48 protein-coding genes (2 of these 48 cut by a window edge) are annotated in these 57,671 nt (G+C 71.7%); 28 read left to right on the forward strand and 20 right to left on the reverse strand.

Going from position 1 to position 57,671, the window contains the following annotated elements; genetic code table 11:
* Positions 1–873, forward strand: the 3' portion of a protein-coding gene (locus tag ACWC1K_RS33490; protein WP_450836687.1) for a hemolysin family protein. 213 nt of this gene lie to the left of the window's left edge; 873 of the gene's 1,086 nt are visible here — the last part of the coding sequence; its start codon lies off the left edge, out of view; its stop codon occupies positions 871–873.
* Positions 874–977: 104 nt separating this feature from the next.
* On the opposite strand, the gene ACWC1K_RS33495 is transcribed toward ACWC1K_RS33490, so the two are convergent.
* Together ACWC1K_RS33495 and ACWC1K_RS33500 are read right to left on the reverse strand one after the other, a co-directional pair.
* Positions 978–2,843 (reverse strand): AAA family ATPase, encoded by a 1,866-nt coding sequence (locus ACWC1K_RS33495; RefSeq protein WP_450836688.1) that lies wholly within the window; start codon positions 2,841–2,843, stop codon positions 978–980.
* A gap of 427 nt (positions 2,844–3,270) precedes the next feature.
* Positions 3,271–3,924, reverse strand: a complete 654-nt coding sequence (locus ACWC1K_RS33500) for a uridine kinase family protein (protein WP_450836689.1) — start codon at positions 3,922–3,924, stop codon at positions 3,271–3,273.
* A 219-nt stretch (positions 3,925–4,143) separates the two neighbouring features.
* On the opposite strand from ACWC1K_RS33500, the gene ACWC1K_RS33505 reads away from it, so the two are divergent.
* The 6 genes from ACWC1K_RS33505 (at position 4,144) to ACWC1K_RS33530 (ending at position 10,735) form a co-directional block, all read left to right on the forward strand.
* On the forward strand, positions 4,144–5,094 hold the full coding sequence (locus tag ACWC1K_RS33505; protein ID WP_450836690.1) for a hypothetical protein: 951 nt from the start codon (positions 4,144–4,146) through the stop codon (positions 5,092–5,094).
* 68 nt (positions 5,095–5,162) lie between these two features.
* Positions 5,163–6,617, forward strand: a complete 1,455-nt coding sequence (locus tag ACWC1K_RS33510; protein ID WP_450836691.1) for an amino acid permease — start codon at positions 5,163–5,165, stop codon at positions 6,615–6,617.
* 192 nt (positions 6,618–6,809) lie between these two features.
* Positions 6,810–8,183: a peptidase C39 family protein gene (locus ACWC1K_RS33515; protein ID WP_450836692.1), complete on the forward strand. Its 1,374-nt coding sequence runs from the start codon at positions 6,810–6,812 to the stop codon at positions 8,181–8,183.
* A 135-nt stretch (positions 8,184–8,318) separates the two neighbouring features.
* A complete protein-coding gene (locus tag ACWC1K_RS33520; RefSeq protein WP_450836693.1) occupies positions 8,319–8,459 on the forward strand; it encodes an SCO1431 family membrane protein in 141 nt (46 codons plus the stop codon).
* Between the two features lie 122 nt (positions 8,460–8,581).
* A complete protein-coding gene (locus ACWC1K_RS33525) occupies positions 8,582–9,241 on the forward strand; it encodes a TetR/AcrR family transcriptional regulator (protein ID WP_450836694.1) in 660 nt (219 codons plus the stop codon).
* A gap of 321 nt (positions 9,242–9,562) precedes the next feature.
* Complete coding sequence (locus ACWC1K_RS33530) at positions 9,563–10,735, forward strand: acyl-CoA dehydrogenase family protein (protein WP_450836695.1); 1,173 nt, start codon at positions 9,563–9,565, stop codon at positions 10,733–10,735.
* Here the strand turns inward: ACWC1K_RS33530 and ACWC1K_RS33535 are convergent.
* Positions 10,698–10,946, reverse strand: a complete 249-nt coding sequence (locus ACWC1K_RS33535) for a hypothetical protein (RefSeq protein ID WP_450836696.1) — start codon at positions 10,944–10,946, stop codon at positions 10,698–10,700. The two genes, ACWC1K_RS33530 and ACWC1K_RS33535, sit on opposite strands and share 38 nt — an antisense overlap.
* A 139-nt stretch (positions 10,947–11,085) precedes the next feature.
* On the opposite strand from ACWC1K_RS33535, the gene ACWC1K_RS33540 reads away from it, so the two are divergent.
* A complete protein-coding gene (locus ACWC1K_RS33540; RefSeq protein WP_450836697.1) occupies positions 11,086–12,186 on the forward strand; it encodes a hypothetical protein in 1,101 nt (366 codons plus the stop codon).
* A 12-nt stretch (positions 12,187–12,198) separates the two neighbouring features.
* Complete coding sequence (locus ACWC1K_RS33545; RefSeq protein WP_450836698.1) at positions 12,199–13,296, forward strand: phosphotransferase family protein; 1,098 nt, start codon at positions 12,199–12,201, stop codon at positions 13,294–13,296.
* A 10-nt stretch (positions 13,297–13,306) separates the two neighbouring features.
* Here the strand turns inward: ACWC1K_RS33545 and ACWC1K_RS33550 are convergent, their stop codons facing one another.
* Positions 13,307–13,741, reverse strand: a complete 435-nt coding sequence (locus ACWC1K_RS33550) for a hypothetical protein (RefSeq protein WP_450836699.1) — start codon at positions 13,739–13,741, stop codon at positions 13,307–13,309.
* Positions 13,742–14,019: 278 nt separating this feature from the next.
* Here ACWC1K_RS33550 and ACWC1K_RS33555 point away from each other — a divergent pair, with 278 nt between their 5' ends.
* The 4 genes from ACWC1K_RS33555 (at position 14,020) to fxsA (ending at position 18,184) form a co-directional block, all read left to right on the forward strand.
* Positions 14,020–14,460 (forward strand): Lrp/AsnC family transcriptional regulator, encoded by a 441-nt coding sequence (locus ACWC1K_RS33555; RefSeq protein WP_030946711.1) that lies wholly within the window; start codon positions 14,020–14,022, stop codon positions 14,458–14,460.
* A 128-nt stretch (positions 14,461–14,588) separates the two neighbouring features.
* Positions 14,589–16,199 carry an amidohydrolase gene (locus ACWC1K_RS33560; protein ID WP_450836700.1) on the forward strand — a complete coding sequence of 537 codons (1,611 nt, stop codon included), beginning with the start codon at positions 14,589–14,591 and terminating at the stop codon, positions 16,197–16,199.
* A 537-nt stretch (positions 16,200–16,736) separates the two neighbouring features.
* Entirely contained in the window at positions 16,737–17,531 is a 795-nt protein-coding gene (locus tag ACWC1K_RS33565) for a polyprenol monophosphomannose synthase (protein WP_450836701.1), read from the forward strand.
* 95 nt (positions 17,532–17,626) lie between these two features.
* The gene (fxsA, locus tag ACWC1K_RS33570) at positions 17,627–18,184 is read left to right on the forward strand and encodes an FxsA family membrane protein (RefSeq protein ID WP_450836702.1); all 558 of its coding nucleotides are present in this window, start codon (positions 17,627–17,629) and stop codon (positions 18,182–18,184) included.
* 99 nt (positions 18,185–18,283) lie between these two features.
* On the opposite strand, the gene ACWC1K_RS33575 is transcribed toward fxsA, so the two are convergent.
* From ACWC1K_RS33575 to yczE, 4 genes are all read right to left on the reverse strand, one after another.
* Entirely contained in the window at positions 18,284–18,658 is a 375-nt protein-coding gene (locus ACWC1K_RS33575) for an RNA polymerase-binding protein RbpA (protein WP_003977404.1), read from the reverse strand.
* Positions 18,659–18,925: 267 nt separating this feature from the next.
* The gene (locus ACWC1K_RS33580; RefSeq protein WP_450836703.1) at positions 18,926–20,269 is read right to left on the reverse strand and encodes an MFS transporter; all 1,344 of its coding nucleotides are present in this window, start codon (positions 20,267–20,269) and stop codon (positions 18,926–18,928) included.
* 61 nt (positions 20,270–20,330) lie between these two features.
* The gene (locus ACWC1K_RS33585) at positions 20,331–21,098 is read right to left on the reverse strand and encodes a glycerophosphodiester phosphodiesterase (protein ID WP_450836704.1); all 768 of its coding nucleotides are present in this window, start codon (positions 21,096–21,098) and stop codon (positions 20,331–20,333) included.
* Positions 21,095–21,748, reverse strand: coding sequence for a membrane protein YczE (yczE, locus tag ACWC1K_RS33590; RefSeq protein ID WP_450836705.1), 654 nt, complete (start codon positions 21,746–21,748; stop codon positions 21,095–21,097). The genes ACWC1K_RS33585 and yczE overlap by 4 nt, the downstream gene beginning before the upstream one ends.
* A 100-nt stretch (positions 21,749–21,848) precedes the next feature.
* Here yczE and ACWC1K_RS33595 point away from each other — a divergent pair, with 100 nt between their 5' ends.
* Positions 21,849–23,348, forward strand: a complete 1,500-nt coding sequence (locus ACWC1K_RS33595; protein ID WP_450836706.1) for an SCO1417 family MocR-like transcription factor — start codon at positions 21,849–21,851, stop codon at positions 23,346–23,348.
* Between the two features lie 51 nt (positions 23,349–23,399).
* Here ACWC1K_RS33595 and ACWC1K_RS33600 read toward each other — a convergent pair whose 3' ends face one another.
* Positions 23,400–25,094, reverse strand: a complete 1,695-nt coding sequence (locus ACWC1K_RS33600) for a hypothetical protein (protein WP_450836707.1) — start codon at positions 25,092–25,094, stop codon at positions 23,400–23,402.
* 40 nt (positions 25,095–25,134) lie between these two features.
* Complete coding sequence (locus ACWC1K_RS33605) at positions 25,135–25,329, reverse strand: hypothetical protein (RefSeq protein ID WP_099934012.1); 195 nt, start codon at positions 25,327–25,329, stop codon at positions 25,135–25,137.
* Between the two features lie 260 nt (positions 25,330–25,589).
* Here ACWC1K_RS33605 and ACWC1K_RS33610 point away from each other — a divergent pair, with 260 nt between their 5' ends.
* The 5 genes from ACWC1K_RS33610 (at position 25,590) to ACWC1K_RS33630 (ending at position 31,029) form a co-directional block, all read left to right on the forward strand.
* Positions 25,590–25,982, forward strand: a complete 393-nt coding sequence (locus ACWC1K_RS33610) for an ankyrin repeat domain-containing protein (RefSeq protein ID WP_123963814.1) — start codon at positions 25,590–25,592, stop codon at positions 25,980–25,982.
* A gap of 302 nt (positions 25,983–26,284) precedes the next feature.
* Positions 26,285–27,703 (forward strand): HEAT repeat domain-containing protein, encoded by a 1,419-nt coding sequence (locus tag ACWC1K_RS33615; protein WP_450836708.1) that lies wholly within the window; start codon positions 26,285–26,287, stop codon positions 27,701–27,703.
* A gap of 181 nt (positions 27,704–27,884) precedes the next feature.
* A complete protein-coding gene (locus ACWC1K_RS33620; protein WP_450836709.1) occupies positions 27,885–29,030 on the forward strand; it encodes a glycosyltransferase family 4 protein in 1,146 nt (381 codons plus the stop codon).
* Positions 29,027–30,184 carry a glycosyltransferase gene (locus ACWC1K_RS33625; protein WP_450836710.1) on the forward strand — a complete coding sequence of 386 codons (1,158 nt, stop codon included), beginning with the start codon at positions 29,027–29,029 and terminating at the stop codon, positions 30,182–30,184. Before ACWC1K_RS33620 ends, ACWC1K_RS33625 begins: the two co-directional genes overlap by 4 nt.
* On the forward strand, positions 30,181–31,029 hold the full coding sequence (locus ACWC1K_RS33630; protein WP_450836711.1) for an SGNH/GDSL hydrolase family protein: 849 nt from the start codon (positions 30,181–30,183) through the stop codon (positions 31,027–31,029). Before ACWC1K_RS33625 ends, ACWC1K_RS33630 begins: the two co-directional genes overlap by 4 nt.
* Positions 31,030–31,120: 91 nt before the next feature.
* On the opposite strand, the gene ACWC1K_RS33635 is transcribed toward ACWC1K_RS33630, so the two are convergent.
* The 5 genes from ACWC1K_RS33635 to ACWC1K_RS33655 are packed head-to-tail and all read right to left on the reverse strand — an operon-like array spanning position 31,121 to position 35,500.
* Entirely contained in the window at positions 31,121–31,999 is an 879-nt protein-coding gene (locus ACWC1K_RS33635) for a 5-oxoprolinase subunit C family protein (RefSeq protein WP_450836712.1), read from the reverse strand.
* The gene (locus ACWC1K_RS33640; RefSeq protein WP_450836713.1) at positions 31,996–32,613 is read right to left on the reverse strand and encodes a 5-oxoprolinase subunit B family protein; all 618 of its coding nucleotides are present in this window, start codon (positions 32,611–32,613) and stop codon (positions 31,996–31,998) included. Before ACWC1K_RS33640 ends, ACWC1K_RS33635 begins: the two co-directional genes overlap by 4 nt.
* The gene (locus tag ACWC1K_RS33645) at positions 32,610–33,368 is read right to left on the reverse strand and encodes a LamB/YcsF family protein (protein WP_450836714.1); all 759 of its coding nucleotides are present in this window, start codon (positions 33,366–33,368) and stop codon (positions 32,610–32,612) included. The genes ACWC1K_RS33640 and ACWC1K_RS33645 overlap by 4 nt, the downstream gene beginning before the upstream one ends.
* Positions 33,369–33,386: 18 nt before the next feature.
* Entirely contained in the window at positions 33,387–34,208 is an 822-nt protein-coding gene (locus ACWC1K_RS33650; RefSeq protein WP_450836715.1) for a putative hydro-lyase, read from the reverse strand.
* Positions 34,205–35,500: an MFS transporter gene (locus tag ACWC1K_RS33655; RefSeq protein WP_450836716.1), complete on the reverse strand. Its 1,296-nt coding sequence runs from the start codon at positions 35,498–35,500 to the stop codon at positions 34,205–34,207. Before ACWC1K_RS33655 ends, ACWC1K_RS33650 begins: the two co-directional genes overlap by 4 nt.
* 175 nt (positions 35,501–35,675) lie before the next feature.
* Here ACWC1K_RS33655 and ACWC1K_RS33660 point away from each other — a divergent pair, with 175 nt between their 5' ends.
* From ACWC1K_RS33660 to ACWC1K_RS33675, 4 genes are all read left to right on the forward strand, one after another.
* The gene (locus ACWC1K_RS33660) at positions 35,676–36,371 is read left to right on the forward strand and encodes a GntR family transcriptional regulator (RefSeq protein ID WP_450836717.1); all 696 of its coding nucleotides are present in this window, start codon (positions 35,676–35,678) and stop codon (positions 36,369–36,371) included.
* Positions 36,372–36,472: 101 nt separating this feature from the next.
* Positions 36,473–37,999, forward strand: a complete 1,527-nt coding sequence (locus ACWC1K_RS33665) for a hypothetical protein (protein WP_390696843.1) — start codon at positions 36,473–36,475, stop codon at positions 37,997–37,999.
* 31 nt (positions 38,000–38,030) lie between these two features.
* Positions 38,031–38,921, forward strand: a complete 891-nt coding sequence (locus ACWC1K_RS33670; RefSeq protein ID WP_450836718.1) for a hypothetical protein — start codon at positions 38,031–38,033, stop codon at positions 38,919–38,921.
* Positions 38,922–38,958: 37 nt separating this feature from the next.
* Positions 38,959–43,596 carry a hypothetical protein gene (locus tag ACWC1K_RS33675; RefSeq protein WP_450836719.1) on the forward strand — a complete coding sequence of 1,546 codons (4,638 nt, stop codon included), beginning with the start codon at positions 38,959–38,961 and terminating at the stop codon, positions 43,594–43,596.
* A 31-nt stretch (positions 43,597–43,627) separates the two neighbouring features.
* Here ACWC1K_RS33675 and ACWC1K_RS33680 read toward each other — a convergent pair whose 3' ends face one another.
* Entirely contained in the window at positions 43,628–44,170 is a 543-nt protein-coding gene (locus ACWC1K_RS33680; RefSeq protein ID WP_450836737.1) for a hypothetical protein, read from the reverse strand.
* A 416-nt stretch (positions 44,171–44,586) separates the two neighbouring features.
* Between ACWC1K_RS33680 and ACWC1K_RS33685 the strand changes: the two genes are divergently transcribed.
* The 5 genes from ACWC1K_RS33685 to ACWC1K_RS33705 are packed head-to-tail and all read left to right on the forward strand — an operon-like array spanning position 44,587 to position 52,584.
* Positions 44,587–47,517: a nitrate- and nitrite sensing domain-containing protein gene (locus tag ACWC1K_RS33685; RefSeq protein WP_450836720.1), complete on the forward strand. Its 2,931-nt coding sequence runs from the start codon at positions 44,587–44,589 to the stop codon at positions 47,515–47,517.
* Positions 47,514–47,951 (forward strand): roadblock/LC7 domain-containing protein, encoded by a 438-nt coding sequence (locus ACWC1K_RS33690; RefSeq protein ID WP_450836721.1) that lies wholly within the window; start codon positions 47,514–47,516, stop codon positions 47,949–47,951. The genes ACWC1K_RS33685 and ACWC1K_RS33690 overlap by 4 nt, the downstream gene beginning before the upstream one ends.
* Before the next feature lie 9 nt (positions 47,952–47,960).
* Entirely contained in the window at positions 47,961–48,356 is a 396-nt protein-coding gene (locus tag ACWC1K_RS33695; protein WP_450836722.1) for a DUF742 domain-containing protein, read from the forward strand.
* Positions 48,357–48,380: 24 nt separating this feature from the next.
* Positions 48,381–51,998 (forward strand): hydantoinase B/oxoprolinase family protein, encoded by a 3,618-nt coding sequence (locus tag ACWC1K_RS33700; RefSeq protein ID WP_450836723.1) that lies wholly within the window; start codon positions 48,381–48,383, stop codon positions 51,996–51,998.
* On the forward strand, positions 51,979–52,584 hold the full coding sequence (locus tag ACWC1K_RS33705; RefSeq protein WP_450836724.1) for a GTP-binding protein: 606 nt from the start codon (positions 51,979–51,981) through the stop codon (positions 52,582–52,584). Before ACWC1K_RS33700 ends, ACWC1K_RS33705 begins: the two co-directional genes overlap by 20 nt.
* 76 nt (positions 52,585–52,660) lie before the next feature.
* On the opposite strand, the gene glpK is transcribed toward ACWC1K_RS33705, so the two are convergent.
* From glpK to ACWC1K_RS33725, 4 genes are all read right to left on the reverse strand, one after another.
* Positions 52,661–54,172 (reverse strand): glycerol kinase GlpK, encoded by a 1,512-nt coding sequence (gene glpK / locus ACWC1K_RS33710; RefSeq protein ID WP_450836725.1) that lies wholly within the window; start codon positions 54,170–54,172, stop codon positions 52,661–52,663.
* 484 nt (positions 54,173–54,656) lie between these two features.
* Complete coding sequence (locus tag ACWC1K_RS33715) at positions 54,657–56,309, reverse strand: EAL domain-containing protein (RefSeq protein ID WP_450836726.1); 1,653 nt, start codon at positions 56,307–56,309, stop codon at positions 54,657–54,659.
* A gap of 107 nt (positions 56,310–56,416) precedes the next feature.
* Positions 56,417–57,607: a lipid-transfer protein gene (locus ACWC1K_RS33720; protein ID WP_450836727.1), complete on the reverse strand. Its 1,191-nt coding sequence runs from the start codon at positions 57,605–57,607 to the stop codon at positions 56,417–56,419.
* A protein-coding gene (locus ACWC1K_RS33725; RefSeq protein WP_450836738.1) for a Zn-ribbon domain-containing OB-fold protein crosses the window boundary here: on the reverse strand, positions 57,604–57,671 show its final stretch. The gene runs 358 nt beyond the window's last position; the window shows 68 of its 426 coding nt (coding positions 359–426); the start codon falls outside the window, past its right edge; the stop codon is at positions 57,604–57,606. Before ACWC1K_RS33725 ends, ACWC1K_RS33720 begins: the two co-directional genes overlap by 4 nt.

Here is a 57,671-nt window from a genome sequence, read left to right on the forward strand (position 1 = left end):
GCGGTCGCCGAACCCACGGTCGCGCACCTGCTGGAGCCGGTGTTCGAGTGGATCCACCTCCCGGACGGGATGATCCACCCGCTGGGTTACGTCATCGCGCTCGCCGCCGTGGTCTTCTTCCACCTCGTCATCGGCGAGATGGTCCCGAAGAACCTCGCGATGGCGGCCCCGGAGAAGGCGGCCATGTGGCTGGCCCCGGGCCTGGTCGCCTTCGCCCGCGTCTGCAAGCCGATCACCGTAGCCCTCGGCGCCGTCGCCCAGGCGATCCTGCGGCTCTTCCGGGTCGAGCCGAAGGACGAGGTCGAGGCCGTCTTCACCAGCGAGCAGCTCAACCGCCTGGTGGAGGACTCCGGCCAGGCGGGCCTGCTCGACCCCGAGGAGCAGGAGCGCCTCGAGGACGCCCTGGAGCTGGGCTCCCGCCCGGTGACGGACGTGCTGCTGCGGCGTGAGTCCCTGGTGACGGTTCCTCCGTCGGTCACCCCGGGCCGCATCGTCGAACTCACCGCGCGCACCGGGTACTCCCGCTTTCCCATAGCCGCGGAGAACGGCGCCTTCATGGGCTATCTGCACGTGAAGGACGTACTGGACCTGGAGGACTCGGAGCGGGCGGTGCCGCAGCAGCTGTGGCGGCCGATGACGACACTGCGCTCCGAGCTCCCCCTGGACGACGCCCTGACGGTGATGCGCCGCGCCGCCACCCACCTGGCCCAGGTGGCCGACGCCTCCGGCAAGGTCCTTGGCCTGGTGGCCCTGGAGGACGTACTGGAACTCCTGGTCGGCGAGGTCACGGACCCGGCCCACCGGGACATCCCGGAGGTGAAGGTCACGGAGCCCAGGGGAAGCGGCGAGCCGGAACAGGCCTTGGCAGGCTGACGGCGGGTTCCCCGCACCCCCCTAGGGGCGCGGGGAACTGTGCGACAAGCCACAACGTATCCGCAGCCGCGAGAGACCGGGATCACCGAGCTCGTGGGCGCAGCTCACAACCCCGACGGATCCTGCGGCCCCCGCCCGGACAGCACTTCCCCATAGGCCTGCATCAGATCCGGCAGCCGCAGTGTCGACAAGTCGTCCCGCGACAACACCCCGGGATACGTCGACAACCGCAGATCCCGATAAGCACAGCTCTTCTCGTACAGCGTCCGCAGGAACCGCCCGTTCCCCAGCTCGTCGATCCACCCCTGATCCACCACATGCCCGGCGATCGACCGCAGCTCGTCCAACGCCTCCTCGTCCCACACGTCGCCGTTCTCGGCAGCCAGCACCTCACCGATCGAGGTGAGTTCGAGCGGCCGGTACGAGGGGAAGTCGACGCGGGTGGTGAAGCGGGACGACAGCCCGGGGTTGGCCGCCAGCAGGCGGTCCATGCCCTCCGGGTAGCCGGCCAGGATGACCACGAGGTGGTCGCGGTTGTCCTCGGCCCGCTTCAGCAGCACCTGCAGCGCCTCGTCGCCGTACGCGTCGCCCTTGCCGTACCCGGAGTTGGACAGCGAGTAGGCCTCGTCGACGAACAGCACACCGCCGATCGCGGAGTCGATCAGTTCGTTGGCCTTCACGGCCGTCTGTCCCAGGTACTCGCCCACCAGGTCGGCCCGCTGTGCCTCGACGAGGTGGTCGCCGCCGAGCAGTCCGAGGGCGTAGAAGACGCGGCCGAGGATGCGGGCGACCGTGGTCTTGCCGGTGCCGGAGGGGCCGGAGAAGACGAAGTGCCGTTTCGGCGGCTGGACCGGCAGGCCCTGACCGGCGCGCAGCCGCGCCATGTTCAACTGCGCCGACAGCGCCTTGACCTGTCGCTTCACCGGCTCCAGGCCGACCATGCGCTCCAGCTCCGCGAGCGCCTCCTCGAGCAGTGCGGGGTCGGTGGGCCCTGCCGGCAGCGGGGACCCCGGCGGGCCGACGCTCTTCTCGCGCACCGTCGGGTCGATCGACGACGGCAGCGGGGCCACCGGCGGGAGGTCGGACTCGGAGAGCCTCAGGTCCCGGCCCTCGGCGCCGAAGAGCGGGTCCAGGGTGTCGGGGCCCTCCAGGGCGTCCTGGCCGCCGGAGAGCGTGATCGCGGCGAGGTCGGTGGCCTCGTCGTAGCCGTCGCCCTCGGCGATCGCCGCGAGCCGGGCCGAGGTGTCCATGAAGGCGGGGTCGACGCGGTGCACGGCCCTGTAGAGGGGGAGGGCGGCGGCCGAGCGGCCCGTGCCCTCGTGGGCGCGCGCCAGCCAGTAGCGCAGCTCCTTGCGCTGCGGCTGCTCGCTGCGGCAGCGCATGAGAGCGGACGAGAGCAGCGGCTCGGCCTGTCCGTACATCTCCAGGCGGACCCGCGCCATGCCGCCGAACAGGCCCGCCTCGATACCGAGCAGGGCGTCGTCGATCAGCGGGTCGGTGTGGCGGACGAGCTGGTCCCAGTCCTTGACGAGATAGGCGCGGCAGGCGTGCAGAAAGCGGACCTGCGGGTCGGTGTCCACGGGCGGCAGACCGGCGAGCGCCCGGTCCAGCTCCGGAACATGGCGGCCGTCCAGCCAGTGCGAGGCATGCGCGAGCAGCAGGTCGCGCGGGCTCTCCAGCACGGGCTGCACCCACCAGCCGAGCCAGTACCAGGAGTTGAGGGAGCGGCGGTGCCGGGCGCGCTGTTCGCCGAAGCGGTCACGGTGCCGGAACATTCGTAACAGCGCGGTCGTCGTGTCGACGCGCAGCGCGTGCAGTCCGAGCCAGCCGTCGGCCATCCCGGGATCCATCCGCACCGCGGCCCGGAACTCCTCCTCCGCCTGTGGATAGGCGCCCATCGTGTAGGCGTCCACACCTCGCAGCCAGGCGAGGTCGGCCGGGGCCTCGGGGCCCTGCGTGCCGAAATCCATCACGTCCCCCACAAACCGTGCCCCCGTCGGTTGACCGCCGGACCGATGTCCGCCGGCCGCCTTGATCGAACCGCCGTACCGTGGACCGGAGTTGCGGTGCGCGCAGCCCTCTGTCAGGTCGCACCGAGGGCATCGTACCTGCGGGGGTGTCGCCCGCCGAAGGGTGCCGCACGGGCCGTTTGGCGAGGTGGGAGCAGACGGGGCGCACTCCGGACGGTAACGGTGTGTGAGCGAAATGTGTCGCGGAGCGTCCGGAAAACAGGGTGCGGGCAGAACGAAGCCCCCGATCACGGGGGAACAACCGGGGGCTTCGCGAAGGTGGGCGGCTTCGAATGGCCGCACATTGAGAACGTAAGTCCTGTACGGCCCCCCGGTCAAGCGGAGTTGAGGCACTCCGGGAAGTTCCCCGGCGGGCGTCTTCACAAGTTCAGCACACTGCCGATGGCCCGTCACCCTGCGTGAGTGTCTGGTCCGGTCCAATGGTCTTCACCGGTCCCGGCAGCATCTCGTATCCCTTCTCCAACTGCCGTATCAGAAGGTCGGCGAACGGCCGCGAGGGGTCCACGGCGAAGTGTTGTCGCTCCGCCCTGACCCACTCGGCCCAGAACTCCCGCTGCTCCTCCCCGTCCCGCTGCCGTCCACGCGTCCAGGACTCCTCGTGCGGCAACTCCATCCACAGCAGCGCCGCGAGGTGCGGGCGCAGTGCGCGGCGGCCGGCTCCGACGCCCTCGACGAGGACCACCGGGGCGGGCGGCAGTGTGCGGGGCGGTCCGAAGCGGTGGAGGTGCCAGTCGTAGGGGGCGTAGTGGGCGCTCTCGCCGCGGCTGAGTGGTTCGATCACCTGGGCCAGCAGCCGCCCGGTCCACTCGAACAGCTCGTCGTGGCTGGCGATGTCGTCGAGGTGCAGCACGGGCGCCCCGTCCAGGGTCCGGGCCAACCGCCCGGCGAACGTGGACTTTCCGGAGCCGGCATGTCCGTCGACGCCGATCAGGCGGACCGGGCCGCAGGACGGGGGCAGTCGGCGGAGCCGGGAGGCGAGGTCGTGAATGGTCGCTCCTTGGCCGGCTGGAGAGTTGGGCATATTCGACGGGAACATTCTAGTGGTGGGTGAAATCGGGGCGAATGGGTGGGCCGGAAAATAGTGCCGTATTGAACCAGTTGTTGGCTGGCTGTGAGCCAGTGTTAATCCGGGACCGAAACCCGGGGCCGCCATCTCGAAAACCGCGTTCCGGTTGCGCTCGTCGCTGAGTAAGGTGCTGAGTGCACAACTGCGAGGCGTCGTACGGGGAGACAGGAGCAGATGGCCGCTGGGTTATTCGAGGGGCAGTATGTGTGGCATCCGGCGGCCGACGACCGCTTGCTCGCGAGCGTATGCGTCGACGTACGCGCCGGCCGATACCGGAGCGCCCATGAAGCCCTCGCCGAAACACGCGGCGACTTCGGTCTGCGCGCTCACCGCTCCCTGGTCCTCGCCTCCGAGGCCGCCGACTCCGACCTCGCCGAGCGCTGGCTGGCCGAGGAGGCGAGCCCCGAGTCGGCGCTGCTGTGGGCGCGGGTGGCGGTGCTGCGGGCGGTGCGCGCCGCCGACGCGAGGGACGATCGGGCCGAGGCCCTGGAGCGGATCGCGCTGACCGCCTGCGACCGGGCGGCGGCGATGAACCCGGCCGATCCCACGCCCTGGGCGGCCCGGCTGGCCATGGCCCGGCTGCACCGGCTGACCGACCCCGCCCCACGCGGGCTGCTCACCGCGCCGCCCGGCCCCTGGCGGCTGTTCGCGCACGTCCTGTCCCTCGACCCATGGCACCGCGAGGCCCACCACCGCTTCCTGGCCTGCTTCTTCACCCGCCACGGCGGCTCCGTGAACGCGGCCTGGGACGTCGCCGCCTTCCTCGGCCAGCGCGCACCCGCCGAGTCCCCGCTGCGCCTGCTGCCCCTCGTCGCCCTCGTCGAGAGCTACAACCCGACCCAGCTGCTCGCCGACCGGGTCTGGGAGCAGCCGCAGTGGCGCTCCACCGCTCTGGCGATCTACCAGAACTGGCTGCCCACGATGCCGGGTTACCGCTTCACCCCGGTGCTCGACCTGGCCTACCTGGCGCATGCGCTGGTCATGGGCAAGCGCGAGTTCGAGGCCCGCGCGGTCTTCGCGGCGATGGGGCCGTACGCCTCCCGTATGCCCTGGTCCGCCTTCGGTGAGCCGGCCGACCAGCTGTCCCGCGCCCGCCGCGCCTGCGGCCTCCCGGTCCCCCCGTAGCCCCCCACAGAGAGAAAGGCCGAACTGTGCCGGAACAGATATCGGACGACGACGCCGTACTTCATGAGATGGGATACCCGAGAAAACTCACCCGTCGCTTTCAGGCGTTCGACAATTTCGCCATCTCATTCACCATCATCAACATCATTTCGGGAATCTTCTCCAGCTTCGGATTCGGACTGAATGCCGGAGGCCCCCGCATTCTCGTCTTCGGCTGGATCGGCGTCTCCGTCATGGTGCTCTTCGTCGGTCTGGCCATGGCGGAAGTCGCCTCCGCCTATCCGACGAGCGGCGCCCTGTATTTCTCCGCCGGGAAACTCGCGAGACGGCACAAGGGGGCCTGGTCCTGGTACACCGGCTGGCTGAACTTCGTGGGCCAGATCGGCGGCACCGCCGCCACCGGCTACGCCGCCGCCACCTTCATCCAGGCCTTCATCGCCCTGCAGTGGTCCTCGTATGTGCCGACCGCCCACCAGACGGTGCTGATCACGGCACTGCTCATCGTGCTGCAAGGGCTGGCCAACACCTACACCGTCCAGCTGGTCGCGCTCCTCAACCGGATCTCCGTGTGGTGGCTGCTGATCGGTCTCGTGGTGATCGTGGGCGCCCTGATCGTCGGACCCGACCAGCACCAGTCGGCCTCGTTCGTCACCCATTTCGCGAACAACACCGGTTTCACCAACGGGCTTTACGGCGGGATGCTCGGCCTGCTCGTGACCAGCTGGACCTTCACCGGCTTCGACGGCAGCTTCCACATGTCCGAGGAAACAGTGCGGGCCACGGTCAACGCGCCGAAGGGGATCACACGTGCGATCGGCTACTCCGCGATCACCGGTCTGATCCTGATGCTCGCACTGGTCTACAGCATTCACGACTACGACCATGTGGCGAGCGCATCCGCCCCGCCCGTCCAGATTCTCATCGACGGTCTCGGCCTGACCACCGCCAAGGTGCTTCTGCTGATCGTGATCGGCGCGATGCTCTTCTGCGGTCTCGCCAACCTCACCAGCAACACCCGCCAGATCTTCGCCTTCTCCCGCGACGGCGCCATGCCCGGCTCCCGGCTGTGGCACTCGGTCTCGCCGCGCACCCGTACCCCCGTCAAGGCCGTCTGGCTCGCGGTCGCCTGCTCGCTGGCGCTCGTCCTGCCCGGCTGGTGGTCGCACACGGCGTTCACCGCCATCGTCAGCGTCAACGTCGTCGGGCTCTTCCTCGCCTACGCCGTGCCGATCCTGCTCCGGCTGAGCCTCGGCGACGAGTTCCAGCGGGGGCCGTGGCACCTGGGCCGCTGGAGCATGCCCGTCGGGGTGATCGCGGTGGCCTGGATCCTGCTCAGCAGCGTGCTGTTCATGCTCCCGCAGGCCTCGCCGATCACCGTCGACTCCTTCAACTACGCGCCGATCGCCCTCGCCGTCGTTCTGGTCGTCGCCACCGTCTGGTGGTTCGCCACCGCCCGCAGCCGCTTCCAGGGGCCGGTCAGCTACGGCCGCCCCGACGAGGTCGCGGCGATGGACCTGATCTGAGCCCCGGGCCCGGCGCGCGCCCGCGTGCGCCGGGCCGGACGGACCGGCAGGTCATGCCAGTGGTCAGGACCAATATTGGTGGGCGTGGCATGGCCCGAAGTGCTGGCAGGAGGTGCCCCCTGCGGCCATAGTTGGCGCACGAACCGCGCATTTGGACCTGCCCGACTCGGACACCCGGGGGTCGTTCCACCCATGAGCAGAGCCGAACAGCCGTCCCGCAGAACCGTCCTCGCCGCCGCGGTGGCCGCCGCGGTGGTGGGCCCCGCCGTCACCACCGACGTGGCCGACGCCGAGGAGTCCGCCGTGATCCCGAACCGCCCCCACTCCGCGGGGCCTTCCACGGTCGACTACCGTTCGTGGACCTCCTACCAGGACTGGCGCGCCGGCGCCGCGCACGGCACGCGTGCCGTCGCGGGCGCCCGCCCCGGCGTGGTGATCGCCGCCCCCGTGGGCACCACCGACTACACCGACCCGCACACCGGCAAGACCGCCACCTGGGAGTACGCGAGCTGGACGTCCCCCGTCCACCGGCTCCGCGTCCCGGCCACCGAGGCGATCGCCTCCTGGAACGCGCACACCCCGGCCGGCACCTGGCTCCAGGTCGAACTGCACGGCACGTACTCCGACGGCACGCGGACCCCCTGGTACGTGATGGGCCGCTGGGCGGCCGGCGACCAGGACATCAAGCGGACCTCGGTGGACGACCAGAAGGACGGCAAGAGCGCTGTCTGGACGGACACCTTCGCCATCGACGACGCCTCGACCGGCCTGCGCCTGGTCTCGTACCGCCTCCGTCTCACCCTCTACCGCAAGCCCGGCACCAAGCTCACCCCCACCGTGTGGCGGCTCGGCGCGATGGGCTCGGACATCCCCGACCGCTTCACCGTCCCGGCCTCCACGCCCGGCCTCGCGAAGGAACTGATCGTCCCGCGCTACTCGCAGGAGATCCACAAGGGCCAGTATCCCGAGTACGACAACGGCGGCGAGGCCTGGTGCAGCCCCACCTCCTCGCAGATGATCATCGAGTACTGGGGAGGCAGGCTCACGCGCGAGCAACTGGCCTGGGTGGACCCGAGCTACGCCGACCCCCAGGTCGACCACGCGGCCCGCTTCACCTACGACTACCAGTACCAGGGCTGCGGCAACTGGCCCTTCAACGCCGCCTACGCGGCCACGTACAAGGATCTGCAGGGCGTGGTCACCCGGCTCGGCTCGCTCACCGACCTGGAGACACTGATCGCGGCCGGCATCCCGGCCATAACGTCCCAGTCGTTCCTCAAGGAGGAGCTGACGGGGGCGGGTTACGGCACCGCGGGGCATCTGATGACCGTCATCGGCTTCACCGCCGACGGCGATGTGATCGCCAACGATCCGTTCTCGCCGAGCGACGACGCGGTACGCCGTGTCTACAAGCGGCGCGAATGGGAGAACATCTGGCTCAGGACCAAGCGGTACAACGCCTCCGGCAAGGTCGTCTCCGGCACCGGCGGCGTCTGCTACCTGTACTTCCCGGCGCGGCCCACGCCCCGCCAGCGCAAGGCGCTCGCGACGGTCGGCGTGCGCTGAACGCCAGGCGGAAGGCCCGGCGTGCCGGGACCTTCCGCCTGTGACCGATGTCTCCGCCGCAAAAGCCGCCTGGGGTGGCAAGGTGGACGGAACCCCGCGGGGAGTCCACCGCACGCCCGACCTCAGCGAGACGCCATGACCGCACACTCGGCCACCGCCGCCCGCCCCCGCACCGGCGGCCCGGAGAACGACGGCCCGAAGATCCTCGAACACGTCATGGGCTGGACCCTCGTGATGGTCGTCGCGATGCTCGTCACCCAGCTCGGCCTGCTGTGATCTGACGCGGACAGAGCCCCGCTCTCCCCTGCGGCCACTCGTCGAGTGGACTCGAACGAGTGGACGTGGTCGTTCTGACATACTGCGGATGTCCCGCAGCCTGCCCGAGACCAGGGTCGAAATTGAAGATCAGCGAACAGAGCGACGCCACCCGGCCCCGGGCGCGCGGCACCGAGCGCTCGCTGGCGCGCCGAGCCGAACTCATCGCCATCGGGCGGAAGTTGTTCGCCGACACGTCGTACGACGCGCTCTCGATGGACGACATCGCACGGCAGGCGCATGTCGCCAAGGGGCTGATCTACTACTACTTCCAGTCCAAGCGCGGCTACTACCTGGCGATCATCAACGATTCGGTCGCCGACCTGGTCACCTTCGCGGCGAGCGAGATCGAGCTGGAGCAACTGGACCGCGTCCATCGCACGATGGAGGGCTATCTGCGCTATGCCGAGCACAACCAGGCCGCCTTCCGTGCGGTCGTCAGCGGCGGCGTCGGCTTCGACGCCGAGGTGCACGCCATCCGCGACGGTGTACGCGAGGCGATAGTCGCGACCGTCGCCGAAGGGGCGTACGGCCGCACGGACATCGCCCCGCTGGCCCGCATGGGCCTGTTCGCCTGGGTGTGCGGGGTGGAGGGTGCCACCCTCGACTGGATCGACCGGCCCCGGCTGTCCCGCGAACAGATGCGCGAACTCCTGGTCAAGCAGCTCGGCGGGGCCATGCGCGCCATCGAGGAACTGGACCCCGCCTACCCCACTCCGGCCCCGGCCCGCCGGGACACCTGAGCGAGCAGCGCAGGCTCGCGCCCGCCCGGACCCTGCTGGTTCTGCCACGCCGCCTTCGTCGCGCCGAGGCCCAGGCGCAACCCGTCACGTTCCGCTGCGCATCGCGTGCAGCGGGTGTCCGGGATATTCTTGAAGTGAGCGGTCGTTAACTGGTGACGGGATGCCTGCGATCGGGCATACTCACAGCGCACAGCCGCTGGTCAGCAGCTTCCGAGACCCGGGAGAGCAGAGCATCGGCCGGCCCCAGAGAGACCCGGCGGAGCCGCCCACACCCAAGGCGCACGTCGGCCGATGTGCCCGATCAGGGAGGAGAGCGTCGCCATGCCCGACCGCGCCCCGCAGCCGGTGGACCGGCAACTGCCCACGGACGAGGCCCGGGATCTGATCTCGCTCGTCCGCGACATCGCCCAGCGCGAGATCGCCCCGAAGGCGGCCGAGGAGGAGGACGCCGGACGCTTCCCGCGCGAGGTCTTCACCCTGCTGTCGGAGTCGGGACTGCTCGGCCTGCCGTACGACTCCGAGTACGGCGGCGGCGACCAGCCCTACGAGGTCTATCTCCAGGTCCTCGAAGAGCTCGCCGCGGCCCGCCTCACCGTCGGCCTCGGCGTCAGCGTGCACACGCTCGCCTGCTATGCGCTCGCCGCCTACGGCACCAAGGAGCAGCAGGTCGAGCACCTGCCCGCGATGCTGGGCGGCGGCCTGCTGGGCGCCTACTGCCTGTCCGAGCCGTCCTCCGGCTCCGATGCCGCCTCTCTTCGTACGAAGGCGGTGGGCGAAGGCGACCACTGGGTGATCAACGGCACGAAGGCCTGGATCACGCACGGCGGGATCGCCGACTTCTACACGGTCATGGCCCGCACGGGGGAGGAGGGGCCGCGCGGCATCACCGCCTTCCTGGTCCCGGGTGACGCCGAGGGGCTGAGCGGCGCGATGCCCGAGAAGAAGATGGGCATGAAGGGCTCACCCACCGCCCAGGTCCACCTCGACGGTGTGCGGGTGGCGGACGAGCGGCGCATCGGCGAGGAGGGGCAGGGCTTCGCGATCGCCCTGTCCGCGCTCGACTCCGGGCGGCTCGGCATCGCCGCCTGTGCGATCGGCCTCGCCCAGGCGGCGCTGGACGAGGCGGTCGCGTACGCCACCGGGCGGCAGCAGTTCGGGCGGCCCATCGCCGACTTCCAGGGGCTGCGCTTCATGCTCGCCGACATGGCCACCCAGATCGAGGCGGGCCGGGCCCTGTATCTGGCGGCGGCACGCCTGCGCGACGCGGGGCGGCCGTTCGCCAAGCAGGCGGCCATGGCCAAGCTGCTCTGCACGGACACCGCGATGAAGGTGACCACGGACGCCGTCCAGGTCCTCGGCGGTTACGGCTACACCGCGGACTTCCCGGTGGAGCGCTATATGCGCGAGGCCAAGGTGCTGCAGATCGTCGAGGGCACCAACCAGATCCAGCGCATGGTCATCGCCCGTCACCTGGCGGGTCCTGAAACGCGCTGAACTGGCCTCGGGTGACCTGCGGGGCCGCCAGCCTGATCCACTCCGGGTCGTGGCGGCCCGGCAGGGTGCGGCCCCGGTCGGCCCAGGCCCGCATCAGAGCGCGGTAGATCGGCGGGTCCTGCAGGTGCGGCGGCACCGGCGCGGCCGTTCCTGCGGGCGGCGGAACGAACATGCGGCGCTGACGCCCGATCACGGAATAGGTGGGGGTCATACCAGGGCAACGCGGAGGTAGGCGGACAGGTCACCCATCCGCGGAATCGAGCGTGAGTTCCCGGACGTCCGGCCCCCTCTCTGGCCTCCGTCAGCTGTCTGACGTACCGTCAGCCCAGCCGTCCCCAGGGAGGTTTGGCGTGGCCGACGACCGCCCCGTACCACTCGACGAGTACCCCGTGCACCAGGTCCCGCTGTCCATGAAGCACGTGGCCACCGGGGACCGGAACGCCTACGACCGCTGCATCTTCCACGTCCTCGACCACGAGGGGCGCGCCCTGCTCATCGTGGGCCTCGGCGTCTACCCCAACCTCGGCGTGATCGACGCGTACGCGACCCTGCGGACCGGGGACGCCCTGCACGCGGTGCGCGCCTGCGACGCCCTCGGCGAGGACCGCATGCGGCTTGCCGTCGGTCCGCTCAGGATCGAGGTCGAGGAGCCGCTGCGGCGGCTGCGGCTGACGGCCGACGACGACCTGTTGTCGTACGACCTCACCTGGACCGCCGGATTCCCCGCCCTGTGGGAACCCCACCACCTCCAGCGCCGCGGAGACCGGCTCACCCTCGAAGGGCGCCGCTTCGTCCAGGCGGGCGGCGTGGAGGGCGTGATCCGCGCCGCGGGTGAGGAGTTCCGGGTCACCGCCGGCGGATGGACCGGCACCCGCGACCGCAGCTGGGGCGTGCGGCCCATACCGGGGGAGGAGGGCGGCCGCCTGGCGGAGGAGAATCCGACCGAGGGCTTCCACTGGCTGTGGTGCCCGGTGCGCTTCGAGGACCGCTTCCTCATGGTCGTCGTCCAGGAGGACGCCGACGGCTACCGCTCCCTGAACGACGCCACCCTGGTCCGCCCCGGCCACCGCGACCGGCAACTCGGCTGGCCCCAGCCCGAGATCACCTACCGCTCCGGCACCCGCCACCCGGACCGCGCCCTCATCCACCTCGGCGACCTGCGCAAACCGCAGGAGCTGGAGGTCGAGATCCTCACCTCCTCGCCGCTCGCGATCGGCGCCGGCTACCCGCCCGCCGACGACTGGCAGCACGGCACCTGGCGTGGCCGCGGCTGGACGGACCGCCGTACCTACGACCTGACGCAGCCGCACGCCCTGGCCGCCTACGGGGTCACCGACCATGCCGCCCGCTTCCGGCTGGACGGCCGGACCGGTCACGGCATCTTCGAGCACGGCTCGTTCGGGCGGCACGATCCGAGCGGGTTCACGGACTTCACTTCGGTCGCACCGTAGGCGGTATCCGACATGGCACCCACTACGCCCCGCCCCCGCACCACCACCCGGGACCCGGAGGAGCTCGCCCGCCGCCTCACCGCCTGGCTCTCCACCCGCCTGCCCGGCGCCAAGGCGGCCGGCGTCGCCGTCCCCGAGTCCAACGGCATGTCCAGCGAGACCCTGCTCTTCGACATCGAGCACCCCGAACCGCCGGTGCGCCGCTGCGCGTTGAGACTCGCGGCGGACCCGGCGGCGTACACCGTCTTCCCGGTGTACGACATGCCGCGCCAGTACCGCACGATGCGCGTCGTGGCGGAGCACTCGGACCTGCCCGTGCCGAAGGTGCTGTGGCTGGAGGAGGATTCCGGGCCCCTCGGAGCGCCGTTCTTCGTGATGGAACGCGTCGAGGGACGTGTGCCGCCCGACGTCATGCCCTACACGTACGAGGGCAACTGGCTGCACGCGGCGAGCGACGCGGAGCGCGAGCACCTCGAAGCGGCCTCGATCGGCCTCCTGGCCCGACTGCACGACCAAGTGCCGCCGGAGGCCGCCGAGTTCCTCGCGCTCCCCGGCGAGGGCGACGCGCTGCGCCGCCATGTGACCGCCCAACGCGCCTACTACGACTGGGTCGTCGACGGTCGCCGCCGCTCACCGCTCATCGAGGCCGCGTTCGACCGGCTGGAGGAACTCTGGCCGAGCGATCCGGGCACACCGGTGCTCAACTGGGGCGACGCACGCATCGGGAACGTCGTCTACGACGGCTTCGAACCCGCCGCCGTCCTCGACTGGGAGATGGCGGCCCTGGCCCCGCGCGAGGTCGACCTCGGTTGGACCGTCTATCTGCACCGCTTCTTCCAGGACCTCACGGTCGCCTTCGGGCAGCGCGGTCTGCCGGACTTCCTGCGCCGCGACCGGATCGAGGCCCGCTACGCCGAACTCACCGGCCACACACCGCGCGACATGGACTTCCACACCCTGTACGCCGCGCTGCGGCACGCGATCGTCATGCTGCGGGTCGCCTACCGGCAGGTGCACTTCGGGGAGGCAGCCGTTCCGGCGGATCCGGACACACTGATCCTGCACCACGGCAGCCTGCGGGCCATGGTGCAGGGCAGCTACTGGAATTGAGCGAGGCGGTTCAGGCGGCCTGGCGGCGCATCGCCGGCACGCGCATCGGGCGCGAGCTCGGGCCGCCGACGTGCGAGAACGGCTGCGTCCGCCAGTCGAGGCCCTGAGGGAGCGTCAACAGGAGGGCGGTGTCCTGCTCCTGGGGCTGCGCCGACTCGTCCGCGGAGCGGGCCTCGGCCGCCCTGCGGCCGGTGCCGGCGCAGACCGTGAGGCCGAACGGGTTCCACGGCGAGGCGCACAGCGCGTGCTCCGGCAGGACCTGCTCGTCCGCCAGCAGGGCGATGGGCTGCGCGCAGTCCGGGCAGATCACCCGGTACATCTCGAAGGTGTCGTACGCGTCGAGTTCGTCCTCGAAGGCGTCGGGTTCGACGCCCTCCGGCTCGGGCTCGACGACGGCCTGGAGCCGCTTGGGTGCGGTACGACCAGGGCGCTTAAGACTCTGCATGGGTTCTCCCCCTCGGGCTGGGCCGTTCGGGCACTGCGGCCTCGACCACAGCAAGCACTTCCCGCCCCGTCTCGGCGGTAATCACGAGAGCATCACGGAGACGTCTCGACGGCTGTGTCCTTCGTCACATGCCGCCCGCAGGTGCCCGCGGCGGACGTTTTGTCCCCCGGGCGGCGCACGGACGGCTCACAGACAGCTCTCGGGCACATCACAAAGCGGGTATGACCTGGACTGCTCAGGTATCCGAGGAGATCAAGCGCACTGTAGGTTCTTGCGTCATGGAGGAGCTGGACCGTCAAATCGTGCAGCTGCTCGTCAAGGACGGGCGGATGAGCTACACAGACCTGGGCAAGGCCACGGGCCTGTCCACGTCGGCCGTGCACCAGCGGGTGCGCCGGCTGGAACAGCGTGGCGTCATCCGCGGCTACGCCGCGGTGGTCGACCCCGAGGCCGTCGGGCTGCCCATGACCGCGTTCATCTCGGTCAAACCCTTCGACCCCAGCGCCCCCGACGACATCTCGGACCGCCTGGCCGGGGTCCCGGAGATCGAGGCCTGCCACAGTGTCGCGGGCGACGAGAACTACATCCTCAAGGTGCGCGTGGCCACGCCGCACGAGCTGGAGGAGCTGCTGGCGCGGCTGCGGACGCTGGCGGGCGTCTCGACGCGTACGACGGTGGTCCTTTCCACGCCGTACGAGGCGCGGCCGCCGCGCATCTGAGGCCGGTACTGCGGCAGACCGCTGCTTCCGCTCGGGTGGAACGGGTGGGCACAGCCGGCAGCGCCGGGCGCCGTCTCGGCCCGGCCCCAGGTGCACCGCCGGTGGCTCGACACGAGAAACTGTCGGTCATGAGCGATCGCACCGACCAGCCGAACACCGTCCTGCTCCGCCGCGGAGAGGTCCACAGCCCCGCCGACCCCTTCGCGACCGCGATGGTCGTGGAGCGCGGCCAGGTCGCCTGGGTCGGTTCGGAGGGCGCCGCGGACGCCTTCGCGGACGGTGTCGACGAGGTGGTCGACCTGGACGGCGCCCTCGTCACCCCGGCCTTCACCGACGCCCATGTGCACACCACCTCCACCGGCCTCGCGCTCACCGGCCTCGACCTGTCCGACGCGCCCTCCCTGGAGGCCGCCCTCGCTCTGGTGCGGGACTTCGCGGCGGCCCGCCCGCAGGACAGGGTGCTGCTCGGGCACGGCTGGGATGCCGCCCGCTGGCCCGGTGGCCGGCCCCCGACGCGCGCGGAACTGGACGAGGCCGCCGGAGGCCGTCCCCTCTATCTCTCCCGCATCGACGTCCACTCGGCGGTCGTCTCCACGGCCCTGCTCGACCTGGCCCGCGGTGTCGGCGCGGCGGACGGCCCGCTGACCGCCGACGCCCACCACGCCGTACGCGCCGCCGCGTTCGCAGCCGTGACGCCGGCCCAGCGCGCCGACGCCCAGCGCACAGCGCTCGCGCACGCCGCCTCCCTGGGGATCGGCTCGGTCCACGAGTGCGCGGGACCGGAGATCTCCTCCGAGGACGACTTCACCGGACTGCTCCGGCTCGCGGCCGAGGAGATGGGACCGCGAGTGATCGGGTACTGGGCGGAACGGGCCGAAGAGGGGGTCGAGAAGGCGCGCGAACTGGGTGCCGCAGGCGCCGCCGGTGACCTCTTCGTCGACGGCGCCCTCGGCTCGCACACCGCTTGTCTGCACACGCCGTACTCCGACGCCGACCACACGGGCAGCGCCTATCTGGATGCCGCCGCGGTGGCCGCCCATGTCGTGGCCTGCACCGAGGCGGGCCTCCAGGCGGGCTTCCACGCGATCGGCGACGCGGCCGTGACCACGGTCGTGGACGGTGTGCGCGCCGCCGCCGAGAAGGTCGGCCTCTCCCGCGTCAGGGCCGCCCGCCACCGCGTCGAGCACGCCGAGATGCTCACCCCCGAAACGATCGCGGCCTTCGCCGAGCTCGGCCTGACCGCCTCCGTGCAGCCCGCCTTCGACGCGCTGTGGGGCGGCGAGGACGGCATGTACGCCCAGCGCCTGGGCGCCGACCGGGCGCGCACCCTGAACCCCTTCGCGGCCCTGCTCAGGGCGGGCGTCCCCCTCGCGTTCGGCTCCGACAGCCCCGTCACGCCGCTCGACCCGTGGGGCACGGTCCGCGCCGCCGCCTTCCACCGCACGCCCGAGCACCGCGTCTCCGTGCGGGCCGCGTTCACGGCCCACACCCGCGGTGGCTGGCGGGCGATCGGGCGGGACGACGCGGGCGTCCTGGTGCCCGGCGCACCCGCCGACTACGCCGTGTGGCGCACCGACGAACTGGTCGTCCAGGCCCCCGACGACCGGGTCGCCCGCTGGTCCACCGATCCCCGCTCCGGCACTCCCGGCCTGCCCGACCTCAGCCCCGGCCGCGACCTGCCGGTCTGTCTGCGCACCGTGGTCGGCGGGCGGACGGTGTTCGTACGGCCGGGCGAGTGATCTCCCGGGGTGGCGCGGCGCCGATCGGCGCCCCCAGCGGCGTCGCACGACCTGCGTATCCTCCGCCCTGACCAGGGCTTTGATGCAAAATGCGCAGGTCAAACGGCTGTTGACAGCCGATGGCAGGAGGCCGGTAGGTTCGGCCGGGTCCACCACCGGACGCCCGACCGGGGAACTTCCGCGCACTCGTCGCAGCGCCACTGGGTCAGGGACGGTGTGCCGCACCGGGGCACCGCCACTGGGAGCCAGGCTCAGCGCCCGCGCCGCGACGGGAGGACCGTTTAGGCCGGTCGGGGAGGTGTGACCCGGGTGGGGCCCGGGCTCAGTAGACAACGGCTTTCGGTCGACCCGCAGCCAGCGGGCCCCAGGTCGGCCCGAAGGGCGCCGGGCCCCCATCCGCAGAACCGCGGACGTGCCCGAAAACGCGCTCTTACCCCGCTCTTGTGGAATCGACACCACTATACGAACGTCCTGTCGCGTCATCGCAGGCCGTGGCCACTATGGTGGACGTCTGCGTACGGACACGAAGGGGCAGCAGTGAACGACGGCGACGGGACCCTCGCGGCAAAGGCCCAGGGGAGGCAGTTCGGCCCGCTCGGCACGGCCTTGGTGATCATTCCGACCTACAACGAGGCGGAGAACATCAAGTCCATCGTCGGCCGGGTGCGGAAGGCGGTCCCCGAGGCTCACGTCCTCGTGGCCGACGACAACAGCCCCGACGGCACCGGCAAGCTGGCCGACGAACTGGCCGCCGAGGACGACCACGTCCAGGTGATGCACCGCAAGGGCAAGGAGGGCCTCGGAGCCGCCTACCTCGCGGGCTTCCGCTGGGGCCTGGACAACGGCTACGGGGTCCTCGTCGAGATGGACGCCGACGGCTCCCACCAGCCCGAGGAACTGCCCCGGCTGCTCACCGCGCTCAAGAGCGCCGACCTGGTCCTCGGCTCCCGCTGGGTGCCCGGCGGCCGGGTGGTGAACTGGCCCAAGAGCCGCGAGTTCATCTCCCGCGGCGGCAGCCTCTACTCCCGCCTCGCCCTCGACCTGCCGCTGCGCGACATCACCGGCGGCTACCGCGCCTTCCGCCGCGAGACCCTCGAGGGCCTCGGCCTCGACGAGGTCGCCTCCCAGGGCTACTGCTTCCAGGTCGACCTGGCCCGCCGCGCGGTCAAGGCCGGCTACCACGTCGTCGAGGTGCCCATCACCTTCGTCGAGCGGGAACTGGGCGACTCCAAGATGAGCCGCGACATCCTCGTCGAGGCCCTGTGGCGGGTCACGGCATGGGGCGTGGGCGAGCGGGTCGCCAAGGTCACGGGCCGCGGCCAGAAGGCCTGACCGCCGTCCGTCCGCACCGGGCCGCGTACGGTCTCGCCGGCACGGTTGATCATTCGCTTACGCCGCACTGAGGCGGGCCCAGGCACACTGGACGCATGACGACAGGTGCTCCGACCCCCACGTACCCCGCCCGGCCCCGGCGCTCCAGGCTGCGGACCTTCCTGCCGCTCGGCGTCGCGGCCTGGCTGGTGCTGGAGATCTGGCTGCTGACCGTGGTCGCGGGCGCGTCGAGCGGCTTCACCGTGTTTCTGCTGCTGGTGGCGGGCTTCGTGCTCGGAGCTGCGGTGATCAAGAAGGCGGGCCGGCGCGCCTTCCAGAACCTCAACGAGGCGCTGCAGCGCGGCGGCACCCCCCAGAGCGGCGGCGGCAACGGCCTGCTGATGCTCGGCGGTCTGCTCCTGATGATCCCCGGCCTGATCTCGGACGCGGTGGGCCTGCTTCTGCTGATCCCCCCGGTCCAGAAGGCCCTGAGCCGCTTCACCGAGCGCACGCTCGACCGCAAGCTGCGCGAGGCCGGTCCCGGCAGCTTCGGTGACGCCTTCCAGCAGGCGCGCATCCACCGCCCCGACGGCAAGGTCGTCCAGGGCGAGGTCATCAGGGACGAGCCGGGCGGCGACACCCCGCAGGGTCCGCGCCCGCCGCTGACCCACTGAGAGCGCGGCAGGACATACGACTGCGGGCGTCCACGTGAATCCACGTGGACGCCCGCAGTCGCTTGCGTGCGTAGTTGGTCCGCCCGACCCCGGCAGGAACTAGGCCGACTTGCGGCTGTCCCGCGGGTGAACCGCGATGTTCATCGCGCCCGAACGGAGAACGGCCAGGCGCTCCTCGAGGACCTCTTCGAGTTCCTCGCGGGTGCGCCGCTCCATCAGCATGTCCCAATGCGTACGCGCGGGCTTGGCCTTCTTTTCCTCAGGGCCGTCGCCGTCAACGAGGAGTGCCTGGGCCCCGCAGACCTTGCACTCCCACTCCGGCGGGATCTCCGCCTCGACCGAGAAGGGCATCTCGAACCGGTGCCCCTTCTCACATGCGTACTCCACGGCCTGGCGCGGGGCCAGGTCGATGCCGCGGTCCGTCTCGTAGCTGGTCACCACGAGGCGCGTGCCGCGAAGAGCTCGCTCACTCATGAATCGTGCCTCCCGGGCTTGTCGCCCACAGGACAGGTGTCGCTGTCGTCGTCATCCGGTCAACGTCCGGTCGGCGGTAAAGATTCCCGTTCCGTGTCCCGTTCCGGGTCATGCGTCGCCGTCGTAGCCGCCCCTTGTTGTACCCACCGTCGCCCGGTTTGTCACATCTGCTAGCAGATGTCACCCAGCGTTTCGTCATCTTTGACGCGCAGTAACGGTACGCCTGGCAGGCCAAACGCGTACACTACAGCCCTTTCGTCGTGAGCGCTAAATCCTCTCGGGAACCGGATTGCCGGCATCCAGGATCGCCTGCCGCACCGGAACCCTTGCGAGCAGGGCGAATCCCATGACGAAGAAGGCCACGAGCGAGATGATCGCGTCGCGATAACTTCCGGTCAGCTGGTAGGTGATCCCGAACAGCAGCGGCCCCAGCCAGCTCATGCCCCGGTCGCTCATCTCGTACGCCGAGAAGTACTCGGCCTCCTTGCCGGGCGGGACCAGATGCGAGAACAAGGAGCGGGAGAGGGCCTGGCTGCCGCCCAGTACGAGGCCGATCCCGGACGCCAGCACGAAGAACCACACCGGCGCCCCGGCCGGCAGGAAGTATCCCGCAGCCAAGGTCACCGTCCACGCCACCAGTGAGCCGAGGATGGTGCGCTTGGCTCCGTACGTCCGGGCCAGCCTCCCCATCCCCAGCGCGCCCGCCACCGCCAGCACCTGGACCATCAGTACGGCCGTGATGAGCGTGGACTGGCTCAGGCCCAGCTCCTGGGAGCCGTACACCGACGCCTGCGAGATCACCGTCTGGATGCCGTCGTTGTAGATGAGGTAGGCGAGCAGGAAGGCCAGGGTGAGCGGTTTGCCGCGCATGTCCCGGACGGTGGACGCCAGCTGCCGCCAGCCGTGCACCGCGGGCGCCGAGGAAGCCGAGGACGCCGTACGGCGGTCACGCAGCCGCTTCAGCGGTACGAGGGTGAAGGCGCCCCACCACAGGCCCGCGGAGGCCAGGCAGATGCGGACGGCCGTCGCTTCGGAGACGCCGAAGGACTCGTGCCCGGTGAACAGGATCAGGTTCACGATCAGCATCGACGAGCCGGCCGCATAGCCAAAGGCCCAGCCGCGCGAGGAGACCCGGTCGCGCTCCTCGGGCGGTGCGATCTGCGGCAGGTAGGAGTTGTAGACGACCATCGAGACGGCCACGGACGAGTTGGCGACGATCAGCAGCAGGCCGCCCAGCAGATAGCGGTCCCCGGACAGGAAGAACAGGCCCGTGGTGGCCGTCGCCCCCACGTAGGCGCAGGCGGCCAGCAGTGGCTTTTTCCGCCCCGTGCGGTCGGCGGCCGCGCCCACCAGCGGCATCACGAGGATCGACACGATCACGGACGCGGAGACGCAGTACGCGAAGAACGAGCCGGCCCGCACGGGGATGCCCAGCGGATGCACGAAACCGTCCGCGTCCGCCGCGGACTTGGCGACGGCCGTCAGATAGGGGCCCAGGAACACGGTGAGCACGCTCGTCGAGTAGACGGAGCAGGCCCAGTCGTAGAAGTACCAGCCGCGCTGTTCGCGCCGCCGGTCGATGACGTCCGTCCGCACGGTGTCGGTGCTCACCTGTGCCCTCGCTTCCCCGCTGAAATGCCGTGCGAAGGCTCGGGGGAGGGCCGCCGGGCGCTCAGACCCAGACGCCGCGTTCTTCCATGACCTTGCGCAACGTGTCGATGTGATCGGTCATGATGCCATCGACGCCCAGGTCAAGCAGGCGGTGCATGCGGTCGGGCTCGTTGATGGTCCACACGTGCACCTGCAGCCCGCGCGCGTGGGCGGCGCGGACGAAGCGGTGGTCGACGACCTGGATGCCGGACTGCGACTCGGGCACCTGGGCGGCGACCGCGGAGGCCCGCAGTGCGGCCGGGACGCCCCAGGAGCGCAGCCGCAGGTTGAGCACGCCCCGGGTGCCGTACGAGGTCGCCAGCCGCGGCCCGGCCAGCCGCTGGGCGCGCACGACGCGCGCCTCGGAGAACGAGCCGACGCAGATCCGGTCCCACGCGCGCGTGCGCTCGATCAGGTCCAGGAAGGGGTGCAGCGAGGACTCCGCCTTCAGGTCGACGTTCCAGCGCACCTCGGGAAAGGTCTCAAGCAGTTCCTCGAAGAGCGGTACCGGCTCCTTGCCCGCCACGCGCGCGTGGCTCACGTCCTTCCACGGCAGGTCGGCTATGCGCCCGGTGCCGTCGGTCGTCCGGTCCAGAGTCGAGTCGTGGAAGGCGACCAGCTTGCCGTCCGCCGTGGTGTGGACGTCGGTCTCGATGTAGCGGTAGCCCGCCTCCACCGCCCGCCGGAACTGCAGCACGGTGTTCTCCAGGCCGTCCGCGGCCCCGCCCCGGTGGGCGAAGGCGATCGGGCCGGGATGGTCGAGATAGGGATGGCGTATCCGCGTGGTCACCGTCGAAGTATCGCCCTGCGGGGTTGCCCTTCGGCAACGACCGTGCTGCCGCCGGATGCCGGCGGGACGTCGAACACCCGCAGAAAGAGCTGGGCGAGCGGGCCGATCGACACCGCGTAGAGGACCGTGCCGATGCCGACGGTGCCGCCGAGGGCGAAACCCGTGGCGACGACCGCCACCTCGATCGCCGTCCGCATCAGACGGATCGAACGGCCGGTACGCCGGTGCAGGCCCGTCATCAGCCCGTCCCGCGGGCCCGGCCCGAAGCGGGCGGAGATGTAGAGACCGGTGGCCATGCCGTTGAGCAGGATGCCGGCCAACAGGAGAGGGATCCGTACGGCCAGGGAGTGCACGTCGGGAACGAGCGCGAGCGTGCCGTCCATGGCGATGCCGACCACGAAGACATTGGAGACCGTGCCCGGGCCCGGGCGCTGGCGCAGCGGGATCCACAGCAGCAGCACCGCCGCGCCCACGACGATCGACACGACACCGATGGTCAGTCCGGTGAGCTCGGCCAGGCCCTGATGCAGCACGTTCCAGGGCTCGAGGCCCAGGCCCGCCTCGACGAGGAGCGCGGAACTCGCGCCGTACAGCGCGAGACCGACGTAGAGCTGGATCAGCCGTCGCCCGAGACGGTTCCTCGTGGACAAGAGGTGCCCCCCTGTGGTCGTAGTGGCCTGGTTCGTGACACCCTGTGGCTTGGGTGGAAGCATCATCCATGGCCAATTCGGGGAAGGTGGACTGATTTCCATGGCAACGTGGACTTCGGCGATAGGAGCGGCGCAGCTCGCCCGGCTGCTCAACTCCCAGCAGGACCGCCCGGCCGGGCCCGGCACGCGCCGCCCGCCCGCCTACCGCGCGCTGGCCGACGGCATCCGGCTGCTGGTGCTGGAGGGCCGTGTTCCGGTGGCCGCCCGGCTGCCCGCCGAGCGCGAGCTGGCCCTGGCCCTGTCCGTCAGCCGTACGACGGTCGCGGCGGCCTACGAGGCGCTGCGCGCCGAGGGATTCCTGGAGTCCCGGCGCGGCGCCGGCAGCTGGACCGCCGTTCCGGCCGGCAACCCGCTCCCCGCGCGCGGCCTGGAGCCCCTGCCGCCCGAGGCCCTGGGCTCGATGATCGACCTGGGCACCGCGGCGCTCCCCGCGCCCGAGCCCTGGCTGACCCGCGCCGTCCAGGGCGCCCTGGAGGAGCTGCCGCCGTACGCGCACACGCACGGCGACTACCCGGCCGGTCTGCCCGCGCTGCGTTCGATGATCGCCGACCGGTACACCGCGCGCGGGATCCCGACGATGCCCGAGCAGATCATGGTGACGACGGGGGCCATGGGGGCGATCGACGCGATCTGTCACCTCTTCGCCGGCCGGGGCGAGCGCGTCGCCGTCGAGTCGCCGTCGTACGCCAACATCCTCCAGCTGATGCGGGAGGCGGGGGCGCGGCTGGTGCCCGTGGCGATGGCCGAGGGCCTGGCCGGCTGGGACCTGGACCGCTGGCGGCAGGTGCTGCGCGACGCGGCACCCCGGATCGCGTACATCGTCGCCGACTTCCACAATCCGACGGGCGCACTCGCCGGCGACGACCAGCGACGACAGCTCGTGGAGGCGGCCAGGTCGGCGGGGACGGTGCTGATCGCGGACGAGACGATGAGCGAGCTGTGGCTGGACGAAGGTGTCGAGATGCCGCGGCCCGTGTGCGGCTTCGACCCCGCCGGGTCCACGGTGATCACCGTCGGATCGGCCAGCAAGGCCTTCTGGGCGGGGATGCGCATCGGCTGGGTGCGGGCGGCACCGGATGTGATCCGCAGCCTGGTCGCCGCGCGCGCGTACGCCGATCTGGGCACCCCCGTGCTGGAGCAGCTCGCCGTGAACTGGCTGTTCAGCACGGGGGGCTGGGAAGAGGCCGTGGAATTGCGGCGCGGGCAGGCCAGGGAGAACAGGGACGCGCTGGTCACGGCGGTGCGGAGGGAGCTGCCCGACTGGGAGTTCGAAGTCCCGCAGGGCGGACTGACGCTGTGGGTGCGGACCGGGGGGCTGTCGGGCTCCCGGCTCGCCGAGGTGGGGGAGCGGGTCGGGGTGCGGGTGCCGTCCGGTCCGCGCTTCGGGGTCGACGGCGCCTTCGAGGGGTATGTGCGGCTGCCGTTCACCGTGGGCGGCGCGGTCGCCGACGAGGCGGCGATGCGGCTGGCCGCGGCGGCTCGGTTGGTGGCGGGCGGGGCGTCGGGGGGCGGGGAGTCGCCGCGGACGTTCGTGGCGTAGCCGCGGGCCGAGGCGCCGTTCTCCAGGACTCCGGCATCCGGCGGTGGGGTCTCAGGGCGCCTCCGCCGCCATGGCCTCCGCAGGCACCGGTTCCGCCCCGACCGGCTCGTCGTCGATGGGAACCGCCTCGACCGGCACGGCCTCGACGGGCACGGCCTCGACGGGCACGGCCTCGACGGGCACGGCCGCGAGGGGCTTGGCGTCGGCGGACTCCTGGTCGGCCGGCGTGGTCCGCGGCGGCAGCAGCGCCAGCACCGCTCTGCGGTGCCCGTCGCTCGCCGTGTCGTCGTACGGGTCCGGAGTCGACGGCACCTGAAGCCGGTGCACCGGGCCCGTGCCGAGACGGGCGTAGCCGCGGCCGGGCGGGACCTCGGCGGCCGGAGTCGTGGACGGAAGGGCACCCAGGACCCCTGACAGCTGCTCGGCCGTCGCAGGGCCGAGAACGACACGCGCGCGCGTGTGCTGCCGTACGTCGTCGCTGAGCGCTTCGGCGTGGTCGAACTGCTCGCCCACCACGACCGTCACATTCACCGCGCGGCCGTGCCGGAGCGGGACCTGGAGCAGCGACTGCGGGTCCTCGCGGCCGTCCGCGGCGGCGAGATGCGCGAAGGCGCTCGGGCGATCCAGGAGGAGCCACAGGGGACGCCTGGTGTCCTCCGGTGGCGGCTGCCCGGCCTGACGGGCGCGGTTCGCCGCGATCAGCCGGCGCTCCGTCTCGAGGGCGGCCCACTCGAGGCTCGTCAGCGCGCCGGTCAGCCCGCACTCGACGGCCAGAACACCCTCCCGGCCGGTCAGGCAGGCGTACTCGCCGGTGCCGCCCTCGACGATCACGACATCGCCGTGCTGGAGCGCCTGCACGGCGATGGAGCGCAGCAGGGTCGAGGTGCCGCTGCCTGGCTGGCCCATGATCAGCAGGTGCGGTGCGGTGGAGCGGATGCCGGTGCGCCAGACGACCGGCGGAACGTCACGTGTGTCCGCTCCGTAGGTGAGGGGCAGCGTGCGCTGGACCTGGGTGGGGTCCGTGAAGCCGAGGACCGTCTCGCCGGGCGCCGTGACGTATCGCTGGGCGGTGATGTCGGTGGGCAGCGGGGGCAGCACGGTGACCGTCAGCTCGTTGCCCTCTTCCTCCCATGCGAAGTGGTATTCGCGGCCGCGTCCCGACTTGGCGTGCAGCAGCTGTTCGATCCGGGCGCGGGAGTCGGCCTCGCCGTCGGTGAAGTACGCCGGGTAGCGGATCACGAGACGGGTGACCCGGCCCGACTCGTCGAACTCGTAGGCGGGGAAGGCCTTCTCCCACTCGCCGCCGTGGGCGTACAGGGGGGAGGGGTCCTCGGCGATCGAGAAGTACGGGATCAGGGCCTCGTACAGCGACTTGAGGCGCTGCACCTGGGACTCGTCCGGCCCTTCGGGCGCCGCCGGTGCGCGGTCCCGGCCGTGCAGTGCTGCCGCCGTCATCAGGCCGATGACGGCGAGCAGTGGCCCGTACGGCACGAGTGCCACGACCAGGATCACCGAGGCCACCAGGAACAGCAGCGGCCCACGCCGGTCCTTGGGGGTGTCGGCCCACTTGTGCCGCCCGGCCGCCGCCAGTCGGCGCAGACCGCGGGTGACCGTGATCAGCGGGTGGAGGACGTCGGTGGCGCTGTCGGCCGCCGACCGGGCCAGCTCCCGGCTCCGGGCGATCTGCATCCGGGCGATCTGCGCGTTGTCCTTGCTCAGGATGCGGGGGAGGGGACGCCGGGCCACTGCATTCTCCTGGTGGTGCGTACGGGCGGGAGGTGCGGCGTCAGAACTTGATGCCGCCGAGGAGACTCGCGAGGCTCTCGCCGCCGGCCTTGATGCTCGGGGCGATCGCAGTGCTCGCGAGGTAGAAGCCGAACAGGGCCGAGACCAGCATGTGCGAGGCCTTCAGGCCGTCCTTGCGGAAGAAGAGGAAGACGATGATGCCGAGGAGGACCACGCCGGAGATGGACAGGATCATTTTTTTCTCCTGGTTCACGGGGACAGTCACCATGAGTACTTCCAGGATCACAGCATGTATCCATAGTATTAAAGGTGCAAATGGATGAATCTCGGTGGATTTCCCTCAACTGGTCGAGCCGGCCCGGAGCGATCGGGCCGAACCTCCGTGGCCTGCCTGGTCTGTGGTGATCTTTACCTCCGGTGGACCGGGTCATGTACCGCGGAAGCCAGTACCCTGTCGATTCACCTGAACGGTTGTATTGAGAGGCGGTCCGGCCGATGACAGAAGCCCCCGACCCCGAGGTCGTGGAGCTGGCGACCAAGATCTTCGATCTGGCCCGGCAGGGGCAGACCGAGGCGCTCGTGGCGTACGTCGACGCGGGCGTTCCCGCCAACCTCACCAACGACCGCGGTGACTCGCTCGTGATGCTCGCCGCCTACCACGGACACGCGGACGCGGTACGCGCCCTGCTCGCCCGGGGCGCGGAGGGCGACCGGATCAACGACCGGGGCCAGACCCCGCTCGCCGGGGCGGTCTTCAAGGGCGAGACGGATGTCATCAAGGCCCTCTTGGAGGGCGGTGCCGATCCGGCCGCGGGCACCCCGTCGGCCGTCGACACGGCGCGGATGTTCGGCAAGACGGAACTGCTCGAGTTGTTCGGCGCACACTGATCCGAATGTTCTGACCAGCGAAAACACAGAAAACGGGGGAGGCGGTACAGGGCCGCCGAAATTTCGGTCGCGGCAGGTCGAAGTGCCGAGTCATCATGACGTCGTGATTCACGGACGCGATGGCTGGGCAGGTGTTGCCGCACCGCGCGGGCCGTGATGCGGTCCGCGAGGGCCACTTGACGAGAGGCAGAGGAAGATGGTCTACAGCAAGCACGAGACGGCGGGCGCCCCGACGTTGTGTCACGCGGCCAGGTAATGCGTGTTCCCCGGTTGCGTCGACGCTTGATGTGAGGCTGTTTCCCATGTTCGATCCGGTCATAGCGCCCAGCGGTACGCTGCTCGGCCTGCTCCAGCGGGGCCGCGGCGACGGCACACTGCACGCGCTCACCGCCCCGCGCGCCGAGGCGCTCGCGGCGCTGAACCACTGTGTGCTGCGCGACCCCCGCCACGACTGGCAGGTGGAGAACCGCTCTCTCTACTACGCCCGTCTCTACCTCGACCTGAACGGCGAGCTGGACGAGATCGAGGCGCACCTCTTCGACGTCGAGGACGTCTTCGACACCGAGGAGTCCCGCACAGGACTGGCCCTGGCCGTCCTCGGCCACCTCGCCTCCTACGGCAGGCGGGACGCGCTCGCACTGCTGCGCAGGTACGCCGCCTCCGGCTCCAACTGGGCCTGGGCCCTGGACGAACTGGCGTTGCGCGACGACGACGCCGGCCTGCGGGCCCTCGCGGCTCCCGTGCTGGCCCGCTTCGCCACCGACACCGAGGGCGAGGCCGCACTGGCCGCCGTCGTGCGTGACGCCTTCGAGCCCCGGCCGTGGCGGCTGTGGGCGGAGGATCCGCGCGAATCGATCGCCACACGTGTGCGTGCCGCTCAGGAGACCGGCTGCTTCGACCGCTGGCAGCGGCAGATGCGACCATCCGGGCCCCGTCCGGGGTGGAGCGTGCAGGCCGTGTTCGAATGGGCCCAACAGGGCATCGAACGGGGTGCCGCGCTGCACGTCCCGGCCGCTCGCTGTCTCACCGCCGTCGCCGGTCCCGAGGACCGGCCCGAGATCGTCCAGGCGGCCAAGGACGGCACCGACGGAGCCCGCTGCACCGCGCTGCGCTATCTCGCGGACAGCAATGATCCCGACGCCCTCGATCTGATCGAGGGGGCCGTGCTCACCGGCTCACCGGCCGTTGTGGAAGCCGCCGTCGAGACTTTCGAACGGATGTGCAGTGTCGCCGCCGTCGACCGCGCCCGCGGCTGGGCCCACCGGCCCGACCCCCTGGGCGCCGCCGCCGGCCGTATGCTCGCCTGCCGCGGGGGAACCGAGGACAAGGACCTCGTCCTCGGAGCGTTGCGCGAAGCCGTACGGGGCGAGGGGCCGGACGCCCCCACCCTGTGGACCCTCGTCGACGGCACCGGCCGGCTCGGCATCGCCTGCGCCGCCCCCGTACTGCGCCATATCTATCGCGAAACCGCCTCCTCCCATCTCCGGGGCCGAGCCGCCCGCGCCCTGGCCGCCACCGATCCCTCCTTCCCGGCGGGCTTCGCCGTCGAGTGCCTCTGGGACTGCGAGGAGACCACCCGCGAGATCGCCGCCCGGCACGCCGAGACCGGCGACGCACGGGTCGTCGAACAGCTGCGCCGGCTCGCCGCCGACCCGGCCGAGGAAGCCGAAGTGCAGACCGCCGTACGCAGTCGGATCGCACCCGAAGGACCCGCTGTCTGAGCACGCACGCGCTCCCCGGGCCGCGGCACGGGCACTGGATGAACAACGGGTGACCCGCGGGTCAGGCGGTCATGGACACGGCCTGACCTGCTCGGGTGTGCACAGGAACGCTCACGGGACGTTCATTCTTCGCAAAGATCCACGTTGACGCGACCACGTCCAGCCCGGCGACAACACCCGTATGCGTGTCGTCATAGTGACCGAATCCTTTCCCCCCGACGTGAACGGCGTGGCCCACTGCGCGCTCCAGACCGCCCGGCACCTCGTAGATCGCGGTCACCTTCCGCTCGTCGTCGCCCCGGCCGCAACCGCTCTTGCCGCCCGGGCCGGGACCGGGCCCGACGCCCAGGCGCCGTGCCCCGTCGTCCGTGTCCCCTCCCTCCCGCTCCCGGGCTATCCCCAGGTCCGTGTCGCCCTGCCCAGCCGCCGCCTGGCCGCGGCGGTCATGGCACACCGGGCCGACATCGTCCACCTGGCCAGCCCCTTCGTCCTCGGCGTCCGCGGCATGGCGGTCGCCGCCCGGCTCGGCGTCCCGGCCGTGGCCGTCTACCAGACGGATCTGGCCGGATACGCTCGTACCTACATGGGTGCCGGCGAGGCCGCGGCCTGGCGGCGCATCCGCTCCGTGCACTCCGCCGCCGACCTCACCCTCGCCCCCTCCAGCGCCTCGATGCACGACCTGAAGACCCACGACGTGCCCAGGGTCAAGCTCTGGCAGCGCGGCGTGGACACCGTCCGTTTCCGCCCCCACCTGCGCGACGAGGCCCTGCGCCGCGAACTCGCCCCGAACGGCGAGCTGATCGTCGGCTACGTCGGCCGGCTCGCCCCCGAGAAGCACATCGAGCTCCTGGCCGGCGTCTGCGGCCTCGACGGGGTGAAGGTCGTGGTCGTCGGTGACGGCCCCAGCCGGCCGAGCCTCGACGAGGCGCTGCCGGGCGCGGTCTTCCTCGGCCGCCGCACCGGCGACGAACTCGCCCGGATCTACGCCTCACTGGACGTCTTCGCGCACACCGGCCCCTTCGAGACCTTCTGCCAGACCGTGCAGGAGGCCATGGCGAGCGGCGTCCCCGTCGTCGCTCCCGCCGTCGGCGGTCCCCTCGACCTGGTCGCCCACGGGCGCACCGGGCTGCTGGTGCCGCCCCACGACGCGGACGCCACAAGGGACGCCGTGCAGTCCCTGGCCGGGGACCCGGAGCGGCGGATCTCCTTCGGCGCCACCGCCCGCGCCACCGTCGAGGGACGCACCTGGGCCGCCGTGGGCGACCAGCTCATCGGGCACTACGCGGACGTGCTCGCCGCGCGGCAGAAGACGGCGGTGGCGGCATGACCTCGTTGCGGATCGTGCGACTCGCCAACTTCGTCGCCCCCTCCTCCGGAGGTCTGCGCACCGCCCTGCGGGAACTCGGCAAGGGCTTCAAGGCCGCAGGACACGAGCCCGTGCTCATCGTCCCCGGCGAACGCGCCAACGACCGCGACACCGAACAGGGACGCGTCATCACCCTGCCCGGGCCGCTGCTGCCCGGCACGGGCGGATACCGCGTGCTCACCGACAAGCGGCGGGTGGCGCGCATCCTGGAGGACCTGGCCCCCGACCGTCTGGAGGTCTCCGACCGTACGACCCTGCGCTGGACCGGCAAGTGGGCGCGGCGGGCCCGCATCCCCGCCGTGATGGTCTCCCACGAGACCGCCGACGGCGTCCTGCGCACCTGGGGGCTGCCCGAGGGGGCGGCCCGCCGCGCCGCCGACGCCCTCAACGTGCGTACGGCGCACACGTACGCGCGCGTGGTGTGCACGACCGAGTTCGCCGAGCGGGAGTTCGTGCGGATCGGCGCCCGCAATGTCGTACGGGCCCCGCTGGGCGTCGACCTGGTCGAGCGGCATCCCGCGCTGCGCGACCCGGGGCTTCGGGCACGCTACGCGCGCGTGGACGAGTCCCTGCTCGTGACGTGCACCCGACTGTCCGTGGAGAAGCGGCCCGGCACGGCGCTGGACGCCCTCGAGGCACTGCTGCGGCGGGGCGGGCGGGCGGTGCTGGTGGTGGCCGGGGACGGGCCGCTGCGGCCGCGGCTCGAACAGCGGGCGCGGGAGCGCAGGCTGCCCGTCACCTTCCTCGGGCACGTCTCCGACCGCGGCGCGCTCGGCGCCCTCCAGGCCTCCGCCGACGTGTGCCTGGCACCCGGGCCCGCCGAGACCTTCGGACTCGCCGCGCTGGAGGCGATGGCCTGCGGCACGCCCGTGGTGGTCAGCACGTCGTCCGCGCTGCCCGAGGTGATCGGATCCGCCGGAGCCGTCGCCGCGGACCACGGGGAGGCCTTCGCGGACGCCGTCGACATGCTGCTCGGACTCCCCGAGCGGGAGCGGCGCGAGAGCGCACGCGCGCGTGCGGAGTGCTTCGGGTGGAACACGGCCGTGGACGCGTTTCTCGCCGCGCACGACGCGCCGGTACCGGTACGCCGTTTCCTGCCCGGAGGCGTGGCATGAGACCGGTGCGTTTCGTCGCCCTCGGGGACTCGCTGACGGAGGGCGTGGGCGATCCCGTTGTCGACGGGTGGCGCGGCTGGGCCGCGCTCCTCGCCGACGGGCTGGCCGAGGAGCCCGTGGAGTTCACCAACCTCGCCGTCAGCGGTGCCCAGACCCGGGAGGTGCTGGAGCAGCAGACACCGGCCGGACTCGCTCTGCGGCCGGATGTGGTGTCCGTGGTCATCGGCGTCAACGACACCCTGCGCTGCACCTTCGACATCCACGCCGTGGCCGAACGGCTCGACAGGGTGTACGCCGCCTTCACCGAGCAGGGGGCGACCCTGCTCACGGCCTGTCTGCCCGACCCCGGCTCGATGCTCGGCCTGCCCGGCTCGCTGGCCCGTCCGCTGGCCCGGCGTCAGCGGGCGGTCAACCGGGTGGTACACGCCCTTTCCGACCGCTACGGGGCCGTCCATCTGCATGCGGCCGAGGAAGCCTGGATCACCGACCGTGCGATGTGGAGCGCGGACCGGCTCCACCCGGGCGAACAGGGGCACCGGCAGTTGGCCGTCCGCTTCCACTCGCTGCTGGCGGAAGCGGACCGTGCCACGGGTGTCGCGCCTTCGCCCGAGCCGGAGTTCCCGGTACCCACGAGGTCGGCGAGCCTGTTGTGGCTGGCCACGGCGGGTACGGCGTGGGTGGCACGGCGGTGCACCGATTTGCTGCCGCAGCTGCTGGGCCTGGCTGCGGACGAGATGCGGCACCGGGTGCGGGGGACGAGTGCGCGGCTGGATCTGCGGGCCGCTGCGGCGGTGTCGGCGGCGTTGGCCGCCGTTTCTGTCGCGGAGCAGCCCGACGCGGCGTAGCGCCGCGTGGGGAGGCCGGTGCGTCGCCGCGGGTCCGTTGTGCTGGTCGCGCCCATGCGGCGGAGCGGCACATCGATACAGCGCCGCGCCCCTAACAACTTTGGCGTGTGCGCATCGCCACGAAGCGAACCGGTGTTCCCGGCGCCGCCTGCGCTACGGCCGGGAGGTCCTGTGGGTGGACGACCGCGATCACCGGGTAGCCCCCGGTGGTCGGATGGTCGGCCAGGAAGACGACCGGTCTGCCGTCCGGCGGGACCTGGATCGCACCCAGCACCATTCCCTCGCTGGGGAGTTCGCCGGGCAGGGCTCGTTCCAGCGCGGGGCCTTCCGTGCGCAGGCCGATGCGGTTGCTCGCGGCGGACACGCGGTACGTGCGGGACGTGAACGTGCGCAGGGCCTCCGGCGTGAACCAGTCGTCTCGCGGTCCCGGTGTCACCCGTAGAACGAGTTCGGCCGGAGGAGCGGGCTGCGGGGCGACGTCCACGCGTGCGTGGAGGTGTGTCGGCGTCCCCAAGGGGAGCACCATGCCGTTCGTGAGCGGTGCGGGGCCGAGCCCGGACAGCAGGTCCGTCGAGCGACTGCCGAGAACCGGCTCGACGGTGATGCCACCGGAGACGGCCACGTAACTGCGTACTCCGGAGACGACCGTGCCGACCTCCAGGAGCGCACCGGCGGGCACGAGCACCGGTGCTCCCCAGGCGACCGGCCGGCCGTCCACCCTGACCGGGCCGGGGGCGCCGCCGACCGCGACCGTGACTCTCGAACGCGGCCGCAGGGCACACCCGTTGACCGTGGTCTCCAGAACGGCAGCCCCGGGCGGGTTGCCGACCAGCCGGTTGACGAGCGCCGCAGCGGGGCCGTCGAGCGCACCGGAGCGGGGCACGCCGAGGTGGGCGTGGCCGGAGCGTCCCTCGTCCTGCACGGTGGTGAGCGCTCCGGCGCGGACGACGACGAGTGCGCGGTCGGTCACGGGCACCCCACCGGGACGAAGCGCACGCGCGTGCCGGGCGACAGCAGCGCGGCCGGCACGCGCGCGTGGTCCCACAGCACGGCGTCCGTGCGCCCGATCAGCTGCCAGCCGCCCGGCGACGAGCGGGGGTACACGCCCGTGTACGGACCCGCCAGCGCCACCGAACCGGCCGGGACGGCCGTGCGCGGGGTGGCCCGGCGTGGGACGTCGTACAGCGGCGGCAGACCGGTGAGGTAGCCGAAGCCGGGGGCGAACCCGCAGAAGGCGACGCTGAACTCGGTGGCCGCGTGGATACGGGCTACTTCCCGCTCGCCGACGCCCCAGTGGGCGGCGACGTCGGCCAGGTCGGGACCGTCGTAGCGCACCGGGATGTCCACGACCGACTGTTCGCGAGGGGGAGCGGGGGGCACCTCGGAGGCGGTCAGTTCGGAAGCCAGACGGACCGGGTCGGCCAGACCGTCGAGCAGGACGGTGCGGGCCGCGGGGACGATCTCGCGCACCGTGAGCAGGCCCTCCGCGCGGCGCCGCAGCAGTTCCGCGTGCAGGGCCTGCGCCTGGTCCCCGGAGGACACCTCGACGAGCAGGGCGCTGTCCCCGACGGGCAGCGCCCTCATGCGAAGGCCTCCACCCGGATCCCCGACTCCTGCAGGCGTTCCCGGACGCGCCGGGCCAGTTCGACGGCGCCCGGCGTGTCCCCGTGCAGGCACAGGGAACGCGCGCGTACGTCGACGCGCGCACCGGAGTGCGAGGTGACCGTGCCGAAGCGGGCCAGGCCCACCGAGCGCTCCACCACGGCCTCCGGGTCGGTGACCACGGCGCCTTCGTGACCGCGCGGCACGAGCGTTCCCTCAGGGGTGTACGCACGGTCCGCGAACGCCTCCGTGACGGCCGGCAGACCCGCCTTGGCGGCGAGCTCCAGCAGGCGCGAGCCGGGCAGGCCGAGCACGGGCAGCGAGGCGTCGGCGACGCGTACGCCGTCCACGACCGCCGCGGCCTGCTCCTCGTCGTGCACGACGCGGTTGTAGAGCGCGCCGTGCGGCTTGACGTACGACACGCGCGTGCCCGCCGCGCGCGCGAAGACCTCCAGCGCGCCGATCTGGTAGGCCACCTCGGCCGCGAGCTCCGCGGGCGGCACGTCCATCGCGCGCCGCCCGAACCCCGCCAGATCCCGGTAGGAGACCTGGGCGCCGATCCGGACGCCGCGCTCGGCCGCCAGCTCGCACACCCGCCGCATGGTGGCCGCGTCCCCGGCGTGGAATCCGCAGGCCACGTTGGCGCTGGTGACGACGGACAGCAGCTGCTCGTCGTCGGTCAGCTGCCAGCGGCCGAAGCCCTCGCCGAGGTCGGCGTTCAGATCGATCGAGGTCATGGGTCCTTCGCGTTTCTCTCAGGCCACGCGGTACTGCTCGTCGCGGGCGTCGGTCAGGAACATCTGGCCTGGTGCATGGGTGATGGCGAAGGGCGGGCGCGAGGCCATCACGGCCGCCTGCGGGGTCACTCCGCAGGCCCAGAACACCGGGATGTCGTCCGGTTCGAGGTCCACCGGGTCGCCGAAGTCGGGGCGGCCGAGATCCTCGATGCCCAGCCCCGAAGGAGTGCCGCAGTGCACGGGGCTGCCGTGCACCGCCGGGAGCAGACTGCTCTCCCTGATCGCCGCCGCCAGGTGCTGCGGCGGCACCGGCCGCATGGACACCACCAGCGGTCCCTGCAGCCGCCCCGCCGGACGGCACTGACGGCTCGTCACGTACATCGGGACGTTGCGGCCCTGCTCGACGTGGCGGATCGGCACCCCCGCCTCGGCCAGCGCCCACTCGAAGGTGAAGCTGCAGCCGATCAGGAACGACACCAGGTCCTCACGCCAGTGCGCACGGACGTCCGTCGGCTCGTCCACCAAAACGCCGTCCTGCCACACCCGGTAGCGCGGCAGATCGGTGCGCAGGTCCGCGCCCTCCGCAAGGATCGTCGTGACGGAGCCGGCGTCCGTGACGTCGAGCACCGGACAGGGCTTGGGGTTGCGCTGGCAGAACAGCAGCATGTCGTACGCCCAGTCGGCGGGCACGGAGATCAGGTTGACCTGGGTGTGTCCGGCCGCGACCCCTGCGGTGGGTCCGCTGAGTCCTTCCCGGAAACGGGCCCGGGCGGTTCTCGGGCTCCACGCGTGCGCGTGCTCGTCGACCACGGTCAGCGGGCGGTCTTCCGTGCGGTTCACGCGAGCTCCTTCCCACGGGTCTCCGGCAGCCCCAGCAGGGCCAGCGCCGCGAGGCCGTAGCCGATCGCACCGAACACCAGCGCGCCGCCCACACCCCAGCTGTCGGCCAGGAAGCCGACGGTCGTGGGGAAGACGGCGCCCACGGCGCGCCCGGTGTTGTACGTGAAGCCCTGGCCCGTGCCCCGTACCGCCGTCGGGTACAGCTCGCTCAGGTAGGACCCGAAGCCGCTGAAGATCGCCGACATGCAGAACCCGAGCGGGAAACCGAGCACCAGGAGCAGGGTGTTGGCGCCGTTCGGGATGTTCGCGTAAGCCAGGATGCAGACGGCCGACAGCACGGCGAACAGCCAGATGTTGCGCTTTCGGCCCAGCCGGTCGGTGAGGTAGCCGCCGGTCAGATAGCCCAGGAAGGCGCCGGAGATCAGGAACGTCAGGTAGCCGCCGGTGCCGACGACCGACAGGCCGCGGTCGGTCTTCAGATACGTCGGCACCCAGGTGGCGAGCGTGTAGTAGCCGCCCTGGACGCCGGTGGACAGGAGTCCGGCGAAGACCGTCGTGCGCAGCAGGCCGGGCTTGAAGATCGCGGTGAACGAACCCTTGTGCGCGCTCTGTTCGCGTACGGCCGCGGCCTCCGGGGCGTCGTGCACCCGGCGGCGCATCCAGATCACCAGCAGGGCGGGGAGCGCGCCGGTCCAGAACATGATGCGCCAGGCCAGATCGGCGCCGGCGAAGGAGAAGACCAGGGTGTACACGATCGCGGCCAGAGCCCAGCCCACGGCCCACGAACTCTGGACGGCGCCGAGGGTACGGCCCCGGTGCCTGGCGCTGGCGTACTCGGCGACGAGGATCGCGCCGACCGCCCACTCGCCGCCGAAACCGAGGCCCTGGAGAGCGCGGAAGACCAGCAGCGTCTCGTAGTTGGGCGCGAAGCCGCAGGCCACGGTGAAGACCGCATAGGTGATCACGGTGATCATCAGCGCCCTGACCCGGCCGACCCGGTCCGCCACCACCCCCGCGACGGCGCCGCCGACCGCGGAGACCACAAGGGTGACCGTCGTGAACAGGCCCGTCTGGCCGCTGTCCAGGCCGAAGTACGCGGCCAGCGCGACCATGCTCAGAGGCAGCGTGAAGTAGTCGTACGAGTCGAGGGCATAGCCGCCGAACGCGCCTGCGAAGGCGCGGCGGCCGCGCGGACCGAGGGCGCGCAGCCAGCCCAACGCGCCGTCGTCGAGGGCGTTCTGCTCGGTTCCGGGCTGTTCGGTCAGGGCCTGGGGTGGAGGGGTCGTACTCATGGGCACCTCGCAGTGGGAGGACGGAGGGTGCTTCAGAAATGAGCCGTGCCGTGCGTGAGGAGCAGTCGGCGCCCGTGGTGAAAGACGGCGCCGTGCGTAGCAAGGTAGAGGATCGTTGAACGATCCTTCAATACCCACGTTGTTTCGTTCTTGTATCTGCGGTTGAATTCCGGGCATGGCAGAGCAGCTGACAGGACTGGCCGACGACCGGGCTCTCCTGGGGCGCACCAGCACCGCCGAGCGCGTCTCGGACATCCTCAGGGGCCGCATCGCCGAGGGGTTCTTCCCGCCCGGCACCAGGCTGTCCGAGGACAGCATCGGGGGCGCGCTCGGAGTCTCCCGCAACACACTCAGGGAGGCGTTCCGGCTGCTCACCCATGAACGTCTGCTCGTCCACGAGCTGAACCGGGGCGTCTTCGTCCGGGTGCTGACCGTCGAGGACGTCGAGGACATCTACCGCACCCGCCGCCTCGTCGAGTGCGCCGTCGTCCGCGGGCTCGGCGAGCCGCCGTACGGCCTCGACGCGCTCGCCGAGGTCGTCGAGCAGGGGCAGCGGGCGGCGCGCGACGGTGACTGGAAAGGCGTGGGTACCGCCAACATCCACTTCCACCGTGAGCTGGTGGCCCTCGCCGGCAGCGCCCGCACCGACGAGCTGATGCGCAGCGTCTTCGCGGAACTGCGCCTGGCCTTCCACGTCGTGGACGACCCCAAAGCCCTGCACGAGCCGTACCTGGCCCGCAACCGGCAGATTCTGCAGGCCCTTCAGGCGGGGGACCGGCCGGAGGCCGAGAAGCTGCTGGAGGTCTACCTCGAGGACTCGCTCGAACGGGTCGTGGAGGTCTACCGGCGGCGCGTCGGCGAGGACGGATAGCGGAACCGGTGGTGCCGGTCCCACCGATGTGGCAACCGTGACGCCTGGTCGCATCTGAGCCGTTTGGGTCGATGTCAGACCGAGGACCTAGTCTGTGCACCGTGACTTCGCCTGCATCGACGGACAGCGTTCCGCCCCAGCTCAGCGCGGGGCCGCGCCCCGCACCGGGCCCGGCCGCCGACGAGGGGCTGGCGCGGCGCCTGCGCGCGCTCGCCTGCACCGCGCCGCTGCACGACCTCGACGCACGCAAGGCCAACCTGGCGGGCGAGTACTCGGTGTACGGCATGGCGGAGGTGGCGCTGGCCGCCATCGACCTGGTCACCCTGAACATGGACTTCGACACGGGCGCCGACCACGACCAGATAGTCGCCCGGCTCATCCCGCGCATCGCCGCCCAGGCCCCGCAGCGGCCCGTCGCCGAGCACGAGCGCGTGGCCCGCTGGGTCCTGGAGAACCTGATCAACGTAGGCAGCGTCGACCGCGGCTTCCGTGCCGTCTACGGCACGTTCACGACCGACGGCAGCTATGTCCGCCGTGACTACGACTTCAAGCTGATCGAGGAGGTGCCGGGCCCCGGCGGCACGGTCTACCTCCGTACGACGGACGAGGCTGTGAACGTCCTGGTCGGCGCCCTGGACACGGACGTCACCAGCGCGCAGATCGCCGCCGAGGTCAAACTGGAGGTCCTGATCAACCGGGGCCGCCTCGCCGACGCCCAGCTCGCCGCCGAACAGGCCCGCTACCGGACGGTGCAGTACTCGGAAACGCTCCGCAGAGCCCTGGACGCGACCCGGCGCAACGTCCGGGCGGTGGACTGGCTCAACTCCGTGCCCGACATGATCGCCGAGGCACTGGACCACGTCGCCGACCGCTACCGGCACGAGAACGCGATCCTCACCAACATCCGCAAGGCCCGGGACGAGACCGAGGACCCCGAGCACAAGCGTCGCGCGGCCGAGCTCGTCGACATCGTCAAGGACTGCATCCGCAGGCACACCCAGTTGCAGTCACGCCTCCTGGAAGCCGGGCCGCTCTTCCGAGCCGAGCAGGACCGGCAGGCGTTCGCGACGCCCATGACGTCGTCCGGAATCGACCTGTACGGGCACCTCGTCGCCCCCGTGCTGCCCTTGCCGCTGGAACAGGCGGTCCGGGTCACGGACGCCTTCTTCGCCCGGGGCACCGGACTGCGTACGCCGGTGTCCGTGCGGGTCGGCGACCTCGTGGACATACTGCTGACGCCGCCGGTGGAGCGCGAGCACCTGGGCGCGGAGATGCCCGAGCCGGATCTGATCGCGACGCCGGACGACAGCCGGTTCAGCGAGGAGCAGCTGGCCGCGGCGACGGAGCTGCTCGACCTGCCTGCCGATGCGCCGCGCAGGTTGTCGGGGTTGTTGGCCGAGGCCCGGAGACAGGACCCGGACCTGCCGTATCTGGTGGCCCTGCTGGCGGTGCACGCGGCCAGTCCGGCGGTCGGCACGGCATACCGCCAGGGCGAGGAGAAGCTGCTGTTCGCCGTGGACGACGGGACGGAGCTGGACGATCCGGAGTTCGGCGGCGCCGATCTCATCGTCGGCACGGCCCTGCTGGACGCGGCGGGCATGGCGGCGGACCGGACGGAAGCAGCATGAGCGAGCAGGAACGCGACAAGGAGCCCGAGCAGTGACTGAGCACGTCGAGTGGAGTGAAACGGAGGCCCCGGCCCCGTCGGCGACCGCCGCCGTCACCCCCGCCGACGCCGCCGACGCGGCGCGGCTCGTCGCGTTCGGGCTGCAGCCCAAGCTGCAGCCCGCCCGGGACCAGGAGTACACCGAGCTGCTGCGCCGCTACCGCGAGGACCCGCCCTTCGCACGGCTCGCGGATGCCGTGGCCGCCGGGCTCGGGCTGGTGGTGCTGGAGGTGTCCCCGCGCGCGGGGATGGCCGTGACGGCCGCCGAGGACTCGGTGTTCGCCGTCCGCATGGGCGACTACGCGCGTCGTACGTCCGCCGACGGCGGCGACCGCTTCCTGCACGGACTGGCTCATCTCGCCGTCGCCGCCATGGCGTTCCCGCGCCCCGAGGACCTCGCCGACGACGGATACATCGGCCGCGTGACGGTCAACGGCGTCGACGCGTTCGTGCGGCAGGCCTGCCGCCGTCTGGAGGAGCGGGCCGAGGAACACGGCGACAACACCGACCCGGCCACCGACGCACCCGGCCTCGAGGCCGCGTGGCGGGTCTGGGCGAGACGCAGCGCGGCCGGCGCCACCAAGGACGCGCGCCGGCTCGCCGGTTCGACCACCGGCATCGTCGGCAAGGCGGCCGCGTTCCTCACCGACTCCGGATTCCTGCAGCGCACCGGCGACGACAACGGCGGCACGTACCGGACGACTTCCCGCTACCAGCTCCAGGTGCGCGACATGGCGGGCAGCGCCGCGATGGCCGAGCTGCTGGAGCTGGGCGTGGTCCCGGTGACCGACGGCACCCCGACGCTGCTGCCGCCCGAAGACACCGACGACCTGGAACTGGCGGCCGACGCCGGACTGCCGTTCCACGCGCCGTCGCACTCCTGAACTTCCCCGACCTACCGAAGACTTACGAGAGTCCGCCATGTACGAGCTGTCCCGGGTCCGCCTCTACTCCATCGGTCCAGCCGGTGCGCGCTATGCCGACACCGTGCTCGACCTGCGGGGCGTGGGCGAGCCCGTGCCCGACCCCGCGCCCGCCCAGGCGGAGTTCTTCGAGGAGGAGCCCGTCGGCCCGCCGCGTCGCCCCGCGCCCGCCGGCGTGCTCTTCCTGGAGAACGGCGGCGGCAAGTCGGTCCTGCTGAAGCTGATCTTCTCGGTGATGCTGCCGGGTCACCGCAACACCCTCGGCGGCGCCAGCTCGGGCGTGCTGCGCAAGTTCCTGCTCGCCGACGACTGCGGGCACGTCGCCCTGGAGTGGCAGCACACGCTGACCGGCGAATGCGTCGTCGTCGGCAAGGTCAGCGAGTGGCGCGGACGGCAAGTGTCCAACGACCCGCGGAAGTTCGCCGAGGCCTGGTACTCCTTCCGGCCCGGACCCGGGCTGTCCCTGGACAACCTGCCCGTCGCCGAGGCGACTTCGGTACGACCGGCCGTCGAGGGCCAGTCGGGCGCGCAGGGCCGCCGGCGCACCATGAAGGGCTTCCGGGACGCCCTCACCGAGGCGGGCAAGGCGTATCCACATCTGGAGGTGCACTGGGAGGAGATCCACGACCGGTGGATCGAACACCTCGGCGATCTCGGCCTCGACCCCGAACTCTTCCGCTACCAGCGGGAGATGAACGCCGATGAGGGCGAGGCGGCCGGCCTCTTCGCGGTCAAGAAGGACTCCGACTTCACCGACCTGCTGCTGCGCGCCGTGACGGACACCCGGGACACCGACGGGCTCGCCGACCTGGTCAGCGGCTTCGGCAACAAGCTGGGCCGCCGCGCCGAGCTGATCGCCGAGCGGGACTTCACCGCCGGGTCGGTGGATCTGCTCGGACGGATCGTCGAGGCCGCCGAGGCCCGGGCACGCGCGCGTGACATCCACGCCGGCGCCGAGCGCCGTACCCGCACGCTGGCCCGTCGGCTGTCGGCGCGGGGCGTGCAGGAGCGGGTCCGGGCCGCCGACCTCGCTCAGCGTGTCACCGCCGCCGCGTACGCCGTCACGCACTCCGAGGCGGCCCGTGAGCGCAGCGCACTCATCGCCGCCGAACTCGCCTACCGGCACGCCTCCTTGGCGCTTGCCGCCGCCGAGAAGTCCGCCGCAGGGCAGAAGCGCGAACTGGCCGACGCCCGCACCCTGCACTCCGCGTGGCAGGCCGCCGAGGCGGTGCTGCGCCACCGCGCCGCCGCCGACCGCGTCGCACGCGTGGCCACCGCCATCCAGGAGGCCGAACGGGACGCGGCACCCGCGCTCGCCGCCCGGGCCAAGGCCGCCGTGGATCTCGTACGAGCCCTGCACGCGGCAGCGGAGAGCGCCGAGAGCCTCGCCAACGAGGAGGAGGAGCGGTCCGCCGCGCTGCAGGAGGTCAGTGAGGCCGCCTACCGGGACTCGACCGCCGCCGCCACCGAGGCACAGCGGGCCCGCAGCGAGATCGGGCATCTGCGCCAGCGCCTCACCGAGGTCGAGCAGGAGACCGCCGAGGCGGTCCGCGCGGGATGGCTCGACGACAGCGCGCCCGACGCCGACCCGGCCCGCGCCGCCCTCGCGGCCAGCGACGCCGAGAAAACGGCGGTCGCCGCCTGGGACACCGCACGTGAGGCCTCGCACAAGGCCACGGAGCACGCGCGCGAGGCGGCCTCCGCCGAGTCCCGGGCCGAGCTGACGGCCGCCCGCGCGGCGGACGCGGCGACGGCGACGCAGCGCTCCTACGAGGCCGAACGCCGCGTCGCGCAGGCGCTGGCCGCCGAGGAGCGACTTGCGGAGCTGCTGAACCTGTCCGGCAAGGACACCCGGCCATCGCTGCCGGACGGCCGGCCGTCGGTCCCGCATCCCCGGCACGAATCGGACAGCGACGAGGCCGCCCTCACCCCCGAGGAGCTCGACCGCTTCGCCGACGAACTGCGCGAGCTGCTCGACGACTCCGTGTCCTCCGCCGAGCGCCAGCTCTTCGAGTTGCGCACCGCCGCGGCCGACGATGCGCGAATCCTCGGCGCACTCGGTGACGGCGGGCTGCTGCCGCCCGGGCCGGACGTGCTGGCCACCGTGGAGTTCCTGGGCGAGCACGGCATCCCGGCCCTGCCCGGCTGGCGCTATCTCGCCCAGGCCGTGGACCCCGCCGACCACGCGCGCGTGCTGGCCGCCAGGCCGGAGCTGGTCGACGGCGTGATCATCACCGATCCCGACACCCACGCCCGCGCCCGCGAGGCCCTCAGCGAGGCGGCGCTGCTGCCGCGGTCCGCCGTGGCCGTCGGTACGGCTGCCGCCCTGCTCGCCCCCACTCCGGCCACCGACGCGGGCGACAGCAACGTCTTCCTCGTGCCGCCGAACCCCGCCATGCACGACGAGCACGCCGCGGACGAGGAGCGGCAGGCGCTGCGCGCGCGGGCGACGGAGCGGGACGAGGAGATCAGGACGCTCGCCGCACGCCTAGGCAAGGACCGCGAGCTGGCGGCGCGGCTCGCCTCCTGGCGTACCGGCTGCCCGGCGGGCCGGCTCGTCGAGCTGGCCCGGGCCGCGCACGACGCTCGGGTGTTCGCCGAGGAGGCCGAGGTCGAGCTGACCGAGGCGCGTACGGCGCGTGCAGAGGCCGACGAGGTCGCCGCCGAGGCCGCGCGGCTGCGGGACGAGCGGCAGGAGGCGGCGCAGAAGGCCCGGCGTGCGGCCGACGCCCTCGCCGGGCTCGCCTTCCGGCTGCGCGAGCGGGCCGGCTGGCAGGTCAAACTGCGCGAACTGGCCGACGACGGCGTCGAGTCGGAGGCCCGCGCCCAGGCCTGTCTGGAGCGGGCCCGCGCCGCCGACGAGGACCGCCGCGGCGCCCAGCGCGCCGCCGACGACGCGCGCCGCACCGCACGGGCACTGCGCGCCGAACGAGCGGAGATCGCGGGCGCCCCGGACGACGTACCCGAGGAGGACGAAGCGGCCCCGAAGTCCTCGCTGCCCGCACTCCGCGAGGCCTACCGCGCCGCCTCCCAGGTCTACGAGAAGGTCGGCGTCGGCGCCGACCTGCGCGCCGAACAGGCCCGCGCGGAGAGCGACGAGAGCGCGGCCCGTGCCGAGCTCGACCGCCTCAGCAACAAGGTCCGCACCCGCGCCGAGCAGCTGCTGCTCTCGCCGGACGGCTCCGACGGGCCGTCCCGGCAGGCAGCCGCAGCCCGGGCCGAGGAGCTGGTGCAGCTCCTGGAGACCCGGATGTCCACCGCGAGCGAGCAGCTCGGACGGCTGCGCGGCGAGGCCGAGCGGCACGCGCCCGAGGACGGCGAGGCGCACACCGAGCTGCCCGAGGAACTCGAACCGCGCGACGCCGAGCACGCCCAGGCACTGCTGCGCACCGCGACCACCGAACTCGCCTCCCGCACAGAGGCGTTGAACCACGCCCGCGAGGCACACGCCGAGCTCCTCGACGCCCACCGCGCCGCCGAGGACGCGGCCGGCGGCTTCGACGAGATCGCCGCGATGCTCCGCGACCTGCTGCGCGAGCATGCCCTGGAGGAGGAGCAGGAGGAGCCGGAGCCGTACCCCGGCAGCCTGGAGGAGGCCCGTCAGTCCGCCGCGGAGGCCCGCCGCTCCCTGCGTGGCTGCGCCGCCGACCTGTCGGCCGCCGAGGCCGCCGTACGGGAGGCGAGCGATGTGCTCGTGCGGCATGCCAACTCCACCCGCTACGAGCAGGTCCGCACCCCGGCGCGGCAGCAGATCCGTGAGCTGCCCGCCTCGGCGCTGCCCGAGCACGCCCAGAAGTGGGCCGACGCGTTCGCGCCCCGACTGCGTGTCCTCACCGACGAGTTGGCACAGCTGGAGCGGAACCGGGACTCGATCGTGGACCGGCTGCGCGGGCTCGTGGAGTCGGCGCTGGCGACACTGCGGTCCGCCCAGCGGCTGTCCCGGCTGCCCGAGGGCCTGGGCGAGTGGTCCGGGCAGGAGTTCCTGCGCATCCGCTTCGAGGAGCCCGATCAGGCCACGCTCACCGAGCGGCTCGGCGAGGTCATCGACGAGGCCACCCGGGCGGCCGTGAAGAAGAACTCCGACCTGCGACGCGACGGCATGTCCCTGCTGCTGCGGGGCGTGGGCGCGGCACTCCAGCCCAAGGGCGTCGCCGTCGAGATCCTCAAGCCGGATGCCGTGCTGCGCGCCGAGCGGGTGCCCGTTGGACAGATGGGCGACGTCTTCTCGGGCGGTCAGCTGCTCACCGCGGCCATCGCCCTGTACTGCACGATGGCCGCACTGCGCTCGAACGACCGGGGCCGCGACAAGCACCGGCACGCGGGCACGCTGTTCCTGGACAACCCCATCGGCCGTGCCAACGCGACCTATCTGCTGGAGCTCCAGCGGGCCGTGTCGGACGCTCTGGGTGTCCAACTCCTCTACACCACAGGCCTGTTCGACACGACGGCGCTCGCGGAGTTCCCGCTGGTGATCCGGCTGCGAAACGATGCCGACCTGCGCGCCGGCCTGAAGTACATCAGCGTGGAGGAACACCTCCGCCCCGGGCTGCCGCAGCAGCCCCAGGCGGAGGAAGTGGTGCACAGCGAGATCACCGCGACACGGATGTTCAAACGCCCCGCACCTGCAAACCCCTAGGGGCGAGCGACCGGGTCACCCCTCAGCTTCGTCAGGGGTGCGACAACTGCCCTGCTCCGCCCCGCCGCTGTATCCGCTGCTGGGCGCGCTCGGCGGCCCGCGCCTGCCGCCGTGCCTTTCGCCGCTCGCGCCGCAGGGCGCGGGCGGTGCTGCTCGGGACCGACACCACGCCGTTGCGCTGGTTCCACACCTGGCGGGTCACCCAGACGTCGAGCGCGGCCCACGTCGCCGCCACGGTGCTCGCCACGCTGCTGAGGACCATGGGGAAGGCCAGCCATGATCCGGCCAGAGTGCACAGGAACGCCACCATCGCCTGGAGCAGCGTCACGGCGATGATCAGTACCGCGCGCACCGCGGCCGTACGCACCGGATCGGGCATACGGCGCCGCCGCGCGGGCTCCTCGATCCACAAGGGCCGGTAGTGCCGCTGCTCTTCCGCCGTGGCGCGTTCACCGGGGCTGGGCCCGCCCCTGCGCGCCGGAATGTCGTGATCCAGTGCCTCGGGGCTCTGCCGCACCGTCAGGTGCTCCGCATCGCCCGCCGTGGGCGCCTCGTACCGCTCCGCCGTGCCCATCAACGTGTCACTCCCCACCGCCAGCAGACCCCGTCCGTGTTCGAACACACAGCTCCCCAGTGGCTGCCCGGCTTGCGCTGTTTTACGCCGCCCGGTTGCGGGATGCGGCTCGTGTGGCCGATTCCGCCCCCATTTCCCGAAGAGAAGGACGAACAACGTGCTCCGAAGATTCCCAGGAAACGAAAAATTCTGGCCAACTGACCGCCCCCGCCGACCGGATCCGTACCCAAGGTCACCGTACGAACTCGGGCGGCAATCTCCCGCAATGCCCGGACAACTGCCCATCTCACCGAGCCAGTGCGGAAGTTCAGCCGTCGGACGGGTCTTCGAGTTAACTGTGCGTCGGTAGTAGGCTCGCGCCGTTTGTTGACGCACATGTGTACCCCCGGCCGGAGGGGGACGAGCTGGGGGAGGCCATGCGCTTTCGCGGGAAGTCGATCCGCCGGAAGATCGTGGCGCTGCTTCTCGTGCCGCTGGTGTCCCTCACCGCGATCTGGGGATTCGCCACGGTACTCACGGGACGGGCGGTCACTCAGCTGTTCGAGGTGTCCACAGCCGTCAAGGACATGGGCTACCCCATCGAGGACACCGTCCGCGTCCTCCAGCAGGAGCGTCGGCAGACCCTCGTCTATCTCGCCGACCCGCGGGCTTCGGACGCGCTCGCCGCGCTCCGCAGCACCCGCCGCGCCTCCGACGAGGCCATCGCCAAGGTCCGCAGGAACGCGAAGGACCCCGACGTCCGCGACGGACTGAGCGAGGGCGACGACGAACGCCTCACCGCCGTCCTGGACGCCTTCAATGGCGTCGACTCCCTGCGCAGCAGCGCCGAGCAGGGCACGGTGACCCGCGCCGAGGCCCTCCACCTCTACAACCGCCTCGTGGACCCCTGCTACGCCTTCCTGGCCGCCCTCGACGCGGTCGACAACGTGGAGATGGACCGGCAGGCCCGCGCGCTGGTCAACATCTCCCGCGCCCGCGAACTCCTCTCCCGGGAGGACGCCCTGCTCGGCTCCTCCCTGGTGGTCGGCACACTCACCCGCCAGGAGGTCCGCGAGGTCTCCGATCTGGTCGCGCAGCGCACTCAGTTGTACGACATCAGCCTGCCGGTGCTTCCGTCGGCCGAAAGTGAACGCTACGCCCGGTTCTGGAAGAACGCCGCCACCGCCCCGCTGCGCTCGGCCGAGCGGTCCGTCGTCGACTCCGGCGCCGGCACGCCCCGTTCGGTCAGCGCCAAGAGCTGGGACGCCGACGCGGACAGCGTCCTCACCGCACTCGCCACCCTCGACGACCAGGCCGGTGACCGCCTGCAGGACCGGGTGCAACCTGTCGCGATGAGCGTCATCGTCAAGGCGGCCGTCGCCGGAATCCTGGGTCTGGTCGCCGTGGTGCTCTCGCTCGTGGTCTCGGCGCGCATCGGCCGCACTCTCATCCGCGACCTGCGTCAACTGCGCCTGGAGGCCCACGAGGCGTCCGGTGTGCGGCTGCCGAGTGTCATGCGACGCCTGTCCGCCGGCGAACAGGTCGACGTGGAGACCGAGGTCCCCCGCCTCGAGTACGACAAGAACGAGATCGGCGAGGTCGGCCAGGCCCTCAACACCCTGCAGCGGGCAGCCGTCGAGGCCGCCGTCAAGCAGGCCGAACTGCGCGCCGGGGTCTCCGAGGTGTTCGTCAACCTCGCCCGCCGCAGCCAGGTCCTGCTGCACAAGCAGCTCACCCTGCTGGACACCATGGAACGCCGGACCGAGGACACCGACGAACTCGCCGACCTGTTCCGCCTCGACCACCTGACCACCCGTATGCGGCGGCACGCCGAGGGTCTGGTGATCCTCTCCGGCGCCGCCCCTTCCCGGCAGTGGCGCAGGCCCGTCCAGCTCATGGACGTCGTCCGGGCCGCCGTCGCCGAGGTCGAGGACTACGAACGCATCGAGGTCCGCCGGCTGCCGCGGATCGCCGTCACCGGCCCGGCCGTCGCCGACCTGACCCATCTCGTGGCGGAACTCCTGGAGAACGCCACGGTGTTCTCTCCGCCGCACACGGCCGTCCAGGTCCTGGGCGAGCGGGTCGCCAACGGCTTCACGCTGGAGATCCACGACCGCGGCCTCGGCATGGCGGCGGACGCCCTTCTGGACGCCAACCTCCGGCTCGCCGAGACACCGGAGTTCGAGCTGTCCGACACCGACCGGCTCGGACTGTTCGTGGTCAGCCGGCTCGCCCAGCGGCAGAACGTCCGAGTCTCCCTGCAGCCGTCCCCGTACGGCGGCACCACCGCGGTGCTGTTCGTCCCCGACGCGCTGCTCACGGACGACGTACCGGACACCAACGGCATCGGCTTCCGTCTCGACCGGCCCCACCGCGCGAAGGAGGCCGAGCTGGAGGAGCGGCCGGGCAACGCGCTCTCCCGGACGCCGGCGCAGCTTCCCGGTCTGCCCGCCGGGATCCTGGACGGCCCGGTCGAACTGGAGGCACCGGTCGACCTCGACGCCATCGAGGACTTCCCCGGCGCGCTCGACGACGAGGACAGCGAACGCGGCGGGCTCTTCCGCCCTCGTCGCTCCATCGCGCTCGCGCAGGACGAGACCACCGGCGGCAGCGGTGCCCCGCTCCATGGCGAGCCCGACCTCAGCGAACCGGTCCGCAGTGACGCCGACGACGACATGGACGCGCCCGTCCCGCTGCCCCGCCGCCGTACGCCCAAGCTGGTCAGCTCGCACGGACGCCCGGTCACCGAGCAGCGCTCGTGGCGCGCGGATCCCGCCGAGGAGCCGCCGCCGGGTCCGGGACGCCCCGAGCCGGAAGCCGCCGCTCCCTTGCCCTCCCGCCGCCGGGCCGAGCAGCCGCCGACCGGGCGGGGCCAGGGCCGGTCCGAGCAGGAGTCCGCGCCCCCGCTGCCGACCCGGCGGCGCGGCGCCTCACCGCTGCGCCCGGGCACCGGCGGGAACGACCGGTCTGCTGAGCGCGCCCCATCCGCTGGACCCGAGTCAGGGGGCCGCGGCGGGAGCCCGCAGCCCCCCGCCCTGCCCATGCGCAGCCGCCCCACCGCGATCGCATCGAGCGGCCGGGACACCGCCGGCCCGCAACCCGGCGCCGCACCGCAGGAGGCAGGCCCCGGGGCGGGCCCCCTGCCCCGGCGCGTACGGCAGGCCAACCTGGCACCGCAGCTCAAGCAGAGCGCCCAGCGGCGTACGGAGGACGGCCCGGAGCTCGTGGAGCGGGACGCCGACGAGGTACGCAGCCGTATGGCCTCGCTCCAGCGCGGCTGGCAGCGCGGCCGTGACGAGAACGCCGCGGGCGACGACGCCCACAGCGGCACAGCACCACAACGAACGACAAAGGGGGACGGTCGATGACCGCACCGAAGGCGAGCGGCCACACCGACACCGGCAAGCACGGGGAGCTCAACTGGCTCCTGGACGACCTGGTGGACCGTGTGGCGAGCATCCGCAAAGCCCTCGTGCTCTCCGGCGACGGCCTGCCGACGGGCGTGTCCAAGGACCTGACCCGGGAGGACAGCGAACACCTCGCCGCCGTCGCCTCCGGATTCCACAGCCTGGCCAAGGGGGTGGGCCGGCACTTCGAGGCCGGAAACGTCCGGCAGACCGTCGTGGAGCTGGACGACGCCTTTCTCTTCGTGACGGCCGCCGGCGACGGCAGTTGCCTGGCCGTGCTCTCGGACGCCGACTCGGACGTCGGCCAGGTCGCCTACGAGATGACGCTCCTCGTCAAGCGGGTCGGTGTGCATCTGGGGGCCGCGCCGCGCACCGATCTGCCCGCAGGCGGGTAGTGGGATGTCATGAGCGCTGACGGTCAGGGAAGAAGCCACTGGTTCGACGACGAAGCCGGTCCGGTCGTCCGTCCGTACGCGATGACGCGCGGCCGCACCACCAGTGCGGGCCAGCACCGCCTCGACCTGATCGCGGTGGTCGTCACGGAGCCCCAGGCGGACGATCCGGACGCCGACGCGACGCTGTCCCCGGAGCACGTGGACATCGTGGATCTGTGCCGAGAGGCTCCCCAGTCGGTCGCCGAACTCGCCGCCGGACTCGATCTGCCGATCGGAGTGGTGCGGGTTCTCGTCGGTGATCTCGTCGCCGGGGAATTCGTCCATGTGACGCGGCCGGTGCCCCCTGCCGAACTGCCGGACGAGAGTATTCTGCGCGACGTGATCAACGGCCTCCGGGCACTGTGAGAGGCGCGGAAGCGGGGTACGGACATGACAGGCTGGCAGTTCTGGGTCGACCGCGGCGGCACATTCACCGACATCGTCGCGCGGCGCCCGGACGGCCGCCTGCTGACGCACAAGCTGCTGTCGGAGAACCCGGCGCGCTACTCCGACGCGGCGGTCGCGGGCGTACGCCAACTGCTGGACGGCTCCCAGGACCCCGTCGAGGCCGTCCGGATGGGGACGACGGTCGCCACCAACGCCCTTCTGGAGCGCAAGGGCGAACGCACGCTGCTCGTCGTCACCCGGGGCTTCCGTGACGCGCTGCGCATCGCCTACCAGAACCGGCCGCACATCTTCGCCCGCCGCATCGACCTCCCCGAACTGCTCCACGAGCGCGTCGTGGAGGTCGACGAGCGCATCGCCGCGGACGGGACCGTCCTGCGCGCCCCCGATCTGGACGCCCTCCTCGTCCCCCTCCAGGAGGCGTACGAGGACGGCATCCGCGCCGTGGCCGTCGTCTGCATGCACAGCCATCTGCACCCCGCCCACGAGCAGGCCGTGGGGGAGCTGGCCGCACGGGTCGGATTTCCGCAGATCTCGCTGTCCAGCGAGGTCAGCCCGCTGATGAAGCTCGTGCCGCGCGGGGACACCGCGGTCGTCGACGCCTATCTGTCGCCCGTACTGCGCCGCTACGTCCAGCACGTCGCCGACGAACTCCAGGGCGTACGGCTGATGTTCATGCAGTCGAACGGCGGGCTCGCCGAAGCCGGGCAGTTCCGCGGCAAGGACGCCATCCTCTCCGGGCCGGCCGGAGGCATCGTCGGCATGGCCCGGATGTCGCAGCTGGCCGGCTTCGACCGCGTCATCGGCTTCGACATGGGCGGCACCTCCACCGATGTCTCGCACTACACGGGCGAGTACGAGCGCGTCTTCACCACACAGATCGCGGGCGTCCGGCTGCGCGCCCCCATGCTGGACATCCACACCGTCGCAGCCGGTGGCGGCTCCATCCTCCACTTCGACGGCTCCCGCTACCGCGTAGGGCCGGACTCGGCGGGCGCGGACCCGGGACCCGCCTGCTATCGCGGCGGCGGCCCGCTCACCGTCACCGACGCCAACGTCATGCTGGGGCGGATCCAGCCCGCCCACTTTCCCAAGGTGTTCGGGCCGGATGGCGACCAGCCCCTCGACGCGGCGCTTGTCCGCGACCGCTTCACCGCCCTCGCCCGCGAGATCCGCACCAGGGCCGGGGACGACCGCACCCCCGAGCAGGTCGCCGAGGGATACCTGCAGATCGCTGTCGCCAACATCGCCAACGCCGTCAAGCGGATCTCCGTCCAGAAGGGCCACGACGTCACCCGCTACGCCCTCACCACCTTCGGCGGCGCGGGCGGCCAGCACGCGTGCAAGGTCGCCGACTCGCTCGGCATCCGCACCGTCCTCGTACCACCCATGGCGGGTGTTCTGTCCGCGCTCGGCATCGGCCTCGCAGACACCACCGCCATGCGCGAACAGTCCGTCGAGGCACCCCTGGAGCCGGCGTCCATGCCCGCCGTCCTGAAGACGGCCGACGACCTGGAAGGAGCGGCCCGCGCGGAACTCCTCGCCGAGGACGTCCCCGAGGGCCGCATCCAGGTCACCCGCCGCGCACAGTTGCGCTACGACGGAACGGACACCACCCTCACCGTCGAGCTGACCGAGCCCGACACGATGCGTCACACCTTCGAAGAACGTCATCGCGCCACGTACTCCTTCACGCTCGACCGCCCGATCGTCGTCGAAGCCCTCTCCGTCGAAGCCACCGGCATCACTGAACCCCCCGATCTCTCCGCCCTCGCCCCGTACGAAGGCCGCACCGCCACCCCGGACACCGTGCGCCTGCACACCGGCGGCGCCTGGCGCGACGTCCCCCTCCACCGCCGCGAGGACCTCCCTCCCGGCGAAACCGTCACCGGCCCCGCGATCATCACCGAGGCCAGTGCGACGACCGTCGTCGACGACGGCTGGCAGGCCGTGGCACGAGACGACGGGCATCTGGTCATGGAACGTGCGGTGATTACGGAGAGTTCCGACCTCGGCACAAAAGCCGATCCGGTTCTCCTCGAGGTCTTCAACAACCTCTTCATGTCGATCGCCGAACAGATGGGCGCCCGGCTGGAGTCCACCGCTCAGTCCGTCAACATCAAGGAGCGGCTCGACTTCTCCTGCGCCCTCTTCGACCCGGACGGAAACCTGGTGGCCAACGCGCCGCACATCCCCGTCCACCTGGGCTCCATGGGCACCAGCGTCAAGGAGGTCATCCGGCGCCGGGGCACTTCGATGCGGCCCGGTGACACGTACGCCGTCAACGACCCGTACCACGGCGGCACCCACCTGCCGGACGTCACGGTGATCACCCCCGTGTTCAGCACGCAGGGTGACCGAATCCTCTTCTACGTCGCGTCACGCGGCCACCACGCCGAGATCGGAGGCATCGCCCCGGGCTCCATGCCGGCGGGCAGCCGCACCATCGACGAGGAAGGCATCCTCTTCGACAACTGGCTCCTCGCCGAGAAGGGCCGCTTCCGTGAGGCGGAGACCCTCGGCCTGCTCACCGGGGCGCCCTACCCCTCCCGCAACCCCAGGACCAACCTCGCCGACCTGCGCGCCCAGATCGCCGCCAACCAGAAGGGCGTCGACGAAGTCGCCCGTATGATCGAGAACTTCGGCCTCGACGTCGTGCAGGCCTACATGAGGCACGTCCAGGACAACGCCGAGGAGGCCGTGCGACGGGTCGTCGACGCCCTGGACGACGGCGAGTACGCCTACGAGACCGACTCGGGCGCCGTCATCCGCGTACGCGTGCGCGTGGACCGCGAAAACCGCCGCGCGACCGTCGACTTCACCGGAACCTCCCCCCAGCTGGCGAGCAACTTCAACGCCCCCTTCGCCGTGGTCAACGCGGCCGTCCTGTATGTGTTCCGCACCCTCGTTGCCGACGACATCCCGCTCAACGACGGCTGTCTGCGCCCCCTCGACATCGTCGTCCCGCCCGGCTCCATGCTCGCGCCCGAGCCGCCGGCCGCGGTGGTGGCAGGCAACGTCGAGACCTCCCAGGCCATCACCGGTGCGCTCTACGCGGCCCTCGGCGTCCAGGCCGAAGGCTCCGGGACCATGAACAACGTCACCTTCGGGAACGAGCGGCACCAGTACTACGAGACCGTGGCCTCCGGCTCCGGCGCGGGCGACGGCTTCCCGGGCGCGCCCGTCGTGCAGACCCACATGACCAACTCGCGGCTCACCGACCCCGAGGTCCTGGAGTGGCGGCTGCCCGTGCAGCTCGACGAGTTCGCCGTCCGGCACGGCAGCGGCGGCTCCGGCCGGTGGCGGGGCGGGGACGGCGCGGTGCGCCGCATCCGCTTCCACGAGCCCATGACGGTCTCCACCCTCTCCCAGCACCGCAGGGTTCCGCCCTACGGCATGGCGGGCGGCAGGCCCGGTGCGCTGGGCGCCAACCGGGTGGAGCACGCGGACGGCACGGTCACCCCGCTCGCCGGAAGCGACTCCGCGGACGTCGGCCCAGGCGACGTGCTCGTCATCGAAACCCCCGGCGGCGGAGGCTATGGACCGCCGTCGTCCCACCCCCAGCAAGCAGGAGAAGAGATCGATGATCTTCGGGCGTTCTGAGCGCGGGAAGCCTCCGGTCGAGCCCGTCACGCTCAAGATCCTGGTGGCCGGCGGTTTCGGCGTGGGCAAGACCACCCTCGTCGGCGCGGTCAGCGAGATCAGGCCGTTGCGCACCGAGGAGCTGCTCACCGAGGCCGGACGGCCCGTCGACGACACGAGCGGCGTGGAGGGCAAGCACACCACCACCGTGGCCATGGACTTCGGCCGCATCACCCTCCGTGAGGACCTGGTGCTGTACCTGTTCGGCACGCCCGGGCAGGAGCGGTTCTGGTTCATGTGGGACGAGCTCTCCGAGGGCGCCCTCGGAGCCGTCGTGCTCGCCGACACCCGCCGCCTGGAGGACTGTTTCGCCGCGGTCGACTACTTCGAGCGGCGCTCCATACCCTTCCTCGTCGGCGTCAACTGCTTCGAGGGCTCGGCCCGATACCCGGCCGACGACGTCCGCCAGGCCCTCGACCTGGACGAGGACGTACCGCTCGTGCTGTGCGACGCCCGCGACCGCGAGTCCGTCAAGGAGGTCCTCGTCGGCGTGGTCCAGCACGCCATGGCATACGCGGCCGACCGCCGCCAGACCGTCACCACCTGAACCATGTGCGCGGCCCGTACCCCCGCCGACCGGGGTACGGGCCGCAGCCGAAGGGCTCACGCACGCGCGCGTGGGCCTAGTTCTCGCCGTCCTCCTCCCAGGCGAAGCTCTTCTCCACGGCCTTGCGCCAGTTGTGGTACTGGCGGTCCCGTACGGATGCCTCCATGGCGGGCGTCCACTCGACGTCCTTCTGCCAGTGGGACTTCAGCTCGTCGAGGTCGTTCCACACGCCGGTGGCGAGCCCGGCAGCGTACGCGGCGCCGAGGCAGGTCGTCTCGGAGACCTTCGGGCGCACCACCGGAACATCGAGTACGTCCGCCTGGTGCTGCATGAGCAGGTTGTTCTTGGTCATGCCGCCGTCCACCTTCAGGGTGGTGATGTGCACCCCGGAGTCCTGGTACATGGCGTCCACGACCTCGCGCGTCTGCCAGCTCGTCGCTTCGAGCACGGCCCGGGCCAGGTGCGCCTTGGTGACGTAGCGGGTCAGGCCGGTGATGACACCGCGCGCGTCGGAGCGCCAGTACGGCGCGAACAGGCCGGAGAAGGCGGGCACGATGTACGCTCCGCCGTTGTCCTCGACACTCGCCGCCAGGGGCTCGATCTCGTCGGCGGTACGGATGATGCCCAGCTGGTCGCGGAACCATTGCACGAGGGCACCCGTGATGGCTATGGACCCCTCCAGACAGTAGACAGGCGCCTCACTGCCGATCTTGTAGCCCATGGTCGTCAGCAGGCCGTTCTTCGACGCCACCGGCCGGTTGCCGGTGTTCAGCAGCAGGAAGCTGCCCGTGCCGTACGTGTTCTTCGCCGTGCCCACGTCATAGCAGGCCTGCCCGAACACGGCCGCCTGCTGGTCGCCGAGGGCCGACGCGACCGGCACCCCGGCCAGCTGACCCACGGCGGTGCCGTACACCTCGGCCGAGGACCTGATCTCGGGGAGGACGGCTTCGGGGATGTTCATCGCGGAGAGGATGGACGGGTCCCACTGGAGGGTTTCCAGGTTCATGAGCATGGTGCGCCCGGCATTGGTGACGTCCGTGACGTGCTGTCCGCCGTCGGTGCCGCCCGTCAGGTTCCAGATGAGCCAGGAGTCGATGGTGCCGAAGGCGATCTCGCCGTTCTCGGCCCGGGTCCTGAGCCCGGGGACGTTGTCCAGCAGCCAGGCGGCCTTCGGCCCCGAGAAGTAGGTGGCCAGCGGCAGTCCGGTCTGCTCGCGGAAACGGTCCTGCCCGTCCGAGCCGCCGAGCTGGTTGGTCAGCGCCGCGGTGCGGGTGTCCTGCCACACAATGGCGTTGTGCACGGGTTTGCCCGTCGCGCGGTCCCACAGGACCGTGGTCTCGCGCTGGTTGGTGATGCCGAGTGCGCTGAGCTGGTCGGCGCGCAGCCCGGCTTTGGCGATCGCTCCGGCGACCACCGCCTGCACCTTGGACCAGATCTCCGTGGCGTCGTGCTCCACCCAGCCGGGCTTCGGGAAGATCTGGCGGTGTTCGCGCTGGTCGACAGCGACGATCGCGCCGTCCTGGTTGAACACGATGCAGCGGCTGGACGTGGTGCCCTGGTCGATAGCGGCGACGAACTTGTCCGTCATGACGTCCCCTTCGTCGTTCCTTCAGAAGGCTGCTTTGGATCAGAGGGCTGCTGGGAGGACGAGCCCGGAAAGCACCCCGCCGATCAGCGGTCCGACCACCGGGTTCCACATGCCGCGGCCTTCGCCGTGGGTGTCTGCGTTGCTCATGGCGGCTCCTAGGCCCTGTCCCGGGGTGATCGACCCCGGTTCTCGGTGCAGGGTGCGTTTTCCCGTGGCGACTTCAGCCGAAGGCAGGGAAGCTCCCGCGCCCCGCCCGGCGTCCGTGACGAGCGTGCCGTCGCAGCCGAATCGCCCGTGGGGGAACGGGCCTGTCTTCAGGCGGGGCCCGCGCGGCGCGTGCCTGGATACACCGTGTATGTGCGGCGATGTCGACTGACACCGGAAGTGTTCACCGGCGCCCACAGAGCGTCAAGGTCGCCGACACCAACGGTGACAGCCGCCGTTGTACCCGAGCGAAGGAGAGACGGTCGGTCGGTTACGACGATCAGCCTAGGCCGGGTTCCGCCACCGCGCACCCGGCCTGGGCGGGAGCCGTCCCCGAGCCGCGCCGGATCTCGTGGCCCGGCAGGCCCGCCCGGCCCAGCACCCAGCTCGCCCCGTGCAGCGATTTCGCGGCCTTTTTCAGCGGCGCGAGCGACGCGGCGGCCTCCCGGTGGTCCGTCACACTGCCCGGCGGGCACACGACTGTGGCCAGGGACAACGTGACGGGGCGCCCACCCGCCGACCAGGGCGCGTCCAGCACCGCAGTGGCCAGCGGATCCAGCCACTCCGGTTCGGCGAGCACCAGGAAGTCGTCCCCACCGATGTGGCCGACGCGAGTGTTCCCGGACGCCGCATGTTGCAGTGCCCGCCCCACCGAGCGGATCAGCTCGTCCCCTGCCGCGAACCCGGCCCCGTCGTTGACCTGCTTGAAGTGGTCCACGTCCAGCCAGCTCAGCGCGAAGGGCCGGCCGTCCGCGATGCGGCGGTCCACCTCGCCGGTGATCGCGTCCGAGCCGGGCAGCCGGGTGAGCGGATTGAGCCCGGCCGCCTCCTCGACCCGGCTCTCGGCCAGTGCCCGCACGAGGTCCGCGAGCCGCACGACACCCACGCACCGCCCGGCCCGGTCCACCACCGCGACATCGTCCGAGGTGCGGCCACGGTCACCGACGGCCACCACGTCCAAGACCTCCCAGGCGGTGGCGTCGACGCCCACCGTCCGCGGCGCGTCCCCCAGCTTGGCGGCGGGCCGGTCGGCGTACAGCGCATGTCCGTAGCGTCCGGACATCGACAGCAGGAAGCGTGAGCGGTGCACCGACCGGACGGGCCTTCCGTGCGCGTCCACGAGCAGCACGCCCGACACCTCGGGAGCCCCGGTCAGCAGTGCCCGTACCTGACCGGCCGACGCGGTGGCGGGCAGCAGCGCGGCGGGCCGTACGAATTCCAGCACCGAAGGCCCCGACCTCGGGACTGGCGCGACGCCGGGGGAGCGGGGCGGAAGGTAGACGCCCGCCGCGGGCAGCCGGGCCGGCGGTGCGAACAGGTCGCCCTGCGCCAGCTGAGCACCCGCCGAGACCGCTGCCGCGTACTGCAGTTCCGTCTCCACGCCCTCGACGGACAGGAGCGCTCCCAACTGCTCGCACAGTGTCCGCATCGCCTTGACCGCGGCCGGCCGTGCCAGCAGCGACGCATCCAGTTTCACCAGCTCGGGCTCCATGTCGGTGAGCAGCCGCAGCGGTACGTCCCCGTCGCCGACGCCGTCCGCACTGATCCGGAAGCCCTGCGCCCGCAGCGCGCTCACCGCCTCCAGCAGCGCCTGCTGCGGGACGTGCGTGTACGGCGGCCCGATGTCGATCGTCACCTCCCACGGCAGCCGTCCCGCCTCCCGCACGGCGGTGTGCAGCGGCGTGAGGCCGCCGAGATCGGCCAGGGTGCCCGCGAACACGTTGACGTGCAGCGGCAGCAGCGTCTCCTTGCGAGCGGCCGCACGGACGGCCAACACCGCCAGCCGGCCGTCGAGTTCGGGGTCTCGACGGGCCTCGGCCAGGATGCCGCCGGACTCCGGGCGGGCGAGTATCTCCAGCCCTGCGACCCCTCCGGTGGTCAGATTGACCACTGGCTGGAAGGCGAAGCGGAGAGTATCCGTCCAGGAGTGCACGGGAGCATGATGTCTCTGCCGGCGCACCCCCAGGCCCAGTTCATAAGACGTTCACGCAGGATTCCGGGCCGATCACTCAGCGTGCAAGAAAGGGCTTGCGTCGCCGCCTACCGCAGCGCGACGACCGCCGACCCGTGCCCGAACAGTCCCTGGTTCGCCGAGATGCCCACACGCGCCGCCGCCACCTGCCGCTGACCCGCCTGCTGCCTCAACTGCCAGGTCAGCTCGCACACTTGGGCAATCGCCTGAGCGGGAACCGCCTCTCCGAAGGAGGCCAGCCCGCCGCTCGCGTTCACCGGTATTCGCCCGCCCAGGGCCGTCGCCCCCTCCCTCAGCAGCTTGGCGCCCTCTCCCGGCCCGCACAGCCCCAGATCCTCGTACCACTGCAACTCCAGGGCGGTGGACAGGTCGTATACCTCCGCGAGGGACAGGTCCTCGGGGCCGAGGCCCGCCTCCTCGTAGGCCGCCCGCGCGATCGACGCGCGGAACGTGTCGGCGGCAGGCTCCACCGCCACCGCGGAGTCCGTCGCGATGTCCGGCAGATCAAGGACCGTGTTGGGGTAACGAGGTGTCACCGTGGACACGGCCCGGATCCGCACCGGCCGGCTCGCTCCGTGCCGACGTGCGAATTCCATGCTCGACAGCACCAGGGCCGCGCCTCCGTCCGAGGTCGCGCAGATGTCGAGCAGCCGCAGCGGATCGGCGACCACCGCCGAGGCGGCGACCTCCTCGGCGGTGACCCGCTTGCGGTAGCGCGCGTTCGGATTGAGCGCCCCAAGGACCGAGTTCTTCACCTTGACCTGCGCGAAGTCCTCCGCGGTGTCGCCGTGCACGGCCATGCGGCGGCGCGCGTACAGCCCGAAGTACGTCGGATTCGTCGCCCCCAGCACCCGGAAGCGCAGCCAGTCCGGATCGTCGGGCCGGTCCCCTCCCGCCGGGCGGAAGAACCCCTTGGGCGCCGCGTCGGCGCCGACCACGAGGACCACGTCCGCGAGTCCCGAAAGGATCTGCGCCCGCGCGGTGTTGACGGCCTGCGCCCCGGAGGCGCACGCCGCGTACACGCTCGCCACCCTTGCCCCCTGCCAGCCCAGAGCCTTCGCGAAGGTCGCCCCCGCCACATAGCCCGGATAGCCGCCCCGCACGGTGTCGGCGCCGACGACCGAGCCGATGTCGCGCCACTGCAGCCCGGCGTCGGCGAGCGCCGCACGGGCCGCCGCAGCGCCGTACTCGACGAAGCTGCGCCCCCATTTGCCCCACGGGTGCATGCCCGCGCCGAGCACCGCCACCTCACCTGTCATGCCCCCACCCCCGTCGGCCGCCAGTGCCAGGTCGTCCAGACCGTCTCCGTGTCCTCATGGAGCA

The organism is Streptomyces sp. NPDC001492 (assembly GCF_053597275.1).

Bases quoted from the DNA above. Each gene is read 5' to 3' on its own strand.
- ACWC1K_RS33610 (WP_123963814.1), top strand. From the start codon at position 25,590: ATGACAGAAGCCCCCGACCCCGAGGTCGTGGAGCTGGCGACCAAGATC.
- ACWC1K_RS33620 (WP_450836709.1), top strand. From the start codon at position 27,885: ATGCGTGTCGTCATAGTGACCGAATCCTTTCCCCCCGACGTGAACGGC.
- ACWC1K_RS33720 (WP_450836727.1), bottom strand. From the start codon at position 57,607: ATGACAGGTGAGGTGGCGGTGCTCGGCGCGGGCATGCACCCGTGGGGC.
- glpK (WP_450836725.1), bottom strand. From the start codon at position 54,172: ATGACGGACAAGTTCGTCGCCGCTATCGACCAGGGCACCACGTCCAGC.
- ACWC1K_RS33645 (WP_450836714.1), bottom strand. From the start codon at position 33,368: ATGACCTCGATCGATCTGAACGCCGACCTCGGCGAGGGCTTCGGCCGC.
- ACWC1K_RS33640 (WP_450836713.1), bottom strand. From the start codon at position 32,613: ATGAGGGCGCTGCCCGTCGGGGACAGCGCCCTGCTCGTCGAGGTGTCC.
- ACWC1K_RS33545 (WP_450836698.1), top strand. From the start codon at position 12,199: ATGGCACCCACTACGCCCCGCCCCCGCACCACCACCCGGGACCCGGAG.
- ACWC1K_RS33515 (WP_450836692.1), top strand. From the start codon at position 6,810: ATGAGCAGAGCCGAACAGCCGTCCCGCAGAACCGTCCTCGCCGCCGCG.
- ACWC1K_RS33690 (WP_450836721.1), top strand. From the start codon at position 47,514: ATGACCGCACCGAAGGCGAGCGGCCACACCGACACCGGCAAGCACGGG.
- ACWC1K_RS33575 (WP_003977404.1), bottom strand. From the start codon at position 18,658: ATGAGTGAGCGAGCTCTTCGCGGCACGCGCCTCGTGGTGACCAGCTAC.
- ACWC1K_RS33550 (WP_450836699.1), bottom strand. From the start codon at position 13,741: ATGCAGAGTCTTAAGCGCCCTGGTCGTACCGCACCCAAGCGGCTCCAG.
- ACWC1K_RS33675 (WP_450836719.1), top strand. From the start codon at position 38,959: ATGTACGAGCTGTCCCGGGTCCGCCTCTACTCCATCGGTCCAGCCGGT.
- ACWC1K_RS33595 (WP_450836706.1), top strand. From the start codon at position 21,849: ATGGCAACGTGGACTTCGGCGATAGGAGCGGCGCAGCTCGCCCGGCTG.
- ACWC1K_RS33660 (WP_450836717.1), top strand. From the start codon at position 35,676: ATGGCAGAGCAGCTGACAGGACTGGCCGACGACCGGGCTCTCCTGGGG.
- ACWC1K_RS33560 (WP_450836700.1), top strand. From the start codon at position 14,589: ATGAGCGATCGCACCGACCAGCCGAACACCGTCCTGCTCCGCCGCGGA.
- ACWC1K_RS33510 (WP_450836691.1), top strand. From the start codon at position 5,163: ATGGGATACCCGAGAAAACTCACCCGTCGCTTTCAGGCGTTCGACAAT.
- ACWC1K_RS33625 (WP_450836710.1), top strand. From the start codon at position 29,027: ATGACCTCGTTGCGGATCGTGCGACTCGCCAACTTCGTCGCCCCCTCC.
- ACWC1K_RS33520 (WP_450836693.1), top strand. From the start codon at position 8,319: ATGACCGCACACTCGGCCACCGCCGCCCGCCCCCGCACCGGCGGCCCG.
- ACWC1K_RS33605 (WP_099934012.1), bottom strand. From the start codon at position 25,329: ATGATCCTGTCCATCTCCGGCGTGGTCCTCCTCGGCATCATCGTCTTC.
- ACWC1K_RS33495 (WP_450836688.1), bottom strand. From the start codon at position 2,843: ATGGATTTCGGCACGCAGGGCCCCGAGGCCCCGGCCGACCTCGCCTGG.
- ACWC1K_RS33615 (WP_450836708.1), top strand. From the start codon at position 26,285: ATGTTCGATCCGGTCATAGCGCCCAGCGGTACGCTGCTCGGCCTGCTC.
- ACWC1K_RS33555 (WP_030946711.1), top strand. From the start codon at position 14,020: ATGGAGGAGCTGGACCGTCAAATCGTGCAGCTGCTCGTCAAGGACGGG.
- ACWC1K_RS33700 (WP_450836723.1), top strand. From the start codon at position 48,381: ATGACAGGCTGGCAGTTCTGGGTCGACCGCGGCGGCACATTCACCGAC.
- ACWC1K_RS33530 (WP_450836695.1), top strand. From the start codon at position 9,563: ATGCCCGACCGCGCCCCGCAGCCGGTGGACCGGCAACTGCCCACGGAC.
- ACWC1K_RS33505 (WP_450836690.1), top strand. From the start codon at position 4,144: ATGGCCGCTGGGTTATTCGAGGGGCAGTATGTGTGGCATCCGGCGGCC.
- ACWC1K_RS33500 (WP_450836689.1), bottom strand. From the start codon at position 3,924: ATGCCCAACTCTCCAGCCGGCCAAGGAGCGACCATTCACGACCTCGCC.
- ACWC1K_RS33695 (WP_450836722.1), top strand. From the start codon at position 47,961: ATGAGCGCTGACGGTCAGGGAAGAAGCCACTGGTTCGACGACGAAGCC.
- ACWC1K_RS33535 (WP_450836696.1), bottom strand. From the start codon at position 10,946: ATGACCCCCACCTATTCCGTGATCGGGCGTCAGCGCCGCATGTTCGTT.
- fxsA (WP_450836702.1), top strand. From the start codon at position 17,627: ATGACGACAGGTGCTCCGACCCCCACGTACCCCGCCCGGCCCCGGCGC.
- ACWC1K_RS33680 (WP_450836737.1), bottom strand. From the start codon at position 44,170: ATGGGCACGGCGGAGCGGTACGAGGCGCCCACGGCGGGCGATGCGGAG.
- ACWC1K_RS33655 (WP_450836716.1), bottom strand. From the start codon at position 35,500: ATGAGTACGACCCCTCCACCCCAGGCCCTGACCGAACAGCCCGGAACC.
- ACWC1K_RS33685 (WP_450836720.1), top strand. From the start codon at position 44,587: ATGCGCTTTCGCGGGAAGTCGATCCGCCGGAAGATCGTGGCGCTGCTT.
- ACWC1K_RS33705 (WP_450836724.1), top strand. From the start codon at position 51,979: ATGATCTTCGGGCGTTCTGAGCGCGGGAAGCCTCCGGTCGAGCCCGTC.
- ACWC1K_RS33630 (WP_450836711.1), top strand. From the start codon at position 30,181: ATGAGACCGGTGCGTTTCGTCGCCCTCGGGGACTCGCTGACGGAGGGC.